The organism is Citrobacter sp. Cb023, from assembly GCF_030336805.1.
GTDB classification, from domain to species: Bacteria; Pseudomonadota; Gammaproteobacteria; order Enterobacterales; family Enterobacteriaceae; genus Citrobacter; species Citrobacter braakii.
Window position 1 is genome coordinate 115,343 of sequence record NZ_JAOWCV010000025.1, and the last position, 57,038, is coordinate 172,380.

At 51.2% G+C, this 57,038-nt stretch carries 53 protein-coding genes, 2 tRNA genes and 2 pseudogenes; 43 read left to right on the plus strand and 14 right to left on the minus strand.

The window, feature by feature from the left end; genetic code table 11:
- The first annotated feature begins 155 nt into the window (after window positions 1-155).
- Window positions 156-422, plus strand: coding sequence for a putative hemolysin (locus OGW44_RS01860; protein ID WP_045442854.1), 267 nt, complete (start codon window positions 156-158; stop codon window positions 420-422).
- Between the two features lie 13 nt (window positions 423-435).
- Here the strand turns inward: OGW44_RS01860 and hslJ are convergent, their stop codons facing one another.
- Both hslJ and OGW44_RS01870 read right to left on the minus strand, forming a co-directional pair.
- Window positions 436-855 carry a heat shock protein HslJ gene (gene hslJ, locus OGW44_RS01865; RefSeq protein ID WP_016153186.1) on the minus strand — a complete coding sequence of 140 codons (420 nt, stop codon included), beginning with the start codon at window positions 853-855 and terminating at the stop codon, window positions 436-438.
- A gap of 112 nt (window positions 856-967) precedes the next feature.
- Window positions 968-1,957 carry a 2-hydroxyacid dehydrogenase gene (locus OGW44_RS01870; RefSeq protein WP_003833196.1) on the minus strand — a complete coding sequence of 330 codons (990 nt, stop codon included), beginning with the start codon at window positions 1,955-1,957 and terminating at the stop codon, window positions 968-970.
- Between the two features lie 690 nt (window positions 1,958-2,647).
- Here OGW44_RS01870 and OGW44_RS01875 point away from each other — a divergent pair.
- From OGW44_RS01875 to OGW44_RS01890, 4 genes are all read left to right on the plus strand, one after another.
- Window positions 2,648-5,287 (plus strand): YdbH family protein, encoded by a 2,640-nt coding sequence (locus OGW44_RS01875; RefSeq protein WP_185654640.1) that lies wholly within the window; start codon window positions 2,648-2,650, stop codon window positions 5,285-5,287.
- A complete protein-coding gene (locus OGW44_RS01880) occupies window positions 5,284-5,475 on the plus strand; it encodes a YnbE family lipoprotein (RefSeq protein WP_016156612.1) in 192 nt (63 codons plus the stop codon). The genes OGW44_RS01875 and OGW44_RS01880 overlap by 4 nt, the downstream gene beginning before the upstream one ends.
- A gap of 7 nt (window positions 5,476-5,482) precedes the next feature.
- A complete protein-coding gene (locus tag OGW44_RS01885) occupies window positions 5,483-5,806 on the plus strand; it encodes a YdbL family probable chaperone protein (protein ID WP_016156611.1) in 324 nt (107 codons plus the stop codon).
- 127 nt (window positions 5,807-5,933) lie between these two features.
- A complete protein-coding gene (locus OGW44_RS01890) occupies window positions 5,934-6,119 on the plus strand; it encodes a hypothetical protein (protein WP_016153181.1) in 186 nt (61 codons plus the stop codon).
- Between the two features lie 43 nt (window positions 6,120-6,162).
- Here the strand turns inward: OGW44_RS01890 and azoR are convergent, their stop codons facing one another.
- On the minus strand, window positions 6,163-6,768 hold the full coding sequence (gene azoR, locus OGW44_RS01895; protein WP_006684422.1) for an FMN-dependent NADH-azoreductase: 606 nt from the start codon (window positions 6,766-6,768) through the stop codon (window positions 6,163-6,165).
- A 201-nt stretch (window positions 6,769-6,969) separates the two neighbouring features.
- Here azoR and hrpA point away from each other — a divergent pair, with 201 nt between their 5' ends.
- The 17 genes and pseudogenes from hrpA to OGW44_RS01980 all read left to right on the plus strand — a co-directional run bounded on the left by hrpA (window position 6,970) and on the right by OGW44_RS01980 (window position 22,062).
- Entirely contained in the window at window positions 6,970-10,872 is a 3,903-nt protein-coding gene (hrpA, locus tag OGW44_RS01900; protein WP_047498566.1) for an ATP-dependent RNA helicase HrpA, read from the plus strand.
- Between the two features lie 85 nt (window positions 10,873-10,957).
- Window positions 10,958-11,749, plus strand: coding sequence for a YdcF family protein (locus tag OGW44_RS01905; protein ID WP_016156603.1), 792 nt, complete (start codon window positions 10,958-10,960; stop codon window positions 11,747-11,749).
- Window positions 11,750-11,948: 199 nt separating this feature from the next.
- Window positions 11,949-13,388 carry an aldehyde dehydrogenase gene (aldA, locus tag OGW44_RS01910; RefSeq protein WP_016153178.1) on the plus strand — a complete coding sequence of 480 codons (1,440 nt, stop codon included), beginning with the start codon at window positions 11,949-11,951 and terminating at the stop codon, window positions 13,386-13,388.
- A 149-nt stretch (window positions 13,389-13,537) separates the two neighbouring features.
- A complete protein-coding gene (cybB, locus tag OGW44_RS01915; RefSeq protein WP_016156602.1) occupies window positions 13,538-14,068 on the plus strand; it encodes a cytochrome b561 in 531 nt (176 codons plus the stop codon).
- A 171-nt stretch (window positions 14,069-14,239) separates the two neighbouring features.
- On the plus strand, window positions 14,240-14,659 hold the full coding sequence (locus OGW44_RS01920) for a translesion error-prone DNA polymerase V autoproteolytic subunit (protein WP_016156601.1): 420 nt from the start codon (window positions 14,240-14,242) through the stop codon (window positions 14,657-14,659).
- Between the two features lie 2 nt (window positions 14,660-14,661).
- Window positions 14,662-15,930 (plus strand): Y-family DNA polymerase, encoded by a 1,269-nt coding sequence (locus OGW44_RS01925; protein ID WP_032931970.1) that lies wholly within the window; start codon window positions 14,662-14,664, stop codon window positions 15,928-15,930.
- A gap of 278 nt (window positions 15,931-16,208) precedes the next feature.
- Window positions 16,209-17,510 carry an AppA family phytase/histidine-type acid phosphatase gene (locus OGW44_RS01930; protein ID WP_185654639.1) on the plus strand — a complete coding sequence of 434 codons (1,302 nt, stop codon included), beginning with the start codon at window positions 16,209-16,211 and terminating at the stop codon, window positions 17,508-17,510.
- Between the two features lie 295 nt (window positions 17,511-17,805).
- A pseudogene (locus tag OGW44_RS01935) lies at window positions 17,806-18,084 on the plus strand (DUF1367 family protein); the annotation flags it as partial.
- Window positions 18,085-18,350: 266 nt separating this feature from the next.
- Window positions 18,351-18,426: transfer RNA gene (locus OGW44_RS01940), tRNA-Thr, on the plus strand.
- Between the two features lie 3 nt (window positions 18,427-18,429).
- Window positions 18,430-18,504: transfer RNA gene (locus OGW44_RS01945), tRNA-Gly, on the plus strand.
- A 648-nt stretch (window positions 18,505-19,152) separates the two neighbouring features.
- Window positions 19,153-19,371 carry a DUF4222 domain-containing protein gene (locus OGW44_RS01950; protein WP_185654638.1) on the plus strand — a complete coding sequence of 73 codons (219 nt, stop codon included), beginning with the start codon at window positions 19,153-19,155 and terminating at the stop codon, window positions 19,369-19,371.
- A complete protein-coding gene (locus tag OGW44_RS01955) occupies window positions 19,362-19,580 on the plus strand; it encodes a hypothetical protein (protein WP_185654637.1) in 219 nt (72 codons plus the stop codon). The genes OGW44_RS01950 and OGW44_RS01955 overlap by 10 nt, the downstream gene beginning before the upstream one ends.
- A gap of 415 nt (window positions 19,581-19,995) precedes the next feature.
- Window positions 19,996-20,289, plus strand: a complete 294-nt coding sequence (locus tag OGW44_RS01960; RefSeq protein WP_260490284.1) for a hypothetical protein — start codon at window positions 19,996-19,998, stop codon at window positions 20,287-20,289.
- Between the two features lie 148 nt (window positions 20,290-20,437).
- Window positions 20,438-20,974 (plus strand): Ail/Lom family outer membrane beta-barrel protein, encoded by a 537-nt coding sequence (locus tag OGW44_RS01965; RefSeq protein ID WP_185654636.1) that lies wholly within the window; start codon window positions 20,438-20,440, stop codon window positions 20,972-20,974.
- Window positions 20,975-21,043: 69 nt separating this feature from the next.
- A pseudogene (locus OGW44_RS01970) lies at window positions 21,044-21,376 on the plus strand (phage tail length tape measure family protein); the annotation flags it as partial.
- 73 nt (window positions 21,377-21,449) lie between these two features.
- Window positions 21,450-21,659, plus strand: coding sequence for a DUF4376 domain-containing protein (locus OGW44_RS01975; RefSeq protein ID WP_231040542.1), 210 nt, complete (start codon window positions 21,450-21,452; stop codon window positions 21,657-21,659).
- 25 nt (window positions 21,660-21,684) lie between these two features.
- A complete protein-coding gene (locus tag OGW44_RS01980) occupies window positions 21,685-22,062 on the plus strand; it encodes a DUF1353 domain-containing protein (RefSeq protein WP_170973724.1) in 378 nt (125 codons plus the stop codon).
- Window positions 22,063-22,279: 217 nt separating this feature from the next.
- Here OGW44_RS01980 and OGW44_RS01985 read toward each other — a convergent pair whose 3' ends face one another.
- From OGW44_RS01985 to OGW44_RS01995, 3 genes are all read right to left on the minus strand, one after another.
- Window positions 22,280-25,684, minus strand: coding sequence for an autotransporter outer membrane beta-barrel domain-containing protein (locus OGW44_RS01985; RefSeq protein ID WP_185654635.1), 3,405 nt, complete (start codon window positions 25,682-25,684; stop codon window positions 22,280-22,282).
- Window positions 25,681-26,898 (minus strand): autotransporter strand-loop-strand O-heptosyltransferase, encoded by a 1,218-nt coding sequence (locus tag OGW44_RS01990; RefSeq protein ID WP_185654634.1) that lies wholly within the window; start codon window positions 26,896-26,898, stop codon window positions 25,681-25,683. Before OGW44_RS01990 ends, OGW44_RS01985 begins: the two co-directional genes overlap by 4 nt.
- 201 nt (window positions 26,899-27,099) lie before the next feature.
- Entirely contained in the window at window positions 27,100-27,411 is a 312-nt protein-coding gene (locus OGW44_RS01995) for a PapB/FocB family fimbrial expression transcriptional regulator (protein ID WP_109018357.1), read from the minus strand.
- Window positions 27,412-28,339: 928 nt separating this feature from the next.
- Here OGW44_RS01995 and OGW44_RS02005 point away from each other — a divergent pair.
- From OGW44_RS02005 to OGW44_RS02015, 3 genes are all read left to right on the plus strand, one after another.
- A complete protein-coding gene (locus OGW44_RS02005; RefSeq protein ID WP_003833178.1) occupies window positions 28,340-28,615 on the plus strand; it encodes a metal/formaldehyde-sensitive transcriptional repressor in 276 nt (91 codons plus the stop codon).
- 32 nt (window positions 28,616-28,647) lie between these two features.
- Window positions 28,648-29,766 carry an S-(hydroxymethyl)glutathione dehydrogenase/class III alcohol dehydrogenase gene (locus OGW44_RS02010; protein ID WP_016153173.1) on the plus strand — a complete coding sequence of 373 codons (1,119 nt, stop codon included), beginning with the start codon at window positions 28,648-28,650 and terminating at the stop codon, window positions 29,764-29,766.
- 169 nt (window positions 29,767-29,935) lie between these two features.
- Complete coding sequence (locus OGW44_RS02015; RefSeq protein WP_185654633.1) at window positions 29,936-31,624, plus strand: methyl-accepting chemotaxis protein; 1,689 nt, start codon at window positions 29,936-29,938, stop codon at window positions 31,622-31,624.
- A gap of 45 nt (window positions 31,625-31,669) precedes the next feature.
- Here the strand turns inward: OGW44_RS02015 and pcaQ are convergent, their stop codons facing one another.
- Entirely contained in the window at window positions 31,670-32,593 is a 924-nt protein-coding gene (pcaQ, locus tag OGW44_RS02020) for a pca operon transcription factor PcaQ (protein WP_003020288.1), read from the minus strand.
- Between the two features lie 230 nt (window positions 32,594-32,823).
- On the opposite strand from pcaQ, the gene OGW44_RS02025 reads away from it, so the two are divergent.
- From OGW44_RS02025 to rimL, 5 genes are all read left to right on the plus strand, one after another.
- Window positions 32,824-33,726 carry a manganese-dependent inorganic pyrophosphatase gene (locus tag OGW44_RS02025; protein WP_185654632.1) on the plus strand — a complete coding sequence of 301 codons (903 nt, stop codon included), beginning with the start codon at window positions 32,824-32,826 and terminating at the stop codon, window positions 33,724-33,726.
- Window positions 33,727-33,846: 120 nt separating this feature from the next.
- On the plus strand, window positions 33,847-35,190 hold the full coding sequence (gene hglS, locus OGW44_RS02030) for a 2-oxoadipate dioxygenase/decarboxylase HglS (protein WP_016156596.1): 1,344 nt from the start codon (window positions 33,847-33,849) through the stop codon (window positions 35,188-35,190).
- Window positions 35,191-35,383: 193 nt separating this feature from the next.
- Window positions 35,384-37,039: a glucan biosynthesis protein D gene (locus OGW44_RS02035; RefSeq protein WP_185654631.1), complete on the plus strand. Its 1,656-nt coding sequence runs from the start codon at window positions 35,384-35,386 to the stop codon at window positions 37,037-37,039.
- A 167-nt stretch (window positions 37,040-37,206) separates the two neighbouring features.
- Window positions 37,207-37,431, plus strand: coding sequence for an HP1242/YdcH family protein (locus OGW44_RS02040; RefSeq protein WP_003833168.1), 225 nt, complete (start codon window positions 37,207-37,209; stop codon window positions 37,429-37,431).
- 102 nt (window positions 37,432-37,533) lie between these two features.
- Window positions 37,534-38,079, plus strand: coding sequence for a 50S ribosomal protein L7/L12-serine acetyltransferase (rimL, locus tag OGW44_RS02045; protein ID WP_016156595.1), 546 nt, complete (start codon window positions 37,534-37,536; stop codon window positions 38,077-38,079).
- On the opposite strand, the gene ydcK is transcribed toward rimL, so the two are convergent.
- The gene (gene ydcK / locus OGW44_RS02050; protein ID WP_185654630.1) at window positions 38,071-39,051 is read right to left on the minus strand and encodes a YdcK family protein; all 981 of its coding nucleotides are present in this window, start codon (window positions 39,049-39,051) and stop codon (window positions 38,071-38,073) included. The genes rimL and ydcK overlap by 9 nt on opposite strands.
- A 113-nt stretch (window positions 39,052-39,164) precedes the next feature.
- On the opposite strand from ydcK, the gene tehA reads away from it, so the two are divergent.
- From tehA to OGW44_RS02065, 3 genes are all read left to right on the plus strand, one after another.
- Window positions 39,165-40,166 carry a dicarboxylate transporter/tellurite-resistance protein TehA gene (gene tehA / locus OGW44_RS02055; protein ID WP_185654629.1) on the plus strand — a complete coding sequence of 334 codons (1,002 nt, stop codon included), beginning with the start codon at window positions 39,165-39,167 and terminating at the stop codon, window positions 40,164-40,166.
- Window positions 40,166-40,762 carry a tellurite resistance methyltransferase TehB gene (gene tehB, locus OGW44_RS02060; RefSeq protein WP_016156592.1) on the plus strand — a complete coding sequence of 199 codons (597 nt, stop codon included), beginning with the start codon at window positions 40,166-40,168 and terminating at the stop codon, window positions 40,760-40,762. Before tehA ends, tehB begins: the two co-directional genes overlap by 1 nt.
- A gap of 155 nt (window positions 40,763-40,917) precedes the next feature.
- Window positions 40,918-41,592 (plus strand): DUF3313 domain-containing protein, encoded by a 675-nt coding sequence (locus OGW44_RS02065; RefSeq protein WP_185654628.1) that lies wholly within the window; start codon window positions 40,918-40,920, stop codon window positions 41,590-41,592.
- 35 nt (window positions 41,593-41,627) lie between these two features.
- Here OGW44_RS02065 and OGW44_RS02070 read toward each other — a convergent pair whose 3' ends face one another.
- On the minus strand, window positions 41,628-42,536 hold the full coding sequence (locus OGW44_RS02070) for a DMT family transporter (RefSeq protein WP_016153163.1): 909 nt from the start codon (window positions 42,534-42,536) through the stop codon (window positions 41,628-41,630).
- Window positions 42,537-42,720: 184 nt separating this feature from the next.
- Between OGW44_RS02070 and OGW44_RS02075 the strand changes: the two genes are divergently transcribed.
- Window positions 42,721-43,590: an AraC family transcriptional regulator gene (locus OGW44_RS02075; RefSeq protein ID WP_046275602.1), complete on the plus strand. Its 870-nt coding sequence runs from the start codon at window positions 42,721-42,723 to the stop codon at window positions 43,588-43,590.
- On the opposite strand, the gene OGW44_RS02080 is transcribed toward OGW44_RS02075, so the two are convergent.
- Window positions 43,573-44,739 carry a benzoate/H(+) symporter BenE family transporter gene (locus OGW44_RS02080; RefSeq protein WP_080860989.1) on the minus strand — a complete coding sequence of 389 codons (1,167 nt, stop codon included), beginning with the start codon at window positions 44,737-44,739 and terminating at the stop codon, window positions 43,573-43,575. The two genes, OGW44_RS02075 and OGW44_RS02080, sit on opposite strands and share 18 nt — an antisense overlap.
- 105 nt (window positions 44,740-44,844) lie before the next feature.
- Here OGW44_RS02080 and OGW44_RS02085 point away from each other — a divergent pair, with 105 nt between their 5' ends.
- Together OGW44_RS02085 and OGW44_RS02090 are read left to right on the plus strand one after the other, a co-directional pair.
- Window positions 44,845-45,381, plus strand: coding sequence for a helix-turn-helix domain-containing protein (locus OGW44_RS02085; RefSeq protein ID WP_016153160.1), 537 nt, complete (start codon window positions 44,845-44,847; stop codon window positions 45,379-45,381).
- A gap of 79 nt (window positions 45,382-45,460) precedes the next feature.
- Window positions 45,461-47,422, plus strand: a complete 1,962-nt coding sequence (locus tag OGW44_RS02090) for a peptidase U32 family protein (RefSeq protein ID WP_019076832.1) — start codon at window positions 45,461-45,463, stop codon at window positions 47,420-47,422.
- Window positions 47,423-47,425: 3 nt separating this feature from the next.
- Here the strand turns inward: OGW44_RS02090 and OGW44_RS02095 are convergent, their stop codons facing one another.
- The 4 genes from OGW44_RS02095 to OGW44_RS02110 form a co-directional block, all read right to left on the minus strand.
- A complete protein-coding gene (locus tag OGW44_RS02095; RefSeq protein ID WP_016153158.1) occupies window positions 47,426-47,656 on the minus strand; it encodes a DUF2554 family protein in 231 nt (76 codons plus the stop codon).
- Between the two features lie 189 nt (window positions 47,657-47,845).
- The gene (locus OGW44_RS02100) at window positions 47,846-47,971 is read right to left on the minus strand and encodes a DUF2474 domain-containing protein (RefSeq protein WP_003020230.1); all 126 of its coding nucleotides are present in this window, start codon (window positions 47,969-47,971) and stop codon (window positions 47,846-47,848) included.
- Window positions 47,971-48,981 carry a cytochrome d ubiquinol oxidase subunit II gene (gene cydB / locus OGW44_RS02105; protein ID WP_185654627.1) on the minus strand — a complete coding sequence of 337 codons (1,011 nt, stop codon included), beginning with the start codon at window positions 48,979-48,981 and terminating at the stop codon, window positions 47,971-47,973. The genes OGW44_RS02100 and cydB overlap by 1 nt, the downstream gene beginning before the upstream one ends.
- Window positions 48,981-50,384: a cytochrome ubiquinol oxidase subunit I gene (locus OGW44_RS02110; RefSeq protein ID WP_016153156.1), complete on the minus strand. Its 1,404-nt coding sequence runs from the start codon at window positions 50,382-50,384 to the stop codon at window positions 48,981-48,983. The genes cydB and OGW44_RS02110 overlap by 1 nt, the downstream gene beginning before the upstream one ends.
- Before the next feature lie 263 nt (window positions 50,385-50,647).
- Here OGW44_RS02110 and OGW44_RS02115 point away from each other — a divergent pair, with 263 nt between their 5' ends.
- The 7 genes from OGW44_RS02115 (at window position 50,648) to OGW44_RS02145 (ending at window position 57,035) form a co-directional block, all read left to right on the plus strand.
- Window positions 50,648-50,836: a type II toxin-antitoxin system HicA family toxin gene (locus OGW44_RS02115; protein ID WP_049259794.1), complete on the plus strand. Its 189-nt coding sequence runs from the start codon at window positions 50,648-50,650 to the stop codon at window positions 50,834-50,836.
- Between the two features lie 31 nt (window positions 50,837-50,867).
- Window positions 50,868-51,284: a type II toxin-antitoxin system HicB family antitoxin gene (locus OGW44_RS02120; protein ID WP_131341011.1), complete on the plus strand. Its 417-nt coding sequence runs from the start codon at window positions 50,868-50,870 to the stop codon at window positions 51,282-51,284.
- A gap of 92 nt (window positions 51,285-51,376) precedes the next feature.
- Window positions 51,377-52,786 carry an aminotransferase-like domain-containing protein gene (locus OGW44_RS02125; protein ID WP_185654626.1) on the plus strand — a complete coding sequence of 470 codons (1,410 nt, stop codon included), beginning with the start codon at window positions 51,377-51,379 and terminating at the stop codon, window positions 52,784-52,786.
- A gap of 329 nt (window positions 52,787-53,115) precedes the next feature.
- On the plus strand, window positions 53,116-54,261 hold the full coding sequence (gene ydcS / locus OGW44_RS02130; protein WP_016153154.1) for a putative ABC transporter substrate-binding protein YdcS: 1,146 nt from the start codon (window positions 53,116-53,118) through the stop codon (window positions 54,259-54,261).
- A 16-nt stretch (window positions 54,262-54,277) separates the two neighbouring features.
- Window positions 54,278-55,294 carry an ABC transporter ATP-binding protein gene (locus OGW44_RS02135; RefSeq protein WP_016156582.1) on the plus strand — a complete coding sequence of 339 codons (1,017 nt, stop codon included), beginning with the start codon at window positions 54,278-54,280 and terminating at the stop codon, window positions 55,292-55,294.
- On the plus strand, window positions 55,295-56,239 hold the full coding sequence (locus tag OGW44_RS02140; RefSeq protein ID WP_016153152.1) for an ABC transporter permease: 945 nt from the start codon (window positions 55,295-55,297) through the stop codon (window positions 56,237-56,239). It begins immediately after the preceding gene.
- Window positions 56,229-57,035 carry an ABC transporter permease gene (locus OGW44_RS02145; RefSeq protein ID WP_003020204.1) on the plus strand — a complete coding sequence of 269 codons (807 nt, stop codon included), beginning with the start codon at window positions 56,229-56,231 and terminating at the stop codon, window positions 57,033-57,035. Before OGW44_RS02140 ends, OGW44_RS02145 begins: the two co-directional genes overlap by 11 nt.
- Window positions 57,036-57,038 lie beyond the last annotated feature (3 nt).

Here is a 57,038-nt window from a genome sequence, read left to right on the forward strand (position 1 = left end):
AAACAGAATGAATGGTTTGATCAAAGGAGCAGCCAAAAAATTGCCAGAAAATGTAAACAGTGCGCATAAATGCGCATATTGCCTCTCGACGGCGGTGTTTCCGCTGCCTATTATTTATGGCTGTGTCGTTTGGTTAATATTCAGAGGGGAGTAAGATGCGCGCAGCGTTTTGGGTAGGGTGTGCCGCGTTATTATTATCGGCTTGTAGTAGTGAACCTGTTCAGCAGGCAACCGCCGCGCATGTCGCACCGGGGATGAGGGCCGCAATGTCCAGTTCTGGAGAAGCTAATTGCGCCATGATTGGTGGTTCGCTCTCCGTTGCCCGTCAGCTTGATGGTTCAGCTATCGGAATGTGTGCGTTACCCAACGGCAAACGCTGTAGTGAGCAGTCGCTTGCCGCCGGAAGCTGTGGCAACTATTAAGCCACCGCGTTTGCTACATTAAATCCGCGAGTTTATACGTCAGCGTTTGTTCTGCTGTCGCCAGTGTTAACTGGTCAGCAGTCAGATCGACCTGTGCGCCTTGCTTAAACATGTCGCTGACGATCCCGTCGAGCGCGTTAAGCTGTGGATCGGCGCACATCATGCGGGTCATCGCCATATCTTTAACCTTCAACTCGCCGTCGGACAGTTTGCCCTGACCGTGGAATTGATTACACATCTTTCCCGATACCGTCATGTTTTCGCCAAAACTCAATTCGGGTGGGTTATTAGCGACGGTGACGGCTTTACCATTCACGCTCTGCAAAACGAAGCGGTGATGCTGCAACTGTTCGCGATTGACGGAAACTTTTCCATTGCTCACACAGCCAGCCATCAGCATGCTGAGCGCAATCAACGTGACAACTTTTTTCATTCAATTTCTCTACGTTTGTGACGGGAATACATTCAATATAATAATGATACTGAAGATTTTAGCATCGGTGATTATCTGAAAATGCCCCCCTGAATCCAGGGGAGCACAGGGATTAGAAGAGGGCGTTTGGACAGGTTTCGCCTTTAGAGATCTGTGCCAGATTTTGCAGCGTGGTCTCAGAAATGCTGGTCAATGCTTCGGCCGTCAGGAACGCCTGGTGACCGGTGAACAGCACGTTATGACAGGCCGACAGGCGGCGGAACACATCATCCTGAATCACGTCATTGGATTTATCTTCAAAGAACAGGTCGCGTTCGTTTTCATACACGTCCATACCCAGAGAACCAATTTTCTGGTTTTTCAGCGCATCGATAGCGGCTTGTGAATCGATCAATGCCCCGCGGCTGGTGTTAATAACCATCACGCCATTTTTCATTTGCTCAAAGGCTTCGTGATTGAGCAGGTGATAATTCTCCGGCGTTAACGGACAGTGCAGGGAGATGACATCGGACTCCGCGAACAGCGTTTTAAGATCGACATATTCAACGCCTAACTCCAGTGCGGCAGCGCTTGGGTAGGGATCAAACGCCAGCAGGCGCATCCCAAAACCTTTCAGGATCCGCAGTGCCGCAATCCCAATCTTACCGGTACCGATCACCCCAGCTGTTTTGCCATACATGGTAAAGCCGGTCAGCCCCTCAAGAGAGAAGTTGGCATCACGAGTACGCTGATAGGCGCGGTGAATACGGCGATTCAACGTCATCATCATGCCAATCGCATGTTCAGCGACGGCTTCCGGTGAATAGGCTGGCACACGGACGACCTGCAGGCCGAGCTCTTTTGCCGCGTCGAGATCGACGTTATTGAAGCCGGCGCAACGCAGCGCAATATATTTCACGCCATGCTTTTTCAGCTCTTCCAGAACAGGGCGGCTGCCATCGTCGTTGACGAAGATACAGACAGCTTCACAGCCATGGGCTGTTTTGGCTGTTTTCTCCGTCAGCAGAAAGTCAAAGAATTCAAGTTCAAAACCAAAAGCCTCGTTAACCTGCTGCAGATACTTCTTGTCGTACTGTTTTGTACTATAGATGGCGAGTTTCATAAGACTTTCTCCAGTGATTTTGACGTCACATTAATCCAATTCAAATTATTTTACAAAATCTAAAAAGTTATTGATAGTCATAGGCGTAATGAATAATTTCAGCGCATCTGTTGTTAGTGTGGGCAGGTTACTCAATTTCAACAACTGGATATTTTTCCGTCCAACTCAATACCCGTAATCGATGCAGGTAAAAAGCCAGCCGAATCACATCCAGACAGCTACGCTTATACAGGTAGCAAATATCGGGAGGGGTCATGTTAACTCACTCTGAAGCAAAGCGATGGGCCACCTTAATGCTTAAGGCGGCATTATGTGATGGTATGAAACCTGAGGAGATTTCCCGGCAGGTACATCTGGTCTGCGATCATCATGGTAGGGAGTGCCTCGAAGAGCTCATTGAGGAAATTCTGATAGAAGCTGGTCGTTTAGGACCTAAACATAGCGATGGAGAACTGAGGCCTCATTGAGTCTGAGTTCTTTATATTCCCGACGGCACGTGTAACAGCGTGCCATATAAAATAATGCACTATCTTATTGAATTTATTATTATTTTATTAATTCTCGTTGATTGATAAATAGTGCATATACTTCATGGGAATTTATTCTTAATGTGGGCATATCCTGTTAAACATGCCACAATACTGGCCTAAACCGGCTTAAATTTTCGCTAAATCAGGATATTAACTACCCATGAAGGGTAAATATAAAGCCGCTCTGGCACTTCTCTTATTATTGATTCTCGTGCCGCTGACGTTGGTCATGACGCTTGGCCTGTGGGTTCCTACGCTGGTGGGCGTCTGGTTACCTGTTGGCACGCGCATCGCGCTGGATGAGAGCCCACGGCTGACACGGCATGGGCTGCATATTCCGGAACTCCGTTATCTGGTCGATGATTGCCCGCTAGCGCGCATTACTCAGGCCGATCTTTCTCATCCCAGCCGCTGGTTGCTCAATGTCGGGACAATTGAGCTGGATTCCGCTTGCCTGGCTAAATTACCGCAGACAGAAGCGTCTCCGGCAGCGCCCAAAACGCTGGCTGAATGGCAATCGATGCTGCCCAATACCTGGATTAACATCGACAAAGTTATTCTCTCCCCCTGGCAGGAGTGGCAGGGAAAACTGTCTCTCTCGCTAACGCCATCGACCCAGCAACTGCGCTACCAGGGTGAAAAAGTGAAATTCCAGGGGCGTCTGCACGGGCAAAATCTCACGGTAAATGAGCTGGATATAGCCGCGTTTGAAGGGCAACCGCCGGTAAAACTGGTCGGTGAATTTACCATGCCGCTGGTTCCTGATGGACTACCGGTGAGCGGTCATGCGGTTGCTACTCTGAGCTTGCCGCAGGAGCCCTCACTGGTGGACGCCGAACTGGAGTGGCAAGAAAACAGCGGACAACTGATCGTCATGGCGCGGGATAATGCCGATCCGTTGCTCGATCTTCCGTGGGAAATAACCCGTCAGCAATTAACCATCAGCGACGGTCGCTGGAACTGGCCTTATCAGGGATTCCCGCTCAGCGGGCGGTTGGGCATGAAAGTTGAAAATTGGCAGGCCGGGCTGGAAAATGCGGTGGTGAGCGGGCGTCTGAACATACTGACCCAAGGTGATGCAGGTAAAGGAAACGCCGTATTAACGCTGGGGCCGGGTAAGCTGGGTGTGGATAGTAGCGACATGCCGTTACAGTTGATAGGCGAGGCGAAACAGGGTGACCTGACCTTCTACGCCAAATTACCCGCCAGACTCACCGGAAGCCTGAACGACCCGCAGCTGGCTTTCGAGCCAGGAGCGTTGCTGCGTTCGCGTGGACGGGTGATTGACTCGCTGGATATTGACGAAATTCGCTGGCCGCTGGCGGGCGTAAAAGTAACGCAGCGCGGCGTAGATGGTCGTCTGCAGGCTATATTGCGCGCGCATGAAAACCAGATGGGCGGTTTTGAATTGCATCTGGATGGTCTGGCAAATGATTTTCTCCCTGACGCGGGTCGCTGGCAGTGGCGGTACTGGGGCAAAGGCAGCTTTACGCCAATGCATGCGCGTTGGGACGTGGCGGGTAAGGGCGAATGGCATGACAACACCCTGAAGCTTTTTGATCTCTCCACCGGATTTGACCACCTGCAATACGGCACCATGAAGGTGGAAAGCCCGCGCCTGGTGATGGACGAGCCGATCGTCTGGGTACGGGATGCCAACAAACCGACTTTCAGCGGCGCGCTGTCGCTGGACGCAGGGAACACTACCTTTACCGGGGGGAGCGTGTTACCGCCGTCAACCCTGAAGTTCAGCGTGGAAGGCACCGACCCGACGATTTTCCAGTTTAAAGGCCAGCTTCACGCGGGCGCGATAGGTCCAGTACAGGTAAATGGCCGTTGGGACGGGATCCGTCTGCGCGGACAGGCCTGGTGGCCAAAACAATCGCTCACCGTATTCCAACCGCTCATCCCACCAGACTGGAAAATGAAGCTACGTGAAGGTGAACTGTATGCGCAGGTTGCGTTTTCGGCTGCCCCGGAACAGGGCTTTGAAGCGGGCGGCCATGGGGTATTAAAAGGCGGTAGCGCCTGGATGCCCGATAACCAAATTAATGGCGTCGATTTTGTGTTGCCTTTCCGGTTTAGTGAAGGCGCATGGCAACTGGGTACGCGTGGACCTATTTCACTGCGTATTGCGGAAGTGGTGAATCAGGTGACGGTGAAAAATATCGCCGCCGATCTACAGGGGGCGTATCCCTGGAGTGAAGACAATCCGTTACTGTTAAGCGATGTCAGCGCCGAACTGCTGGGGGGCAAAGTCATCATGCAACAACTGCGGATGCCGCAGCACGATCCGGCATTATTACGGGTGCAGAATATCTCTTCCAGCGAGCTTATCAGCGCGGTTAATCCCAAGCAATTCGCCATGTCTGGCCCGGTCAGCGGTGCGTTGCCGTTATGGCTGGATAACGAAAAGTGGATCATTAAAGACGGCTGGCTGACCAATCCGGGGCCTATGACGCTGCGTATTGATAAAGACACGGCGGATGCCGTCGTCAAAGATAATATGGCAGCCGGTGCGGCCATTAACTGGCTGCGTTATATGGAAATAAGCCATTCCTGGACGAAAATAAATTTGGATAATCTCGGTGTCTTAACCATGCAGGCAACCGTAACTGGCAATAGCCGGGTGGATGGCAAAGTGGGGACGGTTAATTTGAATTACACCCATGAGGAAAACGTCTTTACGCTATGGCGTAGTTTGCGTTTTGGCGACAATTTACAGGCATGGCTTGAACAAAATGCAGCGCTGCCGGAATCCCATTGCCCGGAAGGCAAGGAATGTGAGGAACAACAATGAAAACGATAGCTGCCATGCTGGGTCTGCTGGCTTCATCTCTGCTAATCGGTTGCACACCCAGAATCGAAGTGGCTGCGCCTAAAGAGCCGATCACTATTAATATGAACGTCAAAATCGAGCATGAGATCCATATCAAAGTCGATAAAGACGTTGAGAGCTTATTAAAATCGCGCAGCGATTTGTTCTGAGGTCACGATGAAAAAACAGCTTGCAGTGATCCTGGTGGCATTGAGTTTATTCAGTGGCAATGGGTGGGCATTGACCTTGAATGAAGCCAGATCCCAGGGGCGGGTGGGCGAAACGCTTAATGGTTATCTGGTGGCATTGCAAACCGACGCCGAAACGCAGGCGCTGGTGAGTGAGATTAATAAAGCACGGAGCGCCAGCTATCAGCAACTGGCTGAGAGCAATAACATTCCTCCAGATGAAGTGGCGAAAATGGCCGGACAAAAGCTGGTCGCTCGGGCTAAACCAGGGGAGTACGTCCAGGGCATCAATGGTAAGTGGTTGAGAAAATAATAAATCTTCTCTGCACACAACCAGAGAGGCACGACGCTGACTTATTCATCGACATCGCAATAGTTGCCACACGGCATCAAACTGAGGCTGATATAGTTCAACACCGGTCGCGTTGCGGAGTGAAATCATGTGGCTTTTCAAGTGGTATGTCTGGAATCGTTGGATATTCAAGCTGTTAAGCCGGGATGTTGCCGAGCCAGAACAATTTTTGCTGCATTGCTGGGAAGAGAATCTGGCGAAGTGCAGAGATTATGCAACCATCTGGCGCGATATTAACCGCATTCACGGCAAACAGGTGCAGGTAAAGAAGTAAATGCTGGAGAAACCCTCCCACCGGATGGTGAGAGGGTGAAGTATCAGGCAGCGACGACGCTGTCGATAGCGGCTTTCGCATCGGACTGCGCTTTGGACGCCACTTCCGGGCCGTACGCAATGCCTTCAGCAAAGACGACGTTCACGTCGGTGATGCCGATAAAGCCCAGGAATACGTTCAGATACGGCGTGATCAGGTCGGTCGGCGTATCTTTATGGATACCACCACGGCTGGTCAACACGACTGCGCGTTTACCCGTCACCAGACCTTCCGGACCTTTCTCGGTATAACGGAAAGTCACACCTGCACGGGCAATCAGATCGAAATAGTTTTTCAGCTGGGTTGGGATGTTGAAGTTATACATCGGCGCGGCGATAACAATCACATCATGCGCTTTCAGCTCAGCAATCAGCTCATCGGACAACGCCAGCGCTTCCTGCTGACGCGGTGTCAGCGGTGCATCGCTCGGGCGCAGCGCACCCACCAGTTCGCCATCCAGTACCGGAACAGGATTTGCAGCCAGGTCACGGACGGTGATTTCATCAGCGGAGTGCTTTTCACGCCACTGTTCAACAAAATAATCAGACAACTGACCAGACTGAGAGTACCCTGCCAGAATACTGGATTTAAGAACTAATACCTTGCTCATGGGTGTTTCCTTTTATGTGTTTGAAGGGGGAGTGCCCCGTTGCTTGTTGACACTTTATTCACAATCCTGTCGCAGTGATAGCGCAATATATCGAATCCTATGTTCGAAATTATTGAACAACACATGAAAAGCGCTGATGTGGTACTCTATACCTATCATCTAAAAGAGATTTAACCCGGCAGAGCACTGCCTTTTAACGCTATGACAGAACAACAAAAATTAACCTTCAACATGTTGCAGCAACAGCTGGATTCACTGATGCTGCGTGACAGACAGCGTTTTGCCCGCCGTCTGCAGGGCGTGAAGAAGGTTAAAAATCCTGATGCACAACAGGCCATTTACCAGGAGATGGCAAAAGAGATTGATCACGCTGCAGGTAAAGTTGTGCTGCGTGAAGCCGCGCGTCCGGTCATCAGCTACCCGGAAAACCTGCCCGTCAGTCAGAAAAAACAGGATATTCTGGAAGCGATCCGCGATAACCAGGTGGTGATTGTCGCCGGGGAAACGGGGTCAGGGAAAACCACTCAGTTACCCAAAATCTGTATGGAGCTCGGGCGCGGGGTAAAAGGGTTGATCGGCCATACCCAGCCGCGTCGCCTGGCGGCGCGTACCGTGGCGAACCGTATTGCAGAAGAGCTGCAAACCGAGCCGGGCGGTTGTATCGGTTATAAAGTCCGTTTTAGCGATCATGTCAGCGACAACACCATGGTTAAGCTGATGACGGACGGTATCTTGCTGGCGGAAATCCAGCAGGATCGGCTGCTGATGCAGTACGACACCATCATCATCGATGAAGCGCATGAGCGCAGCCTGAATATCGATTTTCTGCTCGGCTATCTGAAAGAGCTTCTGCCGCGCCGTCCGGATCTAAAAATTATCATCACTTCGGCGACCATCGATCCGGAGCGTTTTTCAAAGCATTTCAATAATGCACCGATTATCGAAGTCTCTGGTCGAACCTATCCGGTGGAAGTTCGCTATCGTCCAATTGTTGAAGACGCAGATGACACCGAGCGTGACCAATTGCAGGCAATTTTTGATGCCGTAGATGAGTTAGGCCGTGAAAGTCAGGGCGACATTTTGATCTTCATGAGCGGCGAGCGCGAAATCCGCGATACCGCCGATGCGCTGAATAAGCTGGATTTGCGCCATACCGAAGTGCTACCGCTATATGCGCGTCTTTCCAACAGCGAGCAGAACCGTGTGTTCCAGTCGCACAGCGGTCGCCGTATCGTGCTGGCGACCAACGTGGCGGAAACCTCGCTGACCGTTCCGGGGATCAAGTATGTGATTGATCCGGGTACTGCGCGTATCAGCCGTTACAGTTACCGCACCAAAGTTCAGCGCTTGCCGATTGAACCGGTGTCGCAGGCCTCTGCCAACCAGCGTAAAGGCCGTTGCGGTCGTGTTTCGGAGGGGATCTGTATTCGTCTGTATTCCGAAGACGATTTCCTGTCGCGCCCGGAGTTTACCGACCCGGAGATTCTGCGTACCAACCTGGCGTCCGTTATTTTGCAGATGACTGCCTTGGGGCTGGGCGATATCGCGGCGTTTCCGTTTGTTGAAGCGCCGGATAAACGTAACATTCAGGACGGTGTACGCCTGCTCGAAGAACTGGGGGCGATAACCACCGACGAACAGGCAACCGCTTACAAACTGACGCCATTGGGCCGTCAGCTCTCGCAACTGCCGGTGGATCCACGCCTGGCTCGCATGGTGCTGGAAGCGCAAAAACATGGCTGCGTACGTGAGGCGATGATTATCACCTCGGCGCTGTCTATTCAGGATCCGCGCGAGCGCCCGATGGACAAGCAGCAGGCCTCCGACGAGAAGCATCGCCGTTTCCACGACAAAGAGTCTGATTTCCTCGCATTTGTGAATCTGTGGAACTATCTCGGCGAGCAGCAGAAAGCGCTGTCGTCAAACCAGTTCCGTCGTCAGTGCAAACTTGATTTTCTGAACTACCTGCGCGTGCGTGAATGGCAGGATATCTACACGCAACTGCGTCAGGTGGTGAAAGAGTTAGGGATTCCTGTTAACAGCGAACCCGCTGAATACAGAGAGATCCACGTCGCGTTGCTGACCGGTTTACTGTCACATATCGGGATGAAAGATGCCGATAAACAGGAATTTACCGGGGCGCGTAACGCTCGCTTCTCGATCTTCCCAGGCTCTGGTCTATTTAAAAAACCGCCGAAGTGGACGATGGTAGCGGAGCTGGTGGAAACCAGCCGCCTGTGGGGACGTATTGCTGCACGCATCGATCCTGAGTGGGTCGAACCGGTTGCCCAGCATCTGATCAAACGTTCATACAGTGAACCGCACTGGGAACGTGCGCAGGGCGCAGTGATGGCAACAGAAAAGGTTACCGTCTACGGTTTACCGATTGTTGCAGCTCGTAAGGTGAACTACAGCCAGATCGATCCCGCGTTGTCGCGTGAACTGTTCATCCGCCATGCTCTGGTGGAAGGCGACTGGCAAACGCGCCATGCGTTTTTCCGTGACAATTTGAAGTTACGCGCAGAGGTGGAAGAGTTAGAGCACAAATCGCGCCGTCGCGACATTCTGGTTGATGATGAGACGCTATTTGAGTTTTACGACCAACGCATCAGCCATGATGTAGTCTCCGCGCGTCACTTTGACAGCTGGTGGAAAAAGATCAGCCGTGAAACGCCGGATCTGCTCAACTTTGAAAAGAGCATGCTCATCAAAGAGGGTGCGGAAAAAATCAGTAAGCTGGATTACCCGAACTTCTGGCATCAGGGCAATCTCAAACTACGGTTAAGTTACCAGTTCGAACCCGGAGCCGATGCGGACGGTGTGACCGTACATATTCCGCTCCCGCTGCTCAATCAGATCGAAGAGAGCGGTTTTGAATGGCAAATTCCGGGGCTGCGCCGTGAACTGGTTATCGCCCTGATTAAGTCTCTGCCGAAACCGGTACGACGCAACTTTGTGCCCGCGCCAAACTATGCGGAAGCGTTTTTAGGCCGCGTCACGCCGCTGGAACTGCCGCTGCTGGACTCGCTGGAGCGTGAACTGCGCCGCATGACCGGCGTGACCGTTGACCGTGAAGACTGGCATTGGGATCAGGTGCCCGATCACCTAAAAATCACCTTCCGGGTAGTGGATGATAAGAACAAAAAGCTGCAGGAAGGACGTTCGCTACAGGATCTGAAAGACGCACTGAAGGGTAAAGTGCAGGAAACATTGTCTGCGGTGGCGGATGACGGTATCGAACAGAGCGGGTTGCACATCTGGAGCTTCGGTCAGCTTCCGGAGAGTTACGAGCAAAAACGCGGTAACTATAAGGTAAAAGCCTGGCCAGCGCTGGTGGATGAGCGTGACAGCGTTGCCATCAAACTGTTTGATAACCCGCTGGAGCAACAGCAGGCGATGTGGTGCGGTTTACGCCGCCTGTTGTTGCTGAATATTCCTTCACCAATCAAATATTTGCATGAAAAACTGCCCAACAAAGCCAAGCTGGGGCTGTATTTTAACCCGTACGGTAAAGTGCTGGATTTGATTGACGACTGTATATCCTGTGGTGTGGATCAACTGATCGACGCCAACGGTGGTCCGGTGTGGACCGAAGAAGGCTTTGCGGCGCTGCATGAAAAAGTGCGGGCTGAACTGAACGATACGGTGGTGGATATTGCTAAGCAGGTCGAACAAATTCTGACCGCGGTGTTTAATATCAACAAACGTCTGAAAGGGCGCGTGGATATGACCATGGCGCTGGGGCTTGCGGATATCAAATCGCAGATGGGCGGGCTGGTGTACCGTGGATTTGTTACCGGCAATGGTTTCAAGCGTCTGGGCGATACGCTGCGTTATTTGCAGGCTATCGAAAAGCGTCTGGAAAAACTGGCTATCGACCCGCATCGTGACCGTGCGCAGATGCTGAAAGTGGATAGCGTGCAGCAGGCCTGGCAGCAGTGGTTCAATAAACTGCCTCCCGCTCGCCGTGAAGATGACGATGTCAAAGAGATCCGCTGGATGATAGAAGAGCTGCGCGTCAGCTATTTTGCCCAGCAGCTTGGTACGCCGTATCCGATTTCCGATAAACGTATTTTGCAGGCGATGGAGCAAATTTCGGGATAAATCGGTACCAGACAGCATACCGGGTAAGGTGACGTCACCGCCCGGTATGCAACCCGATAAAGTATTAAGATCAGGAGTCATGAGTATGAGCCAGTTTCCGACACTTTCCGCAACCACGCTTGCGGCGATCAATACTGTAGGGCGATGGTTGGCGCAGAATGATTTTACGGGGAATATCACCGTTCAGTCAGATTGCGTGATTCTGGCAGGGAACGCGGTTATTCCGACCATCGACGCCGCCTGCCGGATCGCGAAAGAGCAACAGGTTCCCTTGTTGATTAGCGGTGGCATCGGTCACTCCACACGATTTTTGTATGACGCGATTGCAGAGCATCCTCGTTACAACATCATTCGTACCACCGGACGCGCGGAAGCGGCGATCCTTGCCGATATCGCACATCAGTTCTGGCAAATCCCGGGGGAGAAGATTTGGGTGGAAGACCAGTCAACAAACTGCGGTGAGAATGCCCGTTTTAGCTGTGCATTATTGAATCAGGCGACGGAAAGTATTCATACCGTCATTGTGGTACAGGATCCCACTATGCAACGTCGCACGATGGCAACCTTTCAGCGCGTAACCCGCGATGAGCCGCATGCGCCGCGCTGGTTGAGTTTCCCTGGATTCATCCCTGAGCTGGCCCCACAGCAAGACGGCGTGGATTTTGTGCCAGCAGCAGAAGGTTTGTGGTCAGTGGATCGCTATCTGTCTCTCATAACCGGTGAACTTCCTCGCCTGCGTGATGATGCCACCGGTTATGGGCCTTGTGGCCGCGATTTTATTGCCCATGTTGATATTCCTCAGAACGTTGAGCAAGCCTGGCAGCAGTTGCAAAATGACATCGTGCTGACTGACTTACTGGAGAGCCGCTCTCTGTAATTCCTGTTGCCCGTTTGTCGGCGTTTTGCGGCAAACGGGCAAAAATCACACCTGTTTTTTCCCTTCATCATCACTTTGCCAGACGCTTTTATGAAGCCGCTCACAGAACAGCCACTCCAGCCATAATACGACCTGCATGATTGATATTAATTAACAATAGTTTTACTTGTTAAAAACAAATCAATCACAGGAGAGCCGCATGTCAGTACCCGTACAACATCCTATGTATATCGATGGGCAGTTTGTGACCTGGCACGATGATGCCTGGATTGATGTCGTCAATCCTGCCACGGAAGAGGTGATCTCGCGTATTCCCGATGGACGTGCCGAGGATGCGTGTAAAGCGATCGATGCTGCACAGCGCGCTCAGCCGCAATGGGAAGCGCTGCCCGCCATTGAACGGGCGAACTGGTTACGCAAAATTTCTGCGGGTATCCGTCAGCGAGCCAGTGAAATCAGCGCGCTGATTGTGGCGGAGGGTGGAAAAATACAGCAACTGGCTGAGGTCGAAGTCTCGTTTACCGCCGACTATATCGATTATATGGCGGAGTGGGCGCGTCGCTATGAAGGTGAGATCCTGCAAAGCGATCGTCCGGGCGAGAATATTCTGCTGTTTAAGCGCGCTTTGGGCGTGACTACGGGCATTCTGCCGTGGAACTTTCCATTTTTCCTGATTGCCCGCAAACTGGCTCCCGCACTGTTGACGGGTAATACCATTGTCATTAAGCCGAGTGAATTTACACCGAATAACGCCATCGCCTTTGCCAAAATTGTTGATGATATTGGCTTGCCGCGCGGCGTATTTAATCTGGTACTGGGACGTGGTGAAACGGTCGGTCAGGCGCTGGCCGCAAACCCGAAGGTGGCCATGGTGAGCATGACCGGTAGCGTCGGGGCGGGTGAGAAAATTATGGCTGCGGCGGCTAAAAATATCACCAAAGTTTGTCTGGAGTTGGGTGGCAAGGCCCCGGCTATTGTGATGGATGATGCCGATCTTGAACTGGCCGTAAAGGCAATTGTTGACTCGCGGGTGATCAACACCGGACAGGTATGCAACTGTGCCGAGCGCGTGTACGTTCAGAAAGGTATTTATGACCAATTCGTCAATCGTCTGGGCGAGGCGATGAAAGCCGTGCAGTTTGGCAATCCGGCTGAGCGCAATGATATTGCAATGGGGCCGCTGATTAACGCCGCTGCGCTGGAGCGTGTAGAGCAGAAAGTTGCACGAGCGGTGCAGGAAGGCGCCAGAGTGGTGCTGGGCGGTAAGGCCGTTTCCGGCAAAGGGTATTACTATCCTCCGACGTTACTGTTAGACGTGCGCCAGGAGATGGCGATTATGCACGAGGAGACGTTTGGTCCGGTGCTACCGGTGGTAGCGTTTGATACGCTGGAACAGGCGCTGACGATGGCCAATGACAGCGATTACGGTCTGACCTCATCGATCTATACGCAGAATCTGAATACGGCGATGAAAGCGATTAAAGGGCTGAAGTTTGGCGAAACCTATATTAATCGTGAAAACTTCGAGGCGATGCAAGGCTTTCATGCTGGCTGGCGCAAGTCCGGGATTGGCGGAGCTGACGGTAAACACGGTCTGAACGAATATCTGCAAACGCAGGTGGTGTATCTGCAGTCCTAATTTTTCGCCGGGTGAGCCAGTACGCCACCCGGCGCAATTCTCACACTTTGCTGGCGATCCATAAGAATAAGCCGGGTGAGCAAAAGTTAATGAATTTTTAACAAAAGCCCGTTATGGTGACGCATTATTGTTTTTATTCAGGAAGTGTTATGGGGAATAAGTATTCTGGCCTGCAAATTGGCATTCACTGGCTGGTCTTTTTGTTGGTCATTGTGGCCTACAGCGCTATGGAGTTTCGCGGATTTTTCCCGCGCAGCTATCGTCCCTTATTTAACATGGTGCACGTATCCTGTGGCATCACTATTTTAACGCTGATGGTGGCGCGTCTGCTGGTCAGGCTAAAATATCCGGCACCGCCGATTGTGCCAAAACCGAAGCCGATGATGACCGGAATGGCGCATCTGGGGCATCTGGTTATCTATCTGCTGTTTATTGTTCTGCCGATTATTGGACTGGTGATGATGTACAACCGGGGTAACCCGTGGATTGCATTCGGCATCGTTATGCCGCATGCGGCAGAGGCCAATTTTGATGTAGTGGATATGCTGAAGTCCTGGCACGTGACGCTGGCAAATCTGGGCTATTTTGTTATTGCTCTGCATGCCGCTGCGGCCCTGATGCACCACTATTTATGGAAGGACAATACGCTGCTGCGCATGATGCCGCGAAAACGCTCCTGATGTAATGCCCCGCAAATGCGGGGTATTTTTTTAGCCGATTATTTTTCCAGACATCATAAAAACTTACCGGCAAGATGGTTAAACAACGTCCAGTTCATCACACTCGCTACTTGATTGCTGCTCTTATTAAAATTACTGTATATAAATACAGTAAATGAGAGGCAGATTATTATGTTGTTTTTCCAGCCTGCGGAACACCGCGAAATTAAACACTTTCCGTTATTTAGCGATCTTGTGCCCTGCGGTTTTCCATCTCCTGCGCAGGACTACGTTGAGAAACGTATCGACCTCAATGACCTGCTGGTACGGCATCCCAGCGCAACCTATTTTGTTAAATCATCTGGCGACTCCATGAGGGGGGCAGGGATCGGCGAGGGCGATTTACTGATTGTCGACAGCGCCAGAAAACCTGCCCATGGAGACATCGTTATTGCCGCCGTTGAGGGCGAATTCACCGTTAAACGCCTGCAATTACATCCGGTTGTGATGCTGAAGCCAGAGAACAGCGCCTACGCGCCGATCATGATTAGCAGCGAGGACACGCTGGATATATTTGGCGTGGTGACATTTATCATTAAAGCAGCGGGCTGATGATGTTTGCACTGGTGGATGTTAACGCGTTTTATGCCAGCTGTGAGTCGGCATTCCGGCCTGATCTGAAAGGGAAGCCCGTTGTCGTTCTTTCAAACAACGATGGCTGCGTTATTGCCAGTAGCGTAGAGGCAAAGGCGCTTGGCGTTAATATGGGCGCTCCGTACTTCAAACAGAAAGATCTGTTCAGGCGCTATGGCGTGTTCTGTTTTAGTTCGAACTACGAACTGTATGCGGATATGAGCAGCAGGGTGATGTCGATTCTGGAGGAGTTGTCGCCACGCGTGGAGATATACAGTATTGATGAAGCCTTTTGTGATTTAACGGGCGTGCGAAACTGCAGGGATCTTACGGATTTTGGTCAGGAAATCAGAGCAACCATTTTGCAGAAAACACGTCTCACGGTTGGGGTCGGCATTGCTCAGACCAAAACCCTGGCCAAACTGGCGAACCATGCGGCCAAAAAGTGGCAGGAACAGACGGGCGGAGTCGTGGATCTCTCAAATATTGAACGCCAGCGTAAGCTGATGGCAGCACTCCCGGTTGATGAAGTCTGGGGCATCGGACGCCGTATCGGCAAGAAACTGGACGTCATGGGCATTAAAACGGTTCTCGACCTCGCGGGTACCGATATTCGCTTCATTCGTAAACATTTCAGCGTCGTGCTTGAGCGAACCGTCCGGGAATTGCGCGGTGAGCCTTGTCTGGCGCTGGAAGAGTTTGCGCCGGATAAGCAGGAAATTATCTGCTCAAGATCGTTTGGTGAAAAACTCACGGATTACAACGCCATGAGAGAGGCCATTTGCACCTATGCTTCACGTGCTGCGGAAAAGCTGCGCAGAGAACACCAGTACTGCCGGTTTATCTCTACGTTTATCAAAACCAGTCCGTTTGCCCTGAATGAACCTTATTACGGTAACAGCGCATCGATAAAACTGCTGACGCCAACTCAGGATAGCCGGGACATTATTACAGCAGCCACGCGCAGCCTGGACGCCGTTTGGCGAGAGGGGCTACGTTATCAAAAAGCGGGCGTTATGCTGGGGGATTTTTTTAGCTCTGGCGTTGCACAGCTGAATCTTTTTGATAATAACGCCCCGCGGCGTAACAGCGATAAATTGATGGACCTACTGGATACTCTTAATGCTGAAAAGGGGAAAGGAACGCTCTACTTTGCCGGGCAAGGGATACAGCAGCCGTGGGCGATGAAGCGAGACATGCTTTCACCACGTTATACAACAAGATACAGTGATTTGCTGCGGGTAAATTGATAGCCAAACAAGGCTTCCGCCCACCTTATTTATACCGGATCAATTATCCTTTCAATGACAGGACGTTGTAAATTGCCAACGATTCCATAACCTTGGATACCTTTCCAGCGCGGCTAAATTAGCGCTCCTTTAATACTTCGATAAGATACAAAGTTGATATGCAAAAAGTTGGATTGTTGTGAACTCAGGAGTAGGATTATTTCTATCTGATAGAACCAGTTATCGAACTGGCTTATACGAGTTGTTTGTTTTTCACTTACGAAAAGGTGGTGCTGGTAATGAGTACATTCATCATTCGTTTATTAATTTTTTCTCTCTTATGCGGTTCTTTCTCAATACGTGCTGAAGAGCAGAACGGTATGAAACTTGAGCGGGTTGTGATAGTGAGTCGTCATGGAGTAAGAGCACCTACGAAGTTCACTCCAATAATGAAAGATGTCACACCCGATCAATGGCCACAATGGGATGTGCCGTTAGGATGGCTAACGCCTCGTGGGGGAGAACTTGTTTCTGAATTAGGTCAGTATCAACGTTTATGGTTCACGAGCAAAGGTCTGTTGAATAATCAAACGTGCCCATCTCCAGGGCAGGTTGCTGTTATTGCAGACACGGATCAACGCACCCGTAAAACGGGTGAGGCGTTTCTGGCTGGGTTAGCACCAAAATGTCAAATTCAAGTGCATTATCAGAAGGATGAAGAAAAAACTGATCCTCTTTTTAATCCGGTAAAAATGGGGAAATGTTCGTTTAACACATTGAAGGTTAAAAACGCTATTCTGGAACGGGCCGGAGGAAATATTGAACTGTATACCCAACGCTATCAATCTTCATTTCGGACCCTGGAAAATGTTTTAAATTTCTCACAATCGGAGACATGTAAGACTACAGAAAAGTCTACGAAATGCACATTACCAGAGGCTTTACCGTCTGAACTTAAGGTAACGCCTGACAATGTATCATTACCTGGTGCCTGGAGCCTTTCTTCCACGCTGACTGAGATATTTCTGTTGCAAGAGGCCCAGGGAATGCCACAGGTAGCCTGGGGGCGTATTACGGGAGAAAAAGAATGGAGAGATTTGTTAAGTCTGCATAACGCTCAGTTTGATCTTTTGCAAAGAACTCCAGAAGTTGCCCGTAGTAGAGCCACACCATTACTCGATATGATAGACACTACACTATTGACAAATGGTGCAACAGAAAACAGGTATGGCATAAAATTACCTGTATCTCTGTTGTTTATTGCTGGTCATGATACCAATCTTGCAAATTTAAGCGGGGCTTTAGATCTTAACTGGTCGCTGCCCGGTCAACCCGATAATACCCCTCCTGGTGGGGAGCTTGTATTCGAAAAGTGGAAAAGAACCAGTGATAATACGGATTGGGTTCAGGTTTCATTTGTTTATCAGACGCTGAGAGATATGAGGGATATACAACCGTTGTCGTTAGAAAAACCTGCTGGCAAAGTTGATTTAAAATTAATTGCATGTGAAGAGAAAAATAGTCAGGGAATGTGTTCGTTAAAAAGTTTTTCCAGGCTCATTAAGGAAATTCGCGTGCCAGATTGTGCAGTTAAGGAATAAGTAACTAATTATTATATATATAGCGTATTAAAAAAATAGAAGCCCCCGGTTTGTAGTCGGGGGTATTCGTATTGATCATAATTACATGAGTCTTTCAATTACCTGTTCTTTGCGAGTGACAATCCAGTTACGCTGCTCCAGAAAAAATCCGGGCTGTTCAGCGATGCAGAATACATCGACAAAGCGCTCGGTGTTGCGGCTCTAAAACCGCTTTACACGGTGATTCGTTAGTTAGAAGTCTGGGACACCAATCCCGGTGCCCGATTTTGTGGCCACATGGGAACTATCAAAAAATAACTACTGGATACCAACAGGCGGGGCAATTACGCCGCAGGAACAAAAAATGGTCTCAGGTTTTGTCGATTTTCTTTGCGAGTTAGTCGGGCGCGAGCATACTCCCGCACTGAGCGATGCAGCAGAACAATATCTGCACGAAATCGCCACCACGAGAACCGGGGACATTGCGCAGCTCAATTCTTTCGATGCTTTCCGTGAATGGGTAACCATTCAGGTTGGTTTTTTTTACCCGGATGGCTACTGCGGGCGCCGGGCTAAATCCATCGCCTTTTCAAATAGCAACACTTAACCCGCCATCGTGCGGGTTTTGTTTTTTCTGAATATGAATTAAATAAACCGTTAGAAATTAACCATGCAGATGATATCTATGTTTTTTGAATTTTAAAAACATGTGAAATTGTTAAATAAAAACACAACAATAACTTTACAAAAATTGACATTACTTGTTGTTGAAAACAGTGATTTTATCCGTATTATTTATGGCGGTTCTGAGGGGATGACTTTTATTGCTCGGTCATGTTGGCTCCCGAAGAACCAATTAATGCCGACTAAGCTCAGTAGGTAGAGCAACTGACTTGTAATCAGCAGGTCACCAGTTCGATTCCGGTAGTCGGCACCATATGCGAGCATCGTATAATGGCTATTACCTCAGCCTTCCAAGCTGATGATGCGGGTTCGATTCCCGCTGCCCGCTCCAGTTTTCTTTCATATTATGTAGCGTCTATGAAAGAGAATGAGAGCCACCTCTGCATCCATCCTTGTGCAGTTGACGACGCCAGAGATGGCTCTCGAATTTAAGCTGACAAATTTGGTTTGCGAACCGACCTTTTTATGGCACAGATTAACGTAAGTTAGTCGAAGCGGGTCAGGAAATTGTGGGTGAATTTTGCTTCTCAGCTCCATAGGGGGCCGTGTGCCATGTTTTTTTGCATTCAAATATCGTCTTGTCGTTTACCAGTATGCGCGGTACTTTGGGTTAAAAAATTGATAAGACGTCATCTGAATGCAGTGATATCCATGTACAGTGGGGCAAAACAGCCCCCTTGTCTGCGTTTGATCAAATCGTTGCGAGTCCCAGTGGCTGACTGAGAACTCTCCGGGTAAAACCGGCACTGCATTAATTATTGAGGTGTTCCCAAGTGCGGGAATGGCCTGGAGAGCTTCAGTCGAAGGCTGTTGGCATATTATTTATTAAGACTGGTGATATGTCTCGGGAGGCACCCGACACCTCAACCATGTAACGCTTATCACATGTAGTAGGCGATACGACCAATAATAAAATTATATTTCATGCGTTGACCTCCACCTCCTGTGAGGTGGTTTTTTCAAATGTATATTGTGCTGTATGTTTGACGCGAACGATTTCCCGAGCCCTCAGCAACGGTATAAAGACGACCGTGGCACATTGGTAACAATAGTCAGTGTTGAGGAGAGGTGTGTTATTTTTATGCGGGAGGGATATCCCCATCCCTGCATGAGACCAATGTATAACTTCCTGGCAAAATTCAAAAAAATTGCAGAGGAAGAAGAGCAACCTGGCAAGGTAGATGATGTATGTTTGTAGTTCATGGATTACCACACGACCCTACAGATCATGATAGAGTAATTGGTTGGGCCGTTTTTCGTCCTGCCCCATGGCATCTGGTGGGGGTTTTTGCGACTGAGTATATGGCAAGAAAAGAACTACAAACACGAGGTGATGATTATCACGTGCAGTTAGGCTCCTATAAGCTTGGTTCCCAGGATTTTAAGGCATTTACTTTTGAACTGTAAAAATAGACAGAAAATCTCGGGTAAATAAAACATTGTTCGAGTATTGTAATGATTGCTAACTACTGGCCGATCAGGAATCGTCTGTATATAAAGAGGATATCAATGGGGGTATGGTTTGTGTTAAGCGGGATGCTTTGCTTCTTTATTGCACATCTGGCAGATAAGTACTCTAAAAAAATGGTAGCAAACATAACAATTTTTGGAGGGATATTCATGATAGCCCTCGCAGCCTTATTCTAATTAAGGTTTACCTCAATTTTAGGGGTTGGTTCATCCAAATTTGTCATTAAATAGTAATTAGGTATCTGTTTGTTGAAACCCGCCATTGAGCGGGTTTTGTCGTTTCTGAGACTCGTTACGGCGGGCCATTTTCATATCCGCGCCATCGCACCAACAAACCAAAAGTCATCTGCGGGTGGCTTTGATCGGGCTTTGTTTTTTATGGGGCGCTGGTGGTCTTTTTTATTTACAGGAGAAGTTATGGTTACCCGAACCAGACATTGATGCAATTACCTGGGGAATGTTAAATGCTTTTGCAGTCATTTCTCGATCCCGTCGTTGTGTAGGAATGACTGAGCAACCGTTACAATTATCTATAAGGGATATTAATGACCATTTTTCAATCTATACTTTGCTAATTGAGCGTAAGGAGTTTGATACAGCAATATTCGCTCTTGATGAAGAATGGTTAATGATAAATAGTAACTAGTGAAAACATTACAAATGCATAATTGTGCATATCAAAAATTTCTTCTGTTATTAATTGTTGGCTAAAAATATTTATTTTCATAAACTAAGGTTGCGCCATTGAGAATCTGGCGCATTAATAAATTTTGTTAAACTAAAAAGGATTTGTTATGAAAAGAGCAGTTTTGGCAACATTTATTATTGGTGCTTTTTTTGCATCTGGGACAGCAAGTGCAGAACAATTGAAGCATACTGTTTTAGGTGGTTATGCACAAAGCAATGTTAAAGCTGGTGGTGAGAGCTTAAAAGATGACCCAACTGGTTTTAACGTAAAATACCGCTATGAGTTAAATGAAAATTTAGGGGTTGTATCTTCATTTACGTATACAGGGGAAAGCTATAATTACTATTTCGGCGGATACAAATTTGGTAATGTAGACTTAGATTATTATTCTATTTCCGCTGGCCCATCTTATCGCTTTAACGACTATGTTAGTGCATATGGTTTATTAGGAATTGCCCATGGACGAGTAGAATCTAATGTACTGGGTTTCTCTGATTCTGAAAGCAAAACCTCTGCAACCTATGGTGTTGGTTTACAATTTAACCCTGTACCCAACTGGGCGATCGATACGTCTTATGAATATTCCAAACTGGGGGATGTGAAAGTCGGTACTTGGATGGTTGGCATCGGTTACCGCTTCTAAGAATCCACACTTCTCTGGTGTCTGGCCCTGCGCATTGCGCGGGGCTTTCTATTTTTCCGGAGTCATTAAATGACAGAGCAAACCTCGCGCCTTGCAATAATTATCGATAGCACTAGAGCTAAAAATAATGCTGACAGTTTGACCTCTGCATTGGTCAAGATGACGCGGGCAGGTGAGAATGCAGCGGCAGGGGCTAAAAAGCTAACTAAAGCAACAGATGAAGAAAAATCTGCACTTTCGGAACTTTTGGATCAAATCGATCCGCTAAATGCGGCATTAAATAAGTTGGATAAACAGCAACAGCAACAGCAACAGCAACTGGCAAAATTCAAATCTAAAGGAATGCTGGATGATGAAACGTTTGCTAACTATTCCCTGAAAATTGACGAAGCTCGTACCAAACAGGAGGCTCAGCCGCACACGTTTGAATGGAACCGGTGGGGCCGATTCCATGGCCCGGCTCGCACCGGTAGCGATGGCGGCGAAAGTGTCTGGTGCGAGGGCAATGCTGGGCTGGAGTGACGTGTCGAATAACTCAGTTTCGCTGACAATGAAACAGCTAAAGGAACTGGCCGGGGCAATGGCGCAGGCGATGGTGACGGAGGGGGGACGGATCCACGAACGCCAGCGCCAGATGAAGGACGAGGTTGCTGCGCTGCAGACGCTGGAGGATATTCGTGCATAACGGGTGGGATGGCCGGAGGTGGGAAGTGAGTAAATTTACGACCCCAGCCGCGCTGGAAATGTTCGATGATTATCGCTGGCGTCTGTTTGAGCCGTTTGAATTCTGGCTGACGGATAACTCGGATGATGTGATACATGTCCCCGCAGAGTACGTTACCGACCTGGCCAGTATATCGCGCCTTCTCTGGTCAGTATTCCCGCCACATGGTCGTTACGCGAAAGCCGCCATCATTCATGACTGGATGTATGAGAACGGACTCCGGACGAAAAGGGCGGCTGACAGGATTTTCCTGGATGGAATGGTCGTACTGGGTGTACCGCACTGGCGGCGTCTGATGATGTACTGCGCTGTACGTCTCTTCGGACGGGGTAACTACGAACTGGCACATCAAAAGACAATGTGATTTCAGGAACCCACAAATCCGGGATATATGTGTGCCAGTAAATATCGGCCAGCGTTTTATGGAAGGGGCCACTCAACTTTAAAAGTGAACGACCGTTCATTGCACCATGCTTCATTCTTCTGGAAAAAAGAGCGGCACCTGACCGGCACCGCTCATTGCGTGAATATTCAGCTGAAGGGGAGACAGCCACAGATGTGGCTGCCGTTTCTATCCCTGGTTAGAAGTTGATGCGAAAACCGACGCTACCGGTCACCGGAGACTCGATATTCACTCCTTTCTGGTAGTTTGCCTCAGCCCACACCTCTGCATTTGGTGTCAACTGGGCACTGACCCCGGCACCGTATTTACCTGTCGTCCCTGAGATATCGTTGGTAAAGTCATAGCGGTCGTTAATCCGGACTTTGTTGTTGTCCGAAAACTCATGGCTGATCGCCGCCTTAAGGTACGGTTTGACTGTCTTACCGGCAATGTCAAGGTTCATGCCCAAATTAACACCGGTCTCGGCCTGCAGAGATTTGGTCGTCCCGATGCTGGCTTTCATGCCGTTATTCAGGCTGATATCCTTCGCATCTGCGCGGAACGCCGTTGTCCGCACATATGGCTGAGCCCATGTATTGTCATTCAAACTGAAGGTCTTGCCCGCTTCGAGACTGCCGCCGAAACCGTTCTGGCTGTAATCGCCTTTAACTGCCGTACCGTCACTCATCCAGGTTCGCAGCTCATTATTAAAGCGGTTATATTTCAGCACACCGTCCACGTAGTAGCCGTCATTATCAAACCAGGTGGCATACAGACCGCCGCCGGTACTGCCGATCGTACTGTCTCCGCCCCGATTATGGCTAATGCTGTTGTCAGTGTAAGAGACGAATGCTCCCACAGCTAAACGGCTTTCCCCCAGATCAAAGACCTTGTCACCACCGGTTTCGAAACCGTTCTGGGTCAGGGCGTAACCCGAGCTTGCTCCGCCACTGATGCGATTATCAGACCCGGTATAACGGCCCCATACACCTCCTGGCGAACGGGTGTTCTGCATGAAATCGCCGTGACGGAAACGTAGATTCTGCAGCTCGCTGTTAAAAACGTATACCGGTGCGGTTGCCATGCCCAGTACCGCGTCGGCTGATTTTGTTGTGCGACGCACCGGAGACGACGATATACCTGAATCTGGTTTACCTGCATCCGGGTTACCTGCATCCGGGTTACCTGCATCCGGGTTACCTGCATCCGGGTTACCTGCATCCGGGTTACCTGCATCCGGGTTAGTCGGCGGAGTAACCGGAGGAGGCGTGTCAGCCTTCAGATACCAGTTTGTATTTTCCTTACGCAGGCCGTATTCCCAGGTACCGGCATCGACTTTCCCGCCTTTCAGGGTAAACGCAGCGTCACCGCCACCGGTCTGCACCACCTGAAGCGGCGCACCAGCAGATACTGGCTCCCGTCCTGTGTTTTTGATATCCAGCACAAAGTTACCGCTGGCATTGCCCGCGACATTCAGCATATCTCCGGTATGCGATGCGATATCAGTGTTCATCCGGAACGTCCCGCTACCCGACAGGCTCCCGAGCGCCAGGGACACCGCCTGGAAGGCTGGCGTCAGACGCGTGGTTGTTGACGGACGGAAATCAACGGTCCCGTTATCCAGCGTTAATGCGCCGACAGTGGAGTCACCATCGAGATGCCAGACAGACGCACCTTTAATCGCCATGTCACCTGCGCCGGTACTGTCTCCCGCCACGTTCCCCGTCAGGATGGTCCCGTTATCCAGAGTCAGGGTGGTGCCTGACTGTGTCGTCACATTAGCCTTAGCCTGAAGGGCATCCATCGTCATGGCACCGCCACTCTGAAGGGCAATCCCACCGTCCTGAGACAACAGACCGCTGAAGCGGGTGCTCCCGCCTTCCTGTGTCAGGGTACCGGTCCCCGTCAGGGTACCTGCGAAAGTCGCGGCACTGTTGTTGAGGAAATACAGGTTCCCTTCATTTGTGACCACATCACCGACCAGTATACTTTTATCCAGCAGGGTAGTGGTGCCACGGAGCACACCGCCGCTGCGGACATCCAGCGTACCATCACTGCCAACAGTTGTAGCGCTGGCCTGATGACCGTCAAACACCGTCAGGTATCCGCCGTTCTCCAGCAGCATATTGGCTGCACTGCCGCCAGCGATACTGAAGCTGCCGTTATCGTTGGTACCACTCACGACTGCACTGGTATTGGTGACGACAGCCCCTCCACTGTTCTGGGTAACCTTAGAGGCTGAACCACCGGCTTCCACCTGCATCATGCCGCCGCTTGTAATGGTCGTTTCTGTGACATTGCCGTCGATGTAAATATGCTGACGCCCACCACTGTAAACAGTTGTGTTAATAGCGCTACCGCCACTGGAGACGTACTGGCGTCCACCGTTGTTAACAGTAGTATTCGTGGCATTTCCGCCATAGAGATACTGCTTCCCGTCGGTGTTAATGGTGGTGTTTTCGACACCAGCTCCGCTGGAAACAAACTGGCGCCCATTGTCGTTAATTGTGGTTCCCGTCGCACTACCACCGACAGAGATATACTGGCGCCCACCGCTGTTAATAGAGGTGTCCGTGGCGAGTCCGCCTGCGGAGACAAACTGACGCCCACCATTATTGACAGAGGCGTTCAAGGCCTTGCCACCGCTGTAGACATACTGGTTTCCTCCGCTGTTAACGAGGGTGCTCGTAGCAACACCGCCACCAGAGACTGCCTGGACACCACCACTATTAAGGGAAGTGCTCGTGGCACTTCCGCCTGAATTGATATTCTCGCGGCCACCGTTATTAACGATGGTGCCCGTGGCACTACCGCCGCTGGAGACATGCAGTAAGCCGTTATCGTTAATAATGGTGTCAGTAGCAGAGCCTCCGGATATTAAGTACATCACACCACCACTGTTGACGGTGGTATTGATTGCGGTACCGCCGCTGGAGACATACTGACGCCCACCACTGTTAATGGTTGTATCAGTGGCGTTACCACCACTGTTGACATACTGATTCCCACCATTGTTAATAGTGGTACTCGTGGCACTACCACCGCTGTGAACATTCTGGGTACCACCATAGTTGACGGTGGTACTGGTGGCACTACCGAAGACTTGTTGCTTCCCGGAGGCGCTAACAACGGTGTTCGTGGCACTGCCACCGATGTAGACATTTTGCTCACTTATCATACCGCTGATGTAGGTGTTCGTGGCGCTCCCTCCACTGGAAACGTGCTGGTACCCAGCTTTAATGGTGGTGTCTGTGGCACTACCGCCGTTGAAAACATGCTGCTCCCCCCACAGGCTAATGGTGGTACTCGTGGCATTACCTCCGCTGGAGATGTATTGCATCCCACTAGTGTTAATGGTCGTGTTTGTTGCCGTGTCGCCTGCACCCAGAGACATGGAAGAGCTTGCACCTCCTTTTCCCAGCGTCAGATTGTCATAGTCTGCCGCCAACACAGGCTGTGACGGCAAAAGCAGGCCGGCAATCAGCCCTGCCAGAGCGGTGCGCTTGATTTGACGCGGACGACGTCCCCCTTTACGGGTCAGCTCTGAGGTAACGACCCACATCCCGGTGGATTCGTTCCAGACAGTGTTAAATACCTTATTCATTGCTTACTCTCTTCTCTTGGGGTGTCCTCAACACCCTGCTCAGTTATAGAACGGTGAAGTTTATTGATGACGCCATTGACCTGGGCGCCAGTTATCAGCCGGGTACATTCAAATTGCCGGTTTGTGTTTTTATGTCTCGGGCACCACAGGAAATCCTTGTGGTCAAAATTCAGCGATGTGTCGTCCCAGCATCCGTAGCAGCCATGGGAGTTAAACACCCGCCACGGGGTATAAAACTCGCTGTTGGGCAGGCTGAAGCCACTTATCAGCACCACCGGAATACCGGTAGCCCAGGCCAGCCATGACAGGCCGCTTGCCAGCCCAATAAAGAAACTGGCATGCCGCAGCAGGTTCACCCGCTCCTGAAGGGGGAGTTTGCCGGTGAAGTCCTCGGCTCCCCAGGGGATGTGGTTCCAGACAAAGCCCTGGCCATAATGGGCATCCCGGTCAATGCACAGCACCCGGTAGCCCAGCGATTTCAGGTGCGCCACGACCTCACTCCAGCCGGTGCCGTTGTTCCAGTATTTCGCCTGACAGGTGGACTGCGTGGCGATGCACACGTAAGGCTCCTGGATAATCCGGGGCGCAGACAGGTCCAGCCGGACGGGGGCTTCGCGCGGGTCAACGCCCAGAATGTAGCCTGCAGACCGGTGAAAACCGACCTTGCGAAAATCCACCGGCTGGTTGTCGGTATCGCCGCCAAAATAGAGCCCCACCCGGTAAGTGGCATAAGGCGTCACCGTGCGCGGCTTATCCGGCGTGGAAAACTGTATCTGCGGATACTGAGGTGCCAGCAGGTCGATAATGTCCTGTGCCATCGTGCATTCCAGCTGGCACTTGTGCAGAGCCTGGAATCGTTCGGCATAAGGGAACCAGCCGAGCAAATCGCCCAATGTCCCTGTGGGGAATGAAATCAGCACCGGCCGGTCTTTTAATTTCAGGGTTTCGTCCAGCAGGGGCGTTTCTTCCCCCTGACGGAATACCTGAATGCGGAAACGCACGAAATATTTCTTGCTGCTGGTCACCCAGCCTTTTTCCACATCGCAGCAGAAAAGAATATTGTCTGAATCTGCATCCAGCAGACGCACGTGCCACTTCCCTTCTGGAAGCAATACACGGGCGCCATCATTAAAGTCATAAAAGATATTGTCAGGTCCGGCCTGAGTTGGAGTTTCAGGCGGAGCGATAAAAAATGTATTCTTCAGCGTTGACATATTCTCACCTTCAAAAATATATAAGCGTTGAAAAGCACATGAACTATTAAATATTAGTTACAAAGAACTGACAAAAGCATCCGAATATCTTCTGCTCCCAAGAGGTATAATTGTTTTTTATTGCGTCAGTTGGTTACAAATTCGAGATGCTGTTAAAATTCACTATATTATATTGAAATATCGGGCGATTTTTCTGGGGATTTATTTACTGTCTGACATCTTGTAATAATTAAGAAGCGTATTAACAACCTGGATGACATGTTCAAACCTGCTGATGCATGCCCCAAAGTAGCCATTACTAACACCATGTTTATCGCAACAATGAGTTCTGGAGCGATTCAATACGAAATAATCGTGTAATGCCCTGATGATTTTATCGCTGCGGATGGGTGTCAGCTCGATCAGGCACCAGAACTCATCGTCAGACATGCTTCCTGATGGAAGGATATGATTCTTTTTTTCCAAGAAAGAGCTTTGCTGAGGTTGCTGGTCATGTTCTTTTATGCATTCCATCTTCGTCTCCATTAAGCATTATCTAATTCATAACAAGGACTGTCATCATTAAAAACAATACCATCCGGGAGCGAGTTTAAGTATATCAAAGTGAAATTCAGGAAAAAAGAAAATCATTTGGCGTATAATCTTGTGTAAATCCTTATATTTATTTTAATAAGCCAAAAAATAATCAATGTTTAGAGTTTTATCTTGTAATGGTTTGTTTTTATAGGATATGGTTCTTTTTTTTAACAGTGTTGTATTTGTTGGCTTTTTGAGATTGGCAGTATTTCAAATATAGCTTGCTTATAAATGTGGTAAGCAATGTGATTATTTATTGAGGTATTATCAAATGCTTAATTTTCTCAAAGACCAATGTTGCGCCAAATGATGTAACGTTGAGTTAGCATTTTTCACAATCCGACAAAGAAATTTTCATAGGTTTTCTTAGAAACAGTGCTGGGTGATAAGTACTCCAATTCCAACCACGTGACTGTTTTGACTAAGAGTGTCCAATTGCTGATATGAATATATGCTGGCCTTCAGCGATGAAGATAGCTCGCGGGTCCTGCCAGAGTGACGTTATCATCCTGCTGGCATCTGCGGTTCGACACAGGCATTAATAAGTGGAGACTTATCCACCAACCGTGAGCATAATTCCAGAACACGTGATCAAGCTGCAACAACTCATCCCGTTCGCTCAGCAGCAGAGTTTTGGTGCCTGGCTCCACGTTAAAACGTCCGATAGCTAAAGGAGGTAAAATTTGGGGGCATATTGGGGGCGAAATTGCTTTGGGGGCAGATTTGGGGGCATGAAAAAGGCTGTATATGTCCACATATGTCTAAATGTGCTGTTTGTGCAACTCATTAAAGAATAACAAGTTATTTATTTTACAATTAGTTAAAAAGACTGATAGTATACCCCCCTATAGTATTTGGAGGGCGTATGCCGCATTCACCCGAAGATAAAAAACGCATTCTCACCCGTGTACGCCGTATTCGCGGTCAGGTTGATGCGCTTGAGCGCGCGCTGGAGTCCGGCGAGCCGTGTTTGGCTATCCTGCAACAAATTGCCGCCGTGCGCGGCGCATCCAATGGCCTGATGGGCGAAATGGTTGAGATCCACCTGAAAGACGAACTGGTCAGCGGGGAAACAACCCCAGACCAGCGTGCCGTGCGCATGGCTGAAATCGGCCATCTTCTGCGTGCTTATCTAAAATAACACCATCACCTCGCAATAATGGGAAGAGACAAATGAAATCACGTGCAGCAGTTGCATTCGGCCCCGGCCAACCGTTAAAAATTGTCGAAATCGATGTCGCACCGCCAAAGAAAGGTGAAGTGCTGGTTAAAATTACCCACACAGGCGTGTGCCATACTGATGCTTTTACGCTCTCAGGCGACGATCCGGAAGGGGTTTTCCCGGCGGTGCTCGGCCATGAAGGTGGCGGCATTGTGGTTGAAGTGGGTGAAGGCGTTACCAGCCTGAAACCGGGCGATCATGTGATCCCGCTATACACCGCAGAATGTGGCGAGTGTAAGTTCTGTAAATCGGGTAAAACTAACCTGTGTCAGGCCGTACGTGCGACCCAGGGCAAAGGTCTGATGCCGGATGGCACAACCCGTTTCTCGTATAACGGCGAGCCGATTTATCACTATATGGGCACCAGCACCTTCAGCGAATACACCGTATGTGCGGAGATCTCTCTGGCGAAGGTTAACCCGCAGGCTCCGCTGGATAAAGTGTGTCTGCTGGGGTGTGGCGTGACCACCGGTATCGGAGCGGTCCATAACACCGCAAAAGTGAAAGAAGGCGATACCGTCGCCGTATTTGGTCTGGGCGGTATTGGCCTGGCGGTGATTCAGGGCGCGGCGCAGGCGAAAGCCGGGCGTATTCTGGCCGTTGATACCAATCCGGAAAAATTTACGCTGGCAGGTGAAATGGGCGCGACCGATTTCATCAATCCGAAGGATTACGACAAACCGATTCAGGATGTGATTGTCGAGCTTACCGATGGCGGCGTGGACTTTAGTTTCGAATGTATCGGTAACGTTAACGTGATGCGCGCGGCGCTGGAATGCTGCCATAAAGGATGGGGCGAAAGCATCATTATTGGCGTGGCAGGAGCCGGACAAGAGATCAAAACGCGTCCGTTCCAGTTGGTTACCGGGCGTGTCTGGCGCGGTTCCGCGTTTGGCGGCGTGAAGGGGCGTACTCAGCTTCCTGGTATGGTTGAAGATGCGATGAGCGGGAAAATTCAGTTGGATCCGTTTATTACCCACCGTTTACCGCTGGAGCAGATTAACGACGCGTTCGATTTAATGCATCAGGGAAAATCCATCCGTACCGTTATCCACTTTGGCGATAACTGATTCATTGGCCAGCGGATTTCACCGCTGGCACTTTCCTGAATTTTTTAGAATTATGTTGTGAAAGTGTGACGAATCCGGCGCTTTTCACGGTAAGTAAACTTCCCGGATTGCCGATGACTATCTAACGGGCGTGTTTTCACGCATAAACCCTACAAGAGAGTCGACGGTCATGGACAACACTACATCGATGCAAGCCCAGCATAAACTGGGCTTTCTGCATCAAATCCGGCTGGTTCCGCTGTTTTCCTCCATTCTCGGTGGCATCCTTCTGCTGTTCGCCTTAAGTTCCGGGCTGGCAAGCTATTTTCTTATGCAGGCCGATCGCGATCAGCGTGACGTGACCGATGAGATTCAGGTCAGGATGGGGTTATCTAACAGCTCTAACCACTTGCGTACCGCGCGTATCAACATGATCCACGCCGGCGCGGCGAGCCGTATTGCCGAAATGGATGACATGAAGGCCAATATCGCCGAGGCAGAAAAACGGATTAAGCAGTCGCAGGACGGTTTCAATGCTTATATGTCACGCGCGGTAAAAACGTCTGCCGATGAAGCGTTAGACGCTGAACTGAGCGCCAGCTTCAAAGCCTATACCGACGGCTTACAGCCGATGCTGAAGTACGCTAAAAACGGCATGTTTGAGGCGATCATCAACCATGAAAATGAACAGGCCAGACCGCTGGACTCTGCTTACAACAAGGTGCTGTTAAAGGCGATCGACATTCGTACCACCAGGGCGAATCAGTTAAGCGAACAGGCGCATCAGCGTACACAGCTTGGTATGGCTTTTATGCTGGGCGCATTCGTTCTTGCGCTGGCGCTGACCGTGATGACGTTCATTGTTCTGCGTCGTACCGTCATTCATCCTCTGTTGCGTGCCGCCCAGCGTATTGAGCAAATTTCAGCGGGGGATCTCACCATGCCGGAGGAATCGACCGGGCGCAGTGAAATTGGTCGCCTGAGCCGCCATCTGCAAACAATGCAACGTTCGCTGGGGACAACGGTAGGCACGGTGCGTCAGGGCGCGGAAGAGATTTATCGCGGTACCAGTGAGATTTCGGCGGGGAACACCGATCTGTCTTCACGTACCGAACAACAGGCTGCGGCGATTGAACAAACGGCGGCCAGCATGGAAGAGTTGACGGCGACGGTGAAGCAAAACGCCGACAACGCGCATCATGCGAGCAAGCTGGCAGAAGATGCCTCCGGTAAGGCCAGTCGGGGCGGTCAGATGGTTTCTGGCGTGGTCAAAACTATGGGCAATATCTCAACGAGTTCGAAGAAAATCTCCGAAATCACAGCCGTTATTAACAGCATTGCTTTCCAGACCAATATTCTGGCGCTGAACGCAGCGGTTGAAGCGGCGCGGGCAGGAGAGCAGGGCCGTGGGTTTGCCGTGGTTGCCAGTGAGGTGCGCACGCTGGCAAGCCGCAGCGCTCAGGCGGCAAAAGAGATTGAAGGGTTGATCAGCGAATCAGTCCGACTGATTGATCAGGGATCCGGAGAGGTGGTCGCAGCGGGCAATACGATGACGGATATTGTCGATGCGGTAAAACGCGTCACCGACATTATGCTGGAAATTGCAGCGGCCTCTGATGAGCAGAGCCGGGGTATCGTCCAGGTGAGCCAGGCAATTTCAGAAATGGATAAGGTAACCCAGCAAAATGCCTCGCTGGTTGAAGAAGCCTCTGCCGCAGCGGCATCGCTGGAAGAGCAGGCGGCGCGCTTAACGGAAGCTGTTGGCACATTCCGTTTAACAGGGACAAGTGCTATTAAACGCGCGCCTGTGACGACAAAGCCTGACCATTCACGCCCGCAGGCGGCAACTGCCAGTGGCGATAACTGGGAAACGTTTTAACAATAAAATCAATTAAGGGACCTGATGGTCCCTTAATTTTTGGCATCAAAACGGTACAGTTTTGCGTATTGCGGCGATCAGGATCTGTGCGGCCTGAGAGAGCTGCACATCGACACGGGTAAGAATACCGATGGGTTCACCCGCACCGTGGGTGGGTATCGGCAACGACACCAGCGTCGCCTGGCGTAAATCTTCTCTAACCGCGCCTGAAGGGACAAACCACACATAGTCGTAATCGACCGTCAGTTGGCGGGAGAGCGATGCTGACAGCGTTTCAATACAGCCCGGCGGCATTTTGCAGCCCTGACTTTGCAACAACGCCTCTGCGTGCTGGCGAGGGGCGGTTCCTTTTGGTGAAACCACCACCGGCCACTCCATCACCCGACTCAGCGTGATGGTTTCCTGCAACAACGGGTGGTTAGGGCGCACGACCAGTTTGAGCGATTCCAGAAATAACAGCTCGTAGTTCAGACCAACCATCAATTCCGGATCGGCCATACGGCCAATGCCGAGATCAATTTCCCCTGACTTTAAACCCGCCAGGATCATGGGATTGCTCATGGTGGCAACCTGCAGCGTGGTCTCCATTTGCTGCTTATGGAACGGGCCAATGACCGCCGGCAGAATGCCCAGGGCCGCGGTGGGTAAGGCACCAATTCGTACGACATCCGTCTGTGACTCTTCGCGCTGGTTTAAGGCTTGTCCGGCGGTGTTGAGCGCATCCAGCACTCTGACTGCGTGGGTAAGAAACTGTTCTCCGGGCAGCGTTAATTGTGCGCCAAGGCGGCCACGCTCAAAGAGCCGGGTACCGGTCAGTTGCTCCAGTTCATTCAGCGTTTTGGAGAGGGCTGGTTGGCTCAGGTTAAGGGTCTCAGCCGCGCGGCCCAACGTTCCCTGCTGTGCAACGGCGACAAAAGTATGAAGGTGGCGCAAGCGAATGCGCTGATTGAACAGAACATTTTTTTCCATAAGCGATGTTAAAAACAGAGTCGTATCGGTGACAAGTGAAGTTGTTTGATTTTGATAACTTGATAGCAAAATATTATTAACATTTATCCTATTTTACTTACAAATGATTTATTTTGCTTATGTTTTGTACAGCGCTGCCGGGTGGTGGGATCATGGAAGAGAATGCGTCCAGCCGATATACTTTCGTTATTGTTTGCTTTTGAACCATTCTCTTCACAAGGTACTGATTAATGATAGATGTAATAGGGCACCTTAACCCCGATAGCGATGCCATTTGTACCGCCGCCATGACGGCGCGTTGGCTTACTTTACGTGGCCAGCAGGCGACGGCATGGCGTCTGGGCGAACCTAACCGCGAAACGCAATTTATCTTTGAGCATGCAGGACTGACGATGCCCGAACGGCTGACGTTTGAACTGACCGATCGTGATGTGTGGCTGGTCGATTTCACCGAGCCTGCCCAGGGGCCGGCATCGCTGGCAGAAAGTAACGTCGTGGGAATTATCGATCATCACCGACTCGGTGGATTAGTCACTCGTCTGCCACCTGAAGTGTGGGTGAAGCCAGTCGGCAGTAGCGCGACGCTGTTATGGCAACTGATGACGGAAGAGGAGCGCAGCCAGTTGTCTGCCGCTGAGGCCGTTTTATTGCTGGGTGCCGCATTGAGTGACACTGTCACGCTTCGTTCGCCAACGACCACCTCTGACGATCGCCTGGCGGTGGAGGCCCTGGCCCAAAAAACCGGTGTGGATCTCGAGGCGTTTAGTCGCGACCTGCTGTCTGCTAAAACAAGCGTGGAAGGCATGAGCGCTCGCGAGCTTCTGCAGAAAGACATTAAAACCTTCACCATTCATGGACATTCTGTTTGTGTGGCGCAGCTTGAACTGTATGCGCTGCAACAGGTGGATGCGGTGTTGGACGATCTCCGTCTGGAAATGGCGCGCTATGCAGAGGAAAAGAATGCCGCTCTGGTTGTACTGATGCTCACCGATATCAATCTGGGCGACACCAGCCTGTGGTTTGCCGGTCCAGAGCTGTCAGACATCCCGCAGCCCTGTAAGGTGAAGGGGATGCTCAGCCGTAAAAAACAGATGTTGCCCTGGCTGGAAAGTCATTTAAAACCACGCCAGTAGGTTCTGTTCACCGTCTGTAGGGGTGGGAAATTTACGCGGGGTCACACTTTGTAAATTCTTCCCACCGGAGTCAGCGGCGTTTTCTACACTCCAGGTAATATTCACTGGAGGCATGACATTATGGCGAACACCATCACGGCAGATGAGATTCGGGAACAATTTTCGCAGGCAATGTCAGCAATGTACCAGCAGGAAGTCCCGCAATATGGCACGTTGCTGGAACTTGTCGCTGATGTGAATCTGGCGGTACTGGAAAATAATCCTACGCTGCATGAAAAACTGGCGAATGCAGATGAGCTGGCCCGGCTAAACGTTGAGCGCCACGGCGCCATTCGGGTGGGCACTGCGCAGGAGCTTTCTACGCTACGCCGGATGTTTGCCATTATGGGCATGTATCCGGTGAGTTATTACGATCTCTCCCAGGCCGGTGTTCCCGTGCATTCCACCGCGTTTCGTCCCATTGACGATGCGTCGCTTTCGCGCAACCCGTTTCGGGTATTCACCTCGTTATTGCGGCTCGAATTAATCGAAAACGCCGCGCTACGGCAAAAAGCCGCGGAGATCCTCGCGAAACGCGATATTTTCACCCGTCGTTGTCACGAGCTGCTGGATGAGTTTGATGTGCAGGGCAGTTTTACGCCTGAGCAGGCGCAGGAGTTTGTGCAAGAAGCGCTGGAAACTTTCCGCTGGCATCAGCATGCCACGGTCGATGAGGCGACCTATCACGCATTGCACAATGAGCACCGGCTGATTGCTGATGTGGTGTGTTTCCCTGGGTGTCATATCAACCATCTGACGCCGCGTACGCTGGATATCGACCGGGTTCAGTCGATGATGCCGGAGTGTGGTATTGAACCCAAAATACTGATTGAAGGGCCACCGCGCCGCGAGGTGCCCATTTTATTGCGCCAGACCAGTTTTAAAGCGCTGGAAGAGCCGGTGTTATTTGCCGGTGAAATGCGTGGCACTCACACGGCGCGTTTTGGTGAAATCGAACAGCGCGGCGTGGCCCTGACGCCGAAAGGCAGAGCGTTGTACGACGAATTGCTGAATAAAGCGGGAACGGGAAAAGACAACCTGACACATCAGCTGCATTTGCAGGAGGTGTTCAAAGCATTCCCGGACAGCGAATTTCTGCTGCGCCAGCAGGGGCTTGCCTGGTTCCGCTACCGGCTGACGCCGTCGGGCGAGGCGCATCGACAGGCGATTCGCCCGGATGACGACCCGCAGCCGCTCATTGAGCGGGGCTGGCTGGTTGCTCAGCCCATTACCTACGAAGATTTTTTACCGGTGAGCGCCGCGGGGATTTTCCAGTCTAATCTGGGGAATGAAACTCAGGCCCGTAGCCACGGTAATTCCAGCCGCGACGCGTTTGAACAGGCGCTGGGGTGTGCGGTTTATGATGAGTTTGCGCTGTATCAGGAGGCGCAAGATCGAAGTAAACGGCGGTGTGGTTTACTTTAATTGAATTTACATGGGATTCGGTCTGTTCCCATCGACATAAAATATTTTCGATTTTGTACAGATAATCGGCGACCAACAATTGGATTATTAATGAATTTTGTCTAGAGTGAGCGGTCAGAAATGTGCACTCTCTTGCCGCTGATTATGGCCGGCGCGGGACCATTTACACGACCAGAAGGACTTACTTTCAGGCATGAATCGCAGACGATTTATTAAAGGTTCAATGGCAATGGCCGCCGTGTGCGGAACCAGTGGTATTGCATCACTCTTTTCCAGCGCCGCCTTTGCGGCAGAGTCTGACATTGCAGACGGAAAAACCGTACGTTTTGATTTTTCCGTTCTGCAATCGATGGCCCATGACTTAGCACAGAAGCCCTGGGGCGGCGCACCGCGCGCGTTACCTGACACGCTGGCGAAACTGACGCCGCAGGCCTACAACAGCATTCAATATGACGCAGAGCAGTCTCTGTGGAACAATGTTGAAAATCGTCAGCTTGATGCGCAGTTCTTCCACGTGGGAATGGGCTTCCGTCGCCGCGTACGCATGTTCTCAGTTGATGGCAGCACGCATATGGCGCGCGAAATCCACTTCCGTCCGGAACTGTTTAAATACAATGATGCGGGTGTGGATACCAAACAGCTGGAAGGGCAGACTGACCTCGGGTTCGCCGGGTTCCGCGTGTTTAAAGCGCCAGAATTAGCCCGTCGCGATATCGTTTCTTTCCTGGGCGCCAGCTATTTCCGCGCCGTGGATGACACCTATCAGTACGGTTTATCGGCCCGCGGTCTGACGGTAGATACCTACACCGACAGCAAAGAAGAGTTTCCTGATTTCACCTCTTTCTGGTTTGAAACGGTCAAACCGGGCGCAACCTCCTTTACCGTGTATGCGCTTCTCGACAGCCCCAGCGTAACCGGTGCATTTAAGTTCGTGATCCACTGCGAGAAAACGCAGGTGATCATGGATGTACAAAACCACATCTATGCGCGCAAAGACATCAAGCAGCTCGGTATTGCTCCGATGACCAGCATGTTTAGCTGCGGCAACAACGAACGTCGGATGTGTGACACCATTCACCCGCAAATTCATGATTCCGACCGTCTGGCGATGTGGCGGGGCAATGGCGAGTGGATCTGCCGCCCGCTGAATAACCCGCAAAAACTGCAGTTCAACGCCTATACCGATAACAACCCGAAAGGGTTTGGCTTGCTGCAGCTCGATCGCGACTTCTCCCATTACCAGGATATCATGGGCTGGTACAACAAGCGTCCGAGCCTGTGGGTCGAACCGCGTAACCAGTGGGGCAAGGGGACTATCGGCCTGATGGAGATCCCTACGACCGGCGAAACGCTGGATAACGTCGTCTGCTTCTGGCAGCCTGAAAGGTCGATCAAAGCGGGCGATGATCTGGAATTCAAATATCGTCTGTACTGGAGCGCACAGCCGCCGGTGCGTTCACCGCTGGCTCGCGTGATGGCGACCCGAACAGGCATGGGCGGCTTCCCGGAAGGATGGGCGCCGGGCGAGCACTACCCGGAAAAATGGGCGCGACGTTTTGCTGTTGATTTCGTCGGTGGCGATCTAAAAGCCGCAGCGCCGAAGGGTATTGAACCGGTGATTACGCTCTCCAGCGGTGAAGCGAAACAGATTGAGATCCTTTACGTGGAACCTATCGACGGTTATCGCATTCAGTTTGACTGGTATCCGACCTCTGACTCAACCGATCCGGTAGATATGCGTATGTTCCTGCGTTGTCAGGGCGACGCCATCAGTGAAACCTGGCTGTATCAGTACTTCCCGCCAGCGCCGGATAAACGTCAGTACGTTGACGACCGCGAGATGCGTTAATCACTCCCTTTACGGCTCTCCGAATGGGGGGCCGAATCTGTAATCCTCTTCACAACCATTCTGTACACTATTTACTCGATCCCGTTCGCATTTTTCTGTAAGTCAAGTGGGTACTCTGGAGGTGTGTATTTCTTATACACGTCCTTTTCCACTAACAGGGAGAAAGTATGTTTCCAGAATACAGAGACCTTATTTCCCGACTGAAATCCGAGAACCCTCGCTTTCTGTCCTTATTCGAAAAACACAACAGCCTTGATCATGAGATCTCCAGACTGGAAGGTTCGGATGGTCGGGGGTATAGTTTGGACATTGTTCGCCTTAAGAAACAGAAACTCCACCTGAAGGAAGATCTGCTCAAAATATTGCAAAAAGAGAGTGTCAGTGAGAGCTAAGTAAAACGGCGCTTGCTGTGTAAAAGGGCTTCCAAAAGGGAGCCCTTCCTGTTTTTATTTGATAAGCAGGGTGGCCTGCTTAACCATCATAACGGAATGAAAATGTCAGAAGTGATTACCATCAATGACACGCTGGAACTGCGTGCCGTAGAAGAGCAACACGTCACGCCTCTGCATCAGTTGGTGCTTAAAAATAAAAGCTGGCTCCAGCAGTCGCTGAACTGGCCGCAGTTTGTTGCCTCTGAGGAGGACACCCGCAAGAATGTGCAGGGCAATATGATGTTGCACCAGCGCGGTTACGCCAAAATGTTCCTGATTTTTGCGCAAGAAAATGTGGTCGGGGTTATCTCGTTTAACCAGATAGAACCGCTGAACAAAGCGGCTTATATCGGCTACTGGCTAGATGAGGAGCATCAGGGTAAAGGCATCATGTCCCAGGCGCTACAGGCCTTAATTCATCATTATGCGCAGCGTCAGGAGATTCGCCGCTTCGTGATTAAATGTCGCGTAGAAAACGTTGAGAGTAACCAGGTGGCGCTACGTAATGGCTTCCAACTGGAAGGATGTATGCAACAGGCGGAATTCCTTAATGGTGATTACTATGATGTGAATCTCTACGCCCGCATCATTGATGGCTCTTCAGAATAAACCTGCGATAGGCGTGCGCGTAATGCGCTGTTCACCGTTAATCACTTTCGGTCCGCGTAGGTGAATGGTATCGCCATCAAACGCCTGGATATGCGCCTGACCGGCTATCTCAATGTGATGCTCGATCAGCACTTCGCCCAGCACACAGACGTGGCCTTCAATCAGGATGTGGTCATCTAACTGGAGCGGTCCACCGCGTAATTGCGCATGACCGCCGACCAGCACGTGGTGTTTCAGCACGCAGTTACCTTCAACTACCGCGTGCTCCGCCACTTGCGAGCTGTAGCGTAGGGTAGGTATGGCATCTTCTTCGCTCCCGGCGATGACGCGCGCATATCCATAGACTTTGGCGCAATCGCAGATCCAGACATTGTTCTCTTCATTACCTTCCACCTGTGCGAAATCAAAAACTTCCGCCCGATGTTCAATAAAGGCATAGTTGATTTTCGCATCGCCATAGATCTGCGCCTGATGCACCACTCGTGAGTGGCTGACAAAAGCCCGATCATAAATTTGCAGGAACTGGTCGCTTTCACGAGTTAGCCCCCTGGCGGCGATGATTTCAGAGTCACACACCACGCGCGCATCACCAAAGAGAAGGCATTCGCCGCGAACCACAGAATCCTGAATGGTGACGTTGTCACGTATTTGCGCGTTATGACAGATTTCAGCCCGGTCAATCCACACGTCATCGCTAATTTGCGCGCCATCTCTGACCACGCTTGCCTGAGTAATGCGGGCGTTTCCTGTAATCGTCGCGCCGGAAAATGCGAGCGCGTTTTCATCGTAAATCCAGCAATCACCGCTTTGTGACAGCACGCTTTCATTGTCAATCCAGCCACCGGGCGTGCCGGCCTGGACATCATTAAAATCAGTGAGCGCAATGATTTGGCGTAGTAATACGCTTTTTTTATTGCCATTATCCTGGTAACTAAAGGATCGAGACTCATCGCTGAGACGATATTTGGTCATAGCTCATTTCCATGTTGCGCACCTTAGTTAAACGTAGCAAAGTTTTCCGCACTGGCTAAATCAGCGGAAATTCCATAAAATGCATTTCAAATATACTTTAAAAAATAAACAAAATGAGTAAGAACAAGCAGAGTGAGCGGGTCCTCAATCTTCCGGCCGGTTATTTTGGCATGGTACTGGGCATCATTGGGATGGGGTTTGCGTGGCGTTATGCCAGTCAGGTGTGGCCAGTGAGTCACTTGATTGGCGACGGTTTAGTGATCCTCGCAATGGTCATTTGGGGGCTGCTGACGCTGGCCTTTCTTAGCCGTTTACTGCGTTTTCCGCATAGCGTATTGGCGGAAATTCGTCACCCGGTGATGAGCAGCTTTGTCAGTCTGTTTCCGGCCACAACGATGCTGGTCGCGATTGGTTTTGTCCCGTGGTATCGACCGCTGGCGATTGGGTTGTTCAGCATTGGCGTGGTGATACAGTTGGCCTACGCCGCCTGGCAAACGGCAGGGTTGTTGCGTGGATCGCATCCAGAGGAAGCCACCACGCCGGGTCTGTATCTGCCGACCGTCGCCAATAACTTTATCAGTGCAATGGCCTGTGGCGCACTGGGTTTCAACGACGCAGGATTGGTGTTTTTGGGCGCCGGGGTTTTTTCCTGGCTCAGTCTGGAGCCGGTGATTCTGCAACGTTTACGTAGCTGCGGCGAGTTGCCTGCGGTGTTACGTACTTCACTTGGCATTCAACTGGCGCCTGCGCTGGTCGCCTGCAGCGCCTGGCTTAGCGTCAACGGCGGCGAGGGCGATACGTTAGCCAAAATGTTGTTCGGCTATGGTCTGCTGCAACTTTTGTTCATGCTACGGCTCATGCCGTGGTATTTGTCACAGCCATTTAATGCGTCTTTCTGGAGCTTCTCGTTTGGCGTGTCGGCTCTGGCAACAACAGGGCTGCATCTGGGCCACGGTAGCGAGTCAGGATTTTTTCATACGCTGGCGATCCCACTGTTTATTTTTACCAATTTTATCATTGCATTATTACTGGTACGTACGTTTGCATTGCTGATGCAGGGGAAACTGCTCATCCGCACGGAGCGTGCTGCATTACTGAAATCTGAGGATAAATAATGACCCTTTGCGACGAAAACTACTTTACTGAGAAATACGATTTAACTCGTACGCATTCCGATGTTGTTGAAGCGGCAAAAATTGTTAAGCCAGGTAAAACGTTAGACCTGGGCTGCGGTAACGGTCGTAACAGCCTGTACCTTGCGGCAAACGGTTATGACGTGACAGCATGGGATAAAAATCCCATGAGCATCGCTAACCTTGAGCGTATCAAAGCGGCGGAAGGGCTGACCAATCTGCACGCGAACGTCGCGGATCTCAACGCATTACGCTTTGATGGCGAATATGATTTTATTCTTTCTACCGTTGTGCTGATGTTCCTTGAAGCCAAAACTATCCCTGGCCTTATTGAAAATATGCAGCGTTGCACTAAACCGGGCGGATATAACTTAATCGTCGCGGCGATGGATACCGATGATTTTCCGTGTACCGTGGGTTTCCCGTTCGCGTTTAAAACCGGAGAATTGCGCAATTATTACAGCGGATGGGATCTGCTGAAATATAACGAAGACGTGGGTGAACTTCATCGTACGGATGAAAACGGTAATCGAATTAAACTGCGCTTTGCCACAATGCTGGCACGCAAAACTGCCTGAACCTCCCGCCTGGGTTAACTCTTTCTGCGCTCAGCATTTTTTGTGCCGGGCGTAGAGAGAAAATTGTGCGGTGTTTACCATTTTTAGTACATCCAAAATGAAACGGTTTTGCTATGCTTTTTAAGCATCATTGCGAAAACTAAAGGGATCGTTTCATGCGTACTCAAACTTTATTTAAAGTTGCAGTGCTTACTGGCTTGTTGGCATTATCCGGCTGTGCGTCAAAAGTGACCGCGCCGGATAAATATTCTGGGTTTTTAAAAAATTACTCTGATTTGAAGGAAGCACAATCAGCATCGGGACAAACCGTACTCCGTTGGGTTGATCCGAGCTACAACGAATCCAAATATGACAACATTGTATATAACCCGGTAACGTATTATCCGGTTCCTAAACCTACCACGCAGGTAGGGCAGCAGGTTCTTGATCAACTGCTGACCTACACCAATACCCAGTTGAAATCCGCCATCAGCAAGCGTAAGCCCCTGGTTACTACCCCTGGGCCACGTAGCCTGATTTTCCGCGGAGCGATTACCGGTGTTGCAACGAGCAAAGAAGGACTGCAGTTCTATGAAGTGATCCCGGTTGCGCTACTCGTTGCGGGAACACAAATGGCAACGGGTCACCGTACCATGGATACCAACCTTTATTTCGAGGGTGAGTTGATTGATGCTGCGACCAATAAACCGGTAATTAAAGTTGTACGTAAGGGTGAAGGTAAAGATCTGAGCAACGAAAGCACGCCGATGGCGTTCGAAACGTTGAAGAAAGTTATTGATGACATGGCGACGGATGCCACCATGTTTGACGTGAACAAAAAACCACAATAATAATCAACGCACCATCTCAGGATGGTGCGTTTTTTTTATGCCACCCGGCGTCGATAGAATAGTTTACCCATCAGTACTTCTGGTCGGGCAAACATCACCATATTCCCCAGTAAAATCAACACCAATCCGGCAATAGCGTTAACCTGCCAGACGTATCCTTCATACAATGTTGACAGCGTTAGCGCAACCAGCGGGAAAAGCAGGGTACTGTATGCCGCCCTACTGGGACCAATGCGCCCTACCAGTGTGAAATAAGCGCCGAAAGCAATCACTGAGCCAAAAATAGCCAGATATAATAGCGCGCTGAGATAGCTGAATGTCCACTGTGGCGTAAAATTGTCCCCGCGCATCAGCGCAATGGCAGCGATCAACAGCGTGCCGTACAGCATGGCCCAACTGTTGGTCGTTAACACTTCCAGCCCTTTTTTCTGGTGACGCATGCTGATCATATTACCCAATGAGAAACCGAAGGTTCCAAGGGCGCTTAAGCCGATACCCAGCAGCAAGGAATGATTGAATCCGCTGTTGAGCAAATCCTGCCAGAACAGAGTCACAATGCCCGTCAGTCCGAGACCGGCTGCGATATAGAAACGCAGCGGTGGTTTTTGCCCAAAAAAGATGAAGCTATTGACCGCATTGAACAGGACGGCCATTGAGAAAATCACCGACTCCAGGCCGGTATTAATCCAGGCCGCAGCCGTATAAAAACACCAGAAGTTGAAGCAAAAAACGCATCCACCCTGTAACAGACAAAACAGATGATCGCGGCCAGACAGTTTGCGTAATTTACCGCTAACCAGCAGGATCACTATCATCAGCGAACTGGCAACGGCGAAGCGCCAAAAGATAGAAACCGGCGCAGAAACCGGGCCCTGCTGCAAATAAATCGCAATCCATGTCGTTCCCCAAATTACCACCACCAGGCAGTACAACAGTGCGTTCATACAACTCTCTCTTTTTTGGATTCAGGTTCACACTGTGTCATGTCTGGCGGCAGGAGGCTTTCATCGGTTTGCGGCGGACTTGCAAAATCTTGCGCTTTTTTAGCGTAAAAGCGAAAAGGAAGCTGTTAACAATATGTGGCTGTTATAGACTGAAAGCCTGCTAACTTATTTTGAATGTGATGGTATGCCTCAGCCCTACGATGCCTTTGAAAACTTACGCAAACATAATGCCGTGCTGCATGAATCGGTTGCGTTACATTCAGGGATCCAACTGGCGGCCTGGTCAAACAAGCGCGATACCATCACCCAGTATTGCGATCACCATACGCTCAGTTTATATATCGCGGATGGCTACGAGAGTTACCACAAAACGGCGGGGGGCTGGAAGAATGGCGGCGGACCGGACCGTTTTTGCCTGATGCCGAAAGAGAGCGAGTCAAGTTGGGATATCCGCGACGATCTTTCCTTTGTTCATCTCTATTGTACCGACGAACATCTGCGCGAAGTGGGTGAAAAAGTCTGGGATAAAAGTCCCTATAGCTTCACGCTGGACGAGCACACGTTTGGCAGTGACCCGGGGATCACGGCGGTTTACCGTCAGTTTCTGCTTGATAACGACTGGCAGCAACCGGCCAATCACCTCACGCTCAGCGCGGCATCTTCGCTACTGTTAACGCATCTGATCCAGCATTACAGCAACGTTCAATGGCGACTGCCCACCGTCACCGGGGGACTCGCCCCCGTCACCTTGCGTAACGTGCTGGCCTATATTGACGCGCATCTGGCGTACCCAATCACCCTGAACGATCTGGCTAGCGAGGCGGCGCTTAGCGAATTCCATTTTGCCAGAATGTTTCGCCAGTCGATGAATATGGCACCGCATCAGTACGTGATGCAACGTCGTATGGCGCTGGCACAGCATCTGGTCTGTTACACTTCACGCAGTTTGTCAGATATTGCGATGACCTGCGGATTCAGTTCGGCAAGCCATTTTAGTAACCGGTTTAAACAGGTAACCGGTAAAACGCCAACGCAGCTACGTGCGGCGAAATAACGTCAACACGGCGTAGCAGATACCGCCGACGACCAGCCCCCAGAATGCAGATCCAACCCCCAATAACGTCAGGCCGCTGGCCGTGACCAAAAACGTAACGATGGCTGCATCGCGTTCCGCTTCATTATGCAACGCCTGATACAAACTACCGCTAATCGTCCCGAGCAAGGCCAGACCGGCCAGCATCTGGATCCAGCTTACGGGCAGTGCCGCCATTAGTCCTGTGACTGAACCGCCAAACACCCCTGCCAGAAGATAGAAGACGCCAGCCGCGGCGGCGGCGAGCCAGCGTCGTTTGGCATCAGGATGCGCTTCGGGACTTTGGCAAATTGCGGCGGTTATGGCGGCAATGCAGATGGAGTAGACACCAAACGGCGAAAACAGCAGCGCCAGCAGACCGGTAAAGATAATGAGCGGTGAAACGGGTAATGAATAGCCCGAGGCATTCATAGTGGCAATACCAGGGGCATTTTGTGAAGCCATGGTAACCAGAAACAGCGGTAGCGCAATGCTGATACTGTGGGCAAATGAAAAGTGTGGGGCAATAAACGCAGGCATGACCGGCGATAAATTCACTCCGCTTGTGACAATGTCACCTTTTATTAGCGCGATAACGATACCCGCCAGCATCGCGGCGATCGTCGCGTACCGTGGGGCTGTGACTTTAAATACCAGCCATGCCACCAGCATACTACCGCACAAAATAAGCTCACTGTTGAGGCTATTAAAGGCCTGCAGACCAAAGCGCAGCAGGATCCCGGCCAGCATGGCTGATGCCAGTGAGTGGGGGATTATTTTCATCAGACGGGCAAACAATCCGGTTATGCCGCACAGCACAATCAACGCGTTAGCTACGATAAAAACGCCGATAGCATCCTGAATCGATACCCCGTGCAGACCCGTAACCAGCAGCGCGGCGCCAGGTGTTGACCAGGCCGTGAGCACAGGAGCGCGATACCATAACGTCAGCGCCAGCGTACTAACGCCCATTGCAATCCCCAGCGCGGTCATCCAGCCCGCGATTTGATCGGTGGTCGCACCTGCGGCCAGGGCCGCTTGCCAGATAATGGCAGCCGAGCTGGCGTAACCGACCAGGACAGCCACAAAACCCGATAATACGGTGGGTAGTGGGATGGAGAATGCGCGCATAGTCACTCCGTGTGCGTTATAACGGTCAATCAATGTAGCACTGTGCGTTATAGCGTACAAGTGCTAAGCTGTAGCCTTGAGAAAGGAGAGTCAGGAAGGCGAAAAATGGAAAACTTAACCCACTATCTGGCCACAACGCTCCGCACGCTACGTCACCAGCGGGAATGGAGCCTGTCACGTTTGGCGGAGGAAACCGGCGTGTCAAAAGCCATGTTGGGGCAGATTGAGCGCAACGAATCCAGCCCAACGGTGGCGACATTGTGGAAAATTGCTACCGGACTGAACGTGCCATTCTCGACGTTTATTTCACCGCCAGAGTCAGACGGCGCGCCAACATTCGATCCCCAGCAGCAGGCGATGGTCGTCACGCCATTGTTTCCGTGGGACCCACAGCTGTGCTTCGATCATTTTTCGATACAGCTGGCACCCGGCGCACTCAGTGAATCGACTCCGCATGAAACCGGCGTTATAGAGCACGTGGTGGTGATAAATGGGCTGCTGGATATGTGTATTGAGGGGCAGTGGCGCACCATGAAATCCGGCGAGGGGGTGCGTTTTGCGGGAGACAGGGCGCATAGCTACCGTAACAGTAGCGAACAAACGGTTCACTTTCATTCCCTGATCCATTACCCGCGCGGTTAATCGGGAAAACTATTCCGAAAAGCCGCGCTTGTGACTACAATAGCCGCCATTTTTACCACTTGTGGATGGTAACAACTGTATGCGTCAGCAGCCTCATCACCTTGAATTGTTAAGCCCGGCCCGGGATACCGCCATTGCACGTGAAGCCATTTTGCACGGCGCTGACGCCGTTTACATTGGCGGACCGGGTTTTGGCGCGCGTCATAACGCCAGTAACAGCCTGAAAGATATCGCCGAACTGGTGCCGTTTGCGCATCGTTACGGGGCGAAAATCTTTGTGACGCTAAATACAATCTTGCATGATGACGAGCTGGAGCCCGCACAGCGATTAATTACCGATCTGTATCAGACCGGCGTTGACGCCCTGATTGTGCAGGATATGGGGATTCTGGAGCTGGATATTCCTCCCATTGAGCTGCACGCCAGCACCCAATGTGATATTCGCAGCGTCGAGAAGGCGAAGTTTCTTTCTGACGTCGGATTCACCCAAATTGTCCTCGCGCGCGAACTGAGCCTTGAGCAAATAAACGCCATTCATCAGGCTACGGATGCGACTATTGAATTTTTCATTCACGGTGCGCTGTGCGTCGCCTATTCAGGCCAGTGTTATATTTCACATGCGCAAACCGGACGTAGCGCTAACCGCGGTGACTGTTCTCAGGCTTGTCGCCTGCCGTATACCCTGAAAGACGATCAGGGGCGCGTCGTGTCCTATGAAAAACATCTGCTGTCGATGAAAGATAACGATCAGACCGCCAACCTCGGCGCGTTGATTGACGCAGGCGTGCGATCCTTCAAAATTGAAGGGCGCTATAAAGACATGAGCTATGTGAAGAATATTACCGCGCATTATCGTCAGATGCTGGACGCCATTATTGAAGAGCGCGGCGATCTTGCCCGTTCTTCAGCCGGGCGTACCGAACATTTCTTTACTCCATCCACGGAAAAGACCTTCCATCGCGGCAGCACCGATTATTTTGTGAATGCCCGTAAGGGGGATATCGGCGCATTCGACTCACCAAAGTTCATCGGTCTGCCGGTTGGCGAAGTCCTGAAGGTGGCAAAAGATCATCTCGATGTTGAGGTAACAGAACCGCTGGCCAACGGGGATGGTCTGAACGTGTTAATCAAGCGTGAGGTCGTCGGATTTCGCGCCAACACCGTTGAAAAAACGGGGCACAATCGTTATCGGGTGTGGCCGAATGAAATGCCCGCCGACCTGCACAAAGTGCGCGCCAACCATCCGCTGAACCGCAATCTCGATCATAACTGGCAGCAAGCGTTGACCAAAACCTCCAGCGAACGCCGCGTCGCGGTCGATATTGAGCTGGGCGGCTGGCAGGAACAGTTGATCCTGACGCTCACCAGTGAGGAGGGGGTGAGTATCACCCATACGCTGGACGGCCAGTTTGAGGAAGCGAACAATGCAGAAAAAGCGTTGAGCAACCTGCAGGATGGCCTGGCAAAACTGGGACAAACGCTGTATTACGCCCGTAATATTCAGGTGAATCTGCCGGGAGCATTGTTCGTGCCTAACGGTCAACTGAATCAGCTGCGACGTGAAGCGGTCGACATGCTGGATGCCGCTCGTTTGCAAAACTATCAGCGCGGTCGCCGTAAACCGGTTGCCCAGCCGGCGCCGGTTTACCCGCAAACGCATCTGAGCTTTCTGGCTAACGTCTACAACCATAAAGCGCGAGAGTTTTATCACCGTTATGGCGTGCAGTTGATTGATGCCGCCTATGAGGCGCATGAAGAGAAGGGCGATGTGCCGGTGATGATCACCAAACATTGCCTGCGTTTTGCGTTTAACCTGTGTCCGAAACAGGCGAAAGGAAATATCAAAAGCTGGAAAGCCACGCCGATGCAACTGGTTAACGGCGATGAGGTCTTGACGCTGAAATTTGATTGCCGACCGTGCGAAATGCACGTGATCGGCAAGATGAAACATCACATTCTGAAGATGCCGTTGCCGGGCAGCGTGGTGGCTTCCGTCAGCCCTGAAGAACTGCTGAAAACGTTGCCAAAGCGTAAAAGCTAACGGTTAGCTCTGATGTGTATCGGGTTTGCGTGATTTTTGCCAGTAATGGTGTTCGCGAAGATCGGCGGCGGATTCTTCCGCCGTCATTCGTAGTTCATCGCTGTCGGCCGTGTGTCGTAATAAGTGATCGGCATCCTGCACCTGAAGATATTCATGTCCCTGATTAGTAGCGAGAAGCTGACCGGAAAAAAGCGCGCTGGCCAGCAATAACACCGTTAACCCTTTCTTAAACATCATGCACCCTCTGGTACGTTAGCTGCGGAATTGACGATAATTTCGCCAGGTGACTATTCAATATTTTAATCGGGTTAATGACAATCTCTGTTTTGTCATTTCGATGTTTTTTACATTTTTGTTTAGATAACGTTGGGATTTGTCACAACCGGGCAGTGCAGCGCTGCCCGGTTGTTATCAGAGAGAGAATCAGGATTTAAATCCGGCGGCCGTCATCAGGAGACGAAAGAACATACCAACGGCGGCCAGGGCCAGCACGCTGCCGCCCCAGAGGATCACCAGCCACATCAGGCGTTTCCAGATTGTTTGTTGCATCAATGATACCCCTCACCATGTTGAACTTTGCCGCGGAAAACGTAGTAGCTCCAGAAGGTGTACACCAGGATTATCGGGATAATCAGCAGCGCGCCAACCAACATAAAGCCCTGACTCTGCGCCGGAGCTGCCGCCTGCCACAGCGTAATGGACGGTGGAATGATGTGGGGCCAGATACTGATCCCCAGCCCGCTGAACCCGAGAAAAATCAGCCCCAGCGTCAATACAAAAGGCAGCATATGGCTGTTTTGCTGACCCAGCGAGCGCCACAGCCAGAGGCTAATCAGCGCAACCAGGAGCGGAACCGGCATCAGGAACCACAGATTGGGCAGGCTAAACCAACGCTCGGCAATGGCGCTGTGCGCCAGCGGCGTCCACAGGCTGATAATGGCAATGACAACCAGAATCGCCAGCAGCAGTTTTCTTGCCACGCAGCGCATTTTATCCTGCAACGGATTTTCGCTTTTCATCACCAGCCATGTTGCCCCCAACAGGGCGTAGGCTACAACCAGGCCCACGCCGCAGAACAGGGTAAAGGGGGTCAGCCAGTCGAAAGGACCGCCGCTGTAGCTGCGTCCGGTGACGGAAAATCCATTGAGTACGGCACCGACCACAATACCCTGAGTGAATGTCGCGAGGATTGAACCGCCGAGAAAAGCTTTATCCCAGAATGGTCGATGCGCCGGCGTGGCTTTGAAGCGAAACTCAAACGCGACGCCGCGAAATATCAGGCCGATGAGCATCAGGGTCAACGGGATCGTCAGCGCATCGACAATCACCGCATAGGCCAGGGGAAAAGCGCCGAATAATCCGGCGCCGCCCAACACCAGCCAGGTTTCATTACCGTCCCATACCGGGGCGACGCTGTTGACCATCACATCGCGGTCATCCGCATCCGAAATCGCAGGGAATAAAATACCGATCCCGAGATCAAAACCGTCCATCACGATATACATCAGCGTGGCGAACACGATAATTACAAACCAGATAACTGATAAATCGATACCCATTAGCGGTGTGCCTCCGGTTGAGAATCGAGAACGACAGCAGAAAGCGGCCGCGCCGGCGTGCCTGTTGGTGGAATGGTCGGCTCATCTTCCTGTGGTCCTTTGCGGATCAGGCGGATCATGTAGCTGTAACCCACGCCAAACACCGAGCTATACACCACAAAGAAAGACAATAGGCTGATGCTCATATGTAAATCACCATGTGCGGAAACCGCATCCGCCGTACGTTGCAAACCGTAAACCACCCACGGCTGACGGCCAACTTCGGTGGTCACCCAGCCAGCAAGGATGGCAATCAGACCGGAGGGCCCCATCCACAATGCAAAACGCAGGAAAGGACGTGAGGTGTATAGCCGCTCCTTATAACGCAGCCACAGGGCAAACGCGCCCAGCAGGATCATCAGCATGCCTAACCCTGCCATAATGCGAAACGACCAGAACACGATGGTGGAATTGGGCCTGTCCTCCTTCGGAAATTCTTTTAACGCCGGGACCTGTTTATCCAGACTATGAGTCAGGATCAGGCTGCCCAGCGCCGGGATTTCCAGCCCATAGCGGGTGCGCTCCTGCTCCATATCCGGCCAGCCGAACAACAGCAGCGGGGTCGGTTCACCGGGCGGATTTTCCCAGTGTCCTTCAATCGCCGCAATTTTTGCAGGCTGGTGCTTCAGCGTATTCAACCCGTGCATATCGCCAATTAAGGCCTGCAGCGGGGCGACGATTAACGTCATCCACAGCGCCATTGAAAACATCGCGCGAATTGCTGGCGTGCTATTACCGCGCAATAAATGCCATGCGGCTGATGCCGCGACAAACAGCGCGCTGCTCAGGAAGGCGGCAACGGACATATGCAGCAAACGATAAGGGAAGGAAGGATTGAAAATCACGGCGAACCAGTCGACGGGAACGACTTGCCCGTTAACAATTTCATAGCCCTGTGGCGTTTGCATCCAGCTGTTGGAGGCGAGGATCCAGAAGGTAGAAATAATAGTACCCAGCGCAACCATACAGGTCGCGAAGAAGTGAAGCCCTGGGCCAACCCGATTCCAGCCAAACAGCATTACCCCGAGGAAGCCTGCTTCGAGGAAGAAGGCGGTTAATACTTCATAGGTCAGCAGCGGCCCGGTGATGCTACCGGCGAACTCAGAAAAACCACTCCAGTTCGTGCCGAACTGATAAGCCATCACCAGCCCGGAAACCACGCCCATACCAAAGTTTACGGCGAATATTTTCGACCAGAAATGGTATAGCGAGCGCCAGGTCGGATTTTTCGTTTTTAACCATAACCCTTCGAGCACCGCCAGATAACTGGCGAGGCCAATGGTAATCGCCGGAAAGATGATGTGAAAGGATACCGTAAACGCGAACTGGATCCTCGCCAGGTGAAACGCGTCAAGACCGAACATGCTTAGCTCCGCAGGCAAAATTGATTTAGCGCAATTCTAAGGCTGCGAAGCAATGGAAGGCAGAAACAGAACAGTTCTTTTTAACCATAACAGTTGTCGTGCTGTTATAGGTTAGCCTGGCTGATATGAAATCTGGAACCTGGATTCCTGTTATTGAATCGCGTCCTCCCCATGCGAGTGATTTTACGCTATCACTAGCGAGGTAATGAAAAGGTAATCATAAATGTTTACTTTGTGCGTATAATAGACGACAGGGAGGCGCAGTGAAGCAAAGTGAGTTCAGACGCTGGCTTGAATCTCAGGGAGTGGCTGTTACAAACGGCTCAAATCATCTGAAGTTGAGGTATCAGGGAAGGCGTAGCGTTATGCCCAGGCATCCTGGTGATGAAATAAAAGAAGCCTTGCGAAAATCGATCCTGAAGCAGCTTGGCTTACAGTCATCATCAATATGAGGTTAATTATATGAGAGATTTTGAAAAAATCATGCGTTATCCCGTTAATCTAATCCCCGCCGTGGAAGGTGGATTCGTGGTTTCTTTCCCGGATATTCCTGAAGCATTAACTCAGGGCGAAACCCGTCATGGGGCTTTGCAGGCTGCGCAGTCTGCATTGGTGACCGCTTTTGAATTCTATTTCGACGATAACGAACCGATTCCTTTACCTTCGGCGGTTGGCGCTGAAGGTGACTATGTGGAAATCCCCCTGAGCATTGCGTCGAAGGTTCTTTTGTTAAATGCCTTTCTTGAATCAAAAATCACCCAGCAGGAGCTGGCAAACAGGATCGGCAGGCCTAAGCAGGAAATTACCCGTTTGTTCGATTTAAAGCACGCAACAAAAATTGATGCTGTGCAAATAGCTGCACGCGCCTTAGGCAAGGAGCTGTCAGTAACAATGTTGTAAAACTGTTAACTATAACAGTTATAAAAAACACCCTGATTATGTAAACTGATATATACAGTGCGTGTCACCGACACCGATTATCAGGACGAAAAATGAAAAAATACCAGCGACTGGCTGAGCAAATTCGCGATCAAATCGCGTCTGGCGTATGGCAGCCCGGCGATCGCTTGCCATCCTTGCGCGAGCAGGTGGTCAGCAGCGGCATGAGTTTTATGACCGTCGGACATGCATATCAGTTGCTGGAAAGTCAGGGCCGGATTATCGCCCGGCCGCAGTCGGGTTACTATGTTGCCGCGCGCCCTGAACGTGAGCTGGCAGCGCCGCAGGCGCAGGTGATGCGCGATGAAGCGGTGGATATCAACACCTATATTTTTGATATGCTGCAGGCCAGCCGGGATGCGTCAGTGATGCCATTTGCCTCTGCATTCCCTGACCCGCGTCTGTTTCCCCTCCAGCAGTTGAACCGCTCGCTGGCCCAGGTCAGTAAAACCGCGACCGCCATGAGCGTGATAGAAAACCTGCCGCCGGGAAATGATGAGCTGCGCCATGCCATTGCCCGCCGCTATGCTCAACAGGGGATGACCATTTCACCTGATGAAATTGTCATCACTACCGGTGCGCTGGATGCCCTCAACCTGAGCCTGCAGGCGGTTACCGAACCGGGAGACTGGGTGATTGTCGAAAATCCCTGTTTCTATGGGGCGTTGCAGGCCCTGGAGCGATTACGGCTGAAGGCGCTTTCGATTGCCACCGATGTGAAAGAGGGGATCGATCTTACCGCGCTGGAGCAAGCGTTGCAGGAGTATCCGGTAAAAGCCTGCTGGCTGATGACCAACAGCCAAAATCCGTTGGGTTTTACGCTCAGCACAGAGAAAAAGGCGCACTTGGTCGCATTGCTGGAAAAATATCATGTAATGCTGATAGAAGATGATGTCTACAGCGAGCTGTACTTTGGTCGCGAAAAACCACTGCCAGCCAAAGCCTGGGATCGCGCCGACAGCGTTTTGCATTGTTCGTCTTTCTCGAAGTGCCTGGTGCCCGGATTTCGCGTGGGCTGGGTGGCGGCCGGGAAGCATGCTCGACGTATTCAGCGACTCCAGCTCATGAGCACGTTATCCACCAGTTCCCCCATGCAGCTTGCGCTCGTGGATTATCTGTCAACCCGGCGCTATGACGCGCATCTGCGCCGCTTACGCCGTCAACTGGCGGAACGCAAACAGCAGGCCTGGCAAACGTTGCTGCGCCATCTTCCGGCGGAAGTCAAAATTCACCATAACGACAGCGGCTATTTTCTGTGGCTGGAACTGCCTGAACCGCTTGATGCAGGCGTGCTCAGCACCCAGGCACTGGCGCACCATATCAGCATTGCACCGGGAAAAATGTTTTCGACCTCGGGGAGCTGGACTCGTTTTTTTCGCTTTAATACCGCATGGCACTGGGGAGAGCGTGAGGAACAGGCTGTGAAACAGCTGGGAAAATTAATTCGCGAGATGATGAAATAAAACGTAACGCGCTATTCAATATAAAAGAATAGCGCGTTCTTATTTTCGAAATAGAGAATACCTAACCCCGATGTTATTTATATCGGGTGCTACCATACAAAAAATCAATAGTTCTTACTATTGCCACCGTTGCACCTAACTCCTTGTCTATACTCCAGAAGATTAAAGCTCCCGTTCAGCATCAGTAGCGTAATGAGCGTTAGCTCACAACCTGATTAAATTTCCTTGCGCCAGCAGGAACGCTTACAACACCCCGACTATTTTTAGGAAAGGACATATATTTACGGCAAGGCTGCCGCTCAATATTTTTTAGACAGGAGTAAGACGTTATGAGCAAGCAGTTTGCCCTCAGTAGCCTGTGCGCACTCAGTATGACGCTGATGACTGCACAAGCAGCCGAACCCCCGACATCCTTAGATAAACCGGAAGGCCGTCTGGATATTATTGCCTGGCCGGGCTACATCGAACGTGGACAGACCGATAAACAATATGATTGGGTCTCGCAGTTTGAGAAAGAGACCGGCTGCGCGGTCAATGTTAAAACAGCGGCCACTTCTGATGAAATGGTCAGCCTGATGGCAAAAGGCGGCTACGACCTGGTTACCGCTTCCGGTGATGCCTCATTGCGTCTGATTATGGGAAAACGCGTTCAGCCGATTAATACCGCGCTGATCCCTAACTGGAAAAGCATCGATCCGCGCGTGGTAAAAGGCGAGTGGTTTAACGTTGGCGGAAAAGTTTACGGCACACCGTACCAGTGGGGGCCAAACCTGCTGATGTACAACACCAAAATTTTCCCAACGCCGCCGGATAGCTGGAACGTGGTATTTGTTGAGCAAAAACTTGGGGACGGAAAAAGCAATAAAGGACGCGTTCAAGCCTACGATGGCCCGATCTATATTGCCGATGCTGCATTATTCGTTAAGGCGACTCAGCCGCAACTGGGCATTACCGATCCCTATCAGCTCACCGAACAACAGTATCAGGCGGTGATCAAAGTCCTGAGCGATCAACACGCACTCATCCATCGCTATTGGCACGATACCACCGTACAAATGAGCGACTTCAAAAACGAAGGTGTGGTGGCGTCCAGCGCCTGGCCTTATCAGGCGAACGCCCTGAAAGGAGAAGGCCAGCCTATTGCCACGGTCTTCCCAAAAGAAGGGGTTACCGGATGGGCTGATACCACCATGCTGCACAGCGAAGCCAAACACCCGGTGTGCGCTTACAAATGGATGAACTGGTCATTAACCCCGAAAGTTCAGGGCGACGTCGCAGCCTGGTTTGGTTCTCTGCCAGTCGTGCCTGAAGGTTGTAAAGCCAGCCCGCTGCTGGGTGAAAAGGGCTGTGAAACCAACGGCTATAGCTACTTTGACAAAATTGCCTTCTGGAAAACGCCGATCGCAGAAGGTGGCAAATTCGTTCCTTACAGTCGCTGGACGCAGGATTACATCGCCATTATGGGCGGTCGTTAATTCCGCTGGGGGTTTTATGACGTACGCAGTGGAGTTTCATAACGTCTCGCGTCTGTACGGGGATGTTCGTGCAGTTGATGGGGTGAGTATTGCGATTAACGACGGTGAGTTTTTCTCTATGCTGGGGCCATCCGGCTCCGGCAAGACCACTTGTCTGCGCCTTATTGCAGGGTTTGAGCAACTGTCAGGCGGCGCAATCACCATTTTTGGTAAGCAGGCCAGCGAATTGCCGCCCTGGGAACGGGACGTCAATACGGTATTTCAGGATTATGCGCTATTCCCGCATATGTCGATTCTCGACAATGTCGCCTACGGGCTGATGGTCAAAGGTATTGATAAAAAACAGCGTCACGCCAAAGCACGTGAAGCGCTGGATAAGGTTGCGCTCGGTTTTGTTTATGAACGCAAACCATCGCAACTTTCCGGTGGTCAGAGGCAACGCGTGGCGATTGCCCGCGCGCTGGTCAATGAACCGCGCGTCCTGCTGTTGGATGAACCGCTCGGGGCATTGGATCTTAAGCTGCGTGAGCAGATGCAGCTGGAACTGAAAAAATTACAGCAATCCCTGGGTATCACCTTCATTTTTGTCACCCACGATCAGGGTGAAGCCCTGTCGATGTCCGATCGTGTGGCGGTGTTTAATAATGGTCGCATCGAACAGGTGGATTCTCCGCGTGAACTGTACATGCGTCCGCGCACACCGTTTGTGGCAAGTTTCGTCGGGACGTCAAATGTTTTTGATGAAACGATGTCAGCGAACGTTTGCGGGCTACAGGGTATGTTTTCCCTGCGTCCGGAACACATTCGCTTGAATGATACCAGTGGTGAAGTCCAGGCCCGGGGGGTTATCCAGGCGGTGCAGTACCAGGGCGCGGCGACACGTTTTGAGCTGAAACTTGTCGGCGGTGAAAAATTGCTGGTTAGCCAGGCGAACCTGACGGGAGAAATGCTGCCAACAACGCTGTCGCCGGGTCAACAGGTGATGGCATCGTGGTCACGCGACGTGATGGTACCGCTGGTTGAGGAGAGGTGAATGGCTATGAATGTCTTACATTCGCCTCCACAGTCGACAAGTCTGAACCGGATCTCAGGGTTCTTCTGGCGTAATCCGGGTCTGGGGCTGTTTTTGCTGCTCCTCGGACCGCTGATGTGGTTTGGGATCGTCTACTTCGGCTCATTACTGACGCTGTTGTGGCAAGGTTTTTATACCTTCGATGATTTCACCATGTCGGTCACCCCCGACCTGACGCTGGCGAATTTGCAGGCGCTGTTTAATCCCGCCAACTACGACATCATTTTGCGTACCCTGACGATGGCGGTGGCGGTCACCATTGCCAGCGCGATTCTGGCGTTTCCGATGGCGTGGTATATGGCGCGATATACCAGTGGCAAAATGAAAGCCTTTTTTTACATTGCTGTGATGTTGCCGATGTGGGCCAGTTACATTGTTAAAGCCTACGCATGGACGTTACTGTTGGCTAAAGACGGGGTGGCGCAGTGGTTTTTAACCCATCTGGGGCTGGAGCCGCTGCTGCTTTCGTTCCTGACGCTGCCTGCGGTAGGCGGCAATACGTTGTCGACTTCAGGGTTAGGGCGTTTTCTGGTGTTCGTCTACATCTGGCTGCCGTTTATGATCCTGCCGGTACAAGCCGCGCTGGAGAGACTTCCGCCTTCGCTCTTACAGGCCTCCGCTGATTTGGGCGCTCGTCCGCATCAGACTTTCCGCTATGTGGTCCTGCCACTGGCGATACCCGGTATCGCGGCAGGGTCGATCTTTACCTTCTCTCTGACGTTGGGCGATTTTATCGTGCCGCAACTGGTGGGACCGCCAGGCTATTTCATCGGCAATATGGTGTATTCGCAACAAGGGGCGATCGGCAATATGCCGATGGCGGCGGCATTTACTCTGGTGCCGATTGTGTTAATCGCACTGTATCTGGCGTTCGTGAAGCGTCTGGGAGCTTTCGATGCACTCTGAACGCGCGCCCTGGTTACTCAAACTGGCGGCATGGGGCGGGGTTATTTTCCTGCACTTTCCCATCCTCATCATCGCCACCTATGCTTTTAATACTGAGGAGGCTGCTTTTAGTTTTCCACCACAGGGGTTAACGCTGAAGTGGTTTAGCGTTGCGGCGCAACGTAGCGATATTCTGGAATCGGTGACGTTGTCACTTAAAATCGCTGCGTTGTCGACGGCCATTGCTCTCGTTCTGGGGACGCTGGCCGCTGCCGCACTGTGGCGCAGGGACTTTTTTGGTAAAAGCGCAATATCGCTGTTGCTGCTGTTGCCGATCGCGCTGCCGGGGATTATTACCGGTCTGGCGCTACTGACGGCGTTTAAAACTATCAACCTGGAACCCGGTTTTCTCACCATCGTGGTCGGCCATGCGACGTTTTGCGTGGTGGTGGTATTTAACAACGTCGTGGCGCGTTTTCGCCGTACCTCATGGAGTCTGGTTGAAGCGTCTATGGATCTTGGCGCCAACGGCTGGCAAACCTTTCGTTATGTCGTGCTGCCAAACCTGGCATCGGCACTGCTGGCGGGAGGGATGCTGGCGTTTGCTTTGTCGTTTGATGAAATCATCGTGACAACGTTCACCGCCGGACATGAAAGAACACTTCCTTTGTGGCTGCTCAATCAACTGGGTCGACCACGAGATGTGCCTGTCACCAACGTTGTGGCATTGCTGGTAATGCTGGTGACAACACTGCCAATTTTAGGGGCCTGGTGGCTAACGCGTGAAGGCGACACTCTCGCCGGAAACGGTAAATAAACG

What these genes read in the sequence shown, in the direction of transcription:
- hslJ (WP_016153186.1), bottom strand. Translation starts at nt 855, where the DNA reads ATGAAAAAAGTTGTCACGTTGATTGCGCTCAGCATGCTGATGGCTGGC.
- OGW44_RS02095 (WP_016153158.1), bottom strand. Translation starts at nt 47,656, where the DNA reads ATGTTTAAGAAAGGGTTAACGGTGTTATTGCTGGCCAGCGCGCTTTTT.
- tehA (WP_185654629.1), top strand. Translation starts at nt 39,165, where the DNA reads ATGAGTAAGAACAAGCAGAGTGAGCGGGTCCTCAATCTTCCGGCCGGT.
- pcaQ (WP_003020288.1), bottom strand. Translation starts at nt 32,593, where the DNA reads ATGGAAAAAAATGTTCTGTTCAATCAGCGCATTCGCTTGCGCCACCTT.
- tehB (WP_016156592.1), top strand. Translation starts at nt 40,166, where the DNA reads ATGACCCTTTGCGACGAAAACTACTTTACTGAGAAATACGATTTAACT.
- OGW44_RS02075 (WP_046275602.1), top strand. Translation starts at nt 42,721, where the DNA reads ATGCCTCAGCCCTACGATGCCTTTGAAAACTTACGCAAACATAATGCC.
- OGW44_RS02125 (WP_185654626.1), top strand. Translation starts at nt 51,377, where the DNA reads ATGAAAAAATACCAGCGACTGGCTGAGCAAATTCGCGATCAAATCGCG.
- OGW44_RS02065 (WP_185654628.1), top strand. Translation starts at nt 40,918, where the DNA reads ATGCGTACTCAAACTTTATTTAAAGTTGCAGTGCTTACTGGCTTGTTG.
- OGW44_RS01955 (WP_185654637.1), top strand. Translation starts at nt 19,362, where the DNA reads ATGTTTGTAGTTCATGGATTACCACACGACCCTACAGATCATGATAGA.
- OGW44_RS02010 (WP_016153173.1), top strand. Translation starts at nt 28,648, where the DNA reads ATGAAATCACGTGCAGCAGTTGCATTCGGCCCCGGCCAACCGTTAAAA.
- OGW44_RS02110 (WP_016153156.1), bottom strand. Translation starts at nt 50,384, where the DNA reads ATGTTCGGTCTTGACGCGTTTCACCTGGCGAGGATCCAGTTCGCGTTT.
- OGW44_RS01985 (WP_185654635.1), bottom strand. Translation starts at nt 25,684, where the DNA reads ATGAATAAGGTATTTAACACTGTCTGGAACGAATCCACCGGGATGTGG.
- OGW44_RS02140 (WP_016153152.1), top strand. Translation starts at nt 55,295, where the DNA reads ATGGCTATGAATGTCTTACATTCGCCTCCACAGTCGACAAGTCTGAAC.
- OGW44_RS02090 (WP_019076832.1), top strand. Translation starts at nt 45,461, where the DNA reads ATGCGTCAGCAGCCTCATCACCTTGAATTGTTAAGCCCGGCCCGGGAT.
- OGW44_RS02025 (WP_185654632.1), top strand. Translation starts at nt 32,824, where the DNA reads ATGATAGATGTAATAGGGCACCTTAACCCCGATAGCGATGCCATTTGT.
- cydB (WP_185654627.1), bottom strand. Translation starts at nt 48,981, where the DNA reads ATGGGTATCGATTTATCAGTTATCTGGTTTGTAATTATCGTGTTCGCC.
- hrpA (WP_047498566.1), top strand. Translation starts at nt 6,970, where the DNA reads ATGACAGAACAACAAAAATTAACCTTCAACATGTTGCAGCAACAGCTG.
- OGW44_RS01920 (WP_016156601.1), top strand. Translation starts at nt 14,240, where the DNA reads ATGTTGTTTTTCCAGCCTGCGGAACACCGCGAAATTAAACACTTTCCG.
- OGW44_RS01990 (WP_185654634.1), bottom strand. Translation starts at nt 26,898, where the DNA reads ATGTCAACGCTGAAGAATACATTTTTTATCGCTCCGCCTGAAACTCCA.
- azoR (WP_006684422.1), bottom strand. Translation starts at nt 6,768, where the DNA reads ATGAGCAAGGTATTAGTTCTTAAATCCAGTATTCTGGCAGGGTACTCT.
- ydcK (WP_185654630.1), bottom strand. Translation starts at nt 39,051, where the DNA reads ATGACCAAATATCGTCTCAGCGATGAGTCTCGATCCTTTAGTTACCAG.
- OGW44_RS01975 (WP_231040542.1), top strand. Translation starts at nt 21,450, where the DNA reads ATGGCGGCGAAAGTGTCTGGTGCGAGGGCAATGCTGGGCTGGAGTGAC.
- cybB (WP_016156602.1), top strand. Translation starts at nt 13,538, where the DNA reads ATGGGGAATAAGTATTCTGGCCTGCAAATTGGCATTCACTGGCTGGTC.
- hglS (WP_016156596.1), top strand. Translation starts at nt 33,847, where the DNA reads ATGGCGAACACCATCACGGCAGATGAGATTCGGGAACAATTTTCGCAG.
- OGW44_RS01880 (WP_016156612.1), top strand. Translation starts at nt 5,284, where the DNA reads ATGAAAACGATAGCTGCCATGCTGGGTCTGCTGGCTTCATCTCTGCTA.
- OGW44_RS01875 (WP_185654640.1), top strand. Translation starts at nt 2,648, where the DNA reads ATGAAGGGTAAATATAAAGCCGCTCTGGCACTTCTCTTATTATTGATT.
- OGW44_RS02085 (WP_016153160.1), top strand. Translation starts at nt 44,845, where the DNA reads ATGGAAAACTTAACCCACTATCTGGCCACAACGCTCCGCACGCTACGT.
- rimL (WP_016156595.1), top strand. Translation starts at nt 37,534, where the DNA reads ATGTCAGAAGTGATTACCATCAATGACACGCTGGAACTGCGTGCCGTA.
- OGW44_RS01890 (WP_016153181.1), top strand. Translation starts at nt 5,934, where the DNA reads ATGTGGCTTTTCAAGTGGTATGTCTGGAATCGTTGGATATTCAAGCTG.
- OGW44_RS01885 (WP_016156611.1), top strand. Translation starts at nt 5,483, where the DNA reads ATGAAAAAACAGCTTGCAGTGATCCTGGTGGCATTGAGTTTATTCAGT.
- OGW44_RS01965 (WP_185654636.1), top strand. Translation starts at nt 20,438, where the DNA reads ATGAAAAGAGCAGTTTTGGCAACATTTATTATTGGTGCTTTTTTTGCA.
- OGW44_RS01925 (WP_032931970.1), top strand. Translation starts at nt 14,662, where the DNA reads ATGTTTGCACTGGTGGATGTTAACGCGTTTTATGCCAGCTGTGAGTCG.
- OGW44_RS01870 (WP_003833196.1), bottom strand. Translation starts at nt 1,957, where the DNA reads ATGAAACTCGCCATCTATAGTACAAAACAGTACGACAAGAAGTATCTG.
- OGW44_RS01930 (WP_185654639.1), top strand. Translation starts at nt 16,209, where the DNA reads ATGAGTACATTCATCATTCGTTTATTAATTTTTTCTCTCTTATGCGGT.
- ydcS (WP_016153154.1), top strand. Translation starts at nt 53,116, where the DNA reads ATGAGCAAGCAGTTTGCCCTCAGTAGCCTGTGCGCACTCAGTATGACG.
- OGW44_RS02070 (WP_016153163.1), bottom strand. Translation starts at nt 42,536, where the DNA reads ATGAACGCACTGTTGTACTGCCTGGTGGTGGTAATTTGGGGAACGACA.
- OGW44_RS01860 (WP_045442854.1), top strand. Translation starts at nt 156, where the DNA reads ATGCGCGCAGCGTTTTGGGTAGGGTGTGCCGCGTTATTATTATCGGCT.
- OGW44_RS02100 (WP_003020230.1), bottom strand. Translation starts at nt 47,971, where the DNA reads ATGCAACAAACAATCTGGAAACGCCTGATGTGGCTGGTGATCCTCTGG.
- OGW44_RS02035 (WP_185654631.1), top strand. Translation starts at nt 35,384, where the DNA reads ATGAATCGCAGACGATTTATTAAAGGTTCAATGGCAATGGCCGCCGTG.
- OGW44_RS02015 (WP_185654633.1), top strand. Translation starts at nt 29,936, where the DNA reads ATGGACAACACTACATCGATGCAAGCCCAGCATAAACTGGGCTTTCTG.
- aldA (WP_016153178.1), top strand. Translation starts at nt 11,949, where the DNA reads ATGTCAGTACCCGTACAACATCCTATGTATATCGATGGGCAGTTTGTG.
- OGW44_RS02120 (WP_131341011.1), top strand. Translation starts at nt 50,868, where the DNA reads ATGCGTTATCCCGTTAATCTAATCCCCGCCGTGGAAGGTGGATTCGTG.
- OGW44_RS01950 (WP_185654638.1), top strand. Translation starts at nt 19,153, where the DNA reads ATGTTTGACGCGAACGATTTCCCGAGCCCTCAGCAACGGTATAAAGAC.
- OGW44_RS02080 (WP_080860989.1), bottom strand. Translation starts at nt 44,739, where the DNA reads ATGCGCGCATTCTCCATCCCACTACCCACCGTATTATCGGGTTTTGTG.
- OGW44_RS02040 (WP_003833168.1), top strand. Translation starts at nt 37,207, where the DNA reads ATGTTTCCAGAATACAGAGACCTTATTTCCCGACTGAAATCCGAGAAC.
- OGW44_RS02145 (WP_003020204.1), top strand. Translation starts at nt 56,229, where the DNA reads ATGCACTCTGAACGCGCGCCCTGGTTACTCAAACTGGCGGCATGGGGC.
- OGW44_RS02005 (WP_003833178.1), top strand. Translation starts at nt 28,340, where the DNA reads ATGCCGCATTCACCCGAAGATAAAAAACGCATTCTCACCCGTGTACGC.
- OGW44_RS01995 (WP_109018357.1), bottom strand. Translation starts at nt 27,411, where the DNA reads ATGGAATGCATAAAAGAACATGACCAGCAACCTCAGCAAAGCTCTTTC.
- OGW44_RS01905 (WP_016156603.1), top strand. Translation starts at nt 10,958, where the DNA reads ATGAGCCAGTTTCCGACACTTTCCGCAACCACGCTTGCGGCGATCAAT.
- OGW44_RS02135 (WP_016156582.1), top strand. Translation starts at nt 54,278, where the DNA reads ATGACGTACGCAGTGGAGTTTCATAACGTCTCGCGTCTGTACGGGGAT.